This window comes from Sphingobium sp. CR2-8, assembly GCF_035818615.1.
Classification (GTDB): Bacteria; Pseudomonadota; Alphaproteobacteria; order Sphingomonadales; family Sphingomonadaceae; genus Sphingobium.
The window spans coordinates 102501-156978 of sequence record NZ_JAYKZY010000001.1 but is presented as its reverse complement, the minus strand read 5'-3'; the positions used below and the strand labels follow the sequence as shown (position 1 = coordinate 156978).

At 60.6% G+C, this 54478-nt stretch carries 59 protein-coding genes, 1 tRNA gene, 2 rRNA genes, 3 pseudogenes, 1 riboswitch and 1 other annotated feature (2 of these 67 only partly in view); of the genes and pseudogenes, 34 read left to right on the top strand and 31 right to left on the bottom strand.

What is annotated here, in order from left to right; genetic code table 11:
* A protein-coding gene (locus U5A82_RS00785; RefSeq protein ID WP_326287900.1) for a glutathione S-transferase family protein crosses the window boundary here: on the bottom strand, positions 1–379 show its 5' portion. 314 nt of this gene lie to the left of the window's left edge; the window shows 379 of its 693 coding nt (coding positions 1–379); its start codon is at positions 377–379; its stop codon lies beyond the left edge, outside the window.
* 106 nt (positions 380–485) lie between these two features.
* On the opposite strand from U5A82_RS00785, the gene U5A82_RS00780 reads away from it, so the two are divergent.
* The 3 genes from U5A82_RS00780 (at position 486) to U5A82_RS00770 (ending at position 3096) form a co-directional block, all read left to right on the top strand.
* A complete protein-coding gene (locus U5A82_RS00780) occupies positions 486–1049 on the top strand; it encodes a TetR/AcrR family transcriptional regulator (RefSeq protein ID WP_326287899.1) in 564 nt (187 codons plus the stop codon).
* 106 nt (positions 1050–1155) lie between these two features.
* A riboswitch (SAM-I-IV-variant riboswitch) is annotated at positions 1156–1261 on the top strand.
* A 38-nt stretch (positions 1262–1299) separates the two neighbouring features.
* Positions 1300–2148 carry a ChbG/HpnK family deacetylase gene (locus tag U5A82_RS00775; RefSeq protein WP_326287897.1) on the top strand — a complete coding sequence of 283 codons (849 nt, stop codon included), beginning with the start codon at positions 1300–1302 and terminating at the stop codon, positions 2146–2148.
* Positions 2149–2283: 135 nt separating this feature from the next.
* Positions 2284–3096, top strand: coding sequence for an APH(3')-I family aminoglycoside O-phosphotransferase (locus U5A82_RS00770; protein WP_326287896.1), 813 nt, complete (start codon positions 2284–2286; stop codon positions 3094–3096).
* An 84-nt stretch (positions 3097–3180) separates the two neighbouring features.
* On the opposite strand, the gene U5A82_RS00765 is transcribed toward U5A82_RS00770, so the two are convergent.
* The 3 genes from U5A82_RS00765 to U5A82_RS00755 all read right to left on the bottom strand — a co-directional run bounded on the left by U5A82_RS00765 (position 3181) and on the right by U5A82_RS00755 (position 7485).
* Positions 3181–4413, bottom strand: a complete 1233-nt coding sequence (locus U5A82_RS00765; protein WP_326287894.1) for a PstS family phosphate ABC transporter substrate-binding protein — start codon at positions 4411–4413, stop codon at positions 3181–3183.
* Between the two features lie 208 nt (positions 4414–4621).
* Complete coding sequence (locus U5A82_RS00760; protein ID WP_326287892.1) at positions 4622–5347, bottom strand: hypothetical protein; 726 nt, start codon at positions 5345–5347, stop codon at positions 4622–4624.
* Between the two features lie 2 nt (positions 5348–5349).
* Entirely contained in the window at positions 5350–7485 is a 2136-nt protein-coding gene (locus U5A82_RS00755) for a TonB-dependent siderophore receptor (RefSeq protein ID WP_326287890.1), read from the bottom strand.
* A 327-nt stretch (positions 7486–7812) separates the two neighbouring features.
* On the opposite strand from U5A82_RS00755, the gene U5A82_RS00750 reads away from it, so the two are divergent.
* Positions 7813–8181: a hypothetical protein gene (locus U5A82_RS00750; RefSeq protein WP_326287889.1), complete on the top strand. Its 369-nt coding sequence runs from the start codon at positions 7813–7815 to the stop codon at positions 8179–8181.
* A gap of 219 nt (positions 8182–8400) precedes the next feature.
* On the opposite strand, the gene U5A82_RS00745 is transcribed toward U5A82_RS00750, so the two are convergent.
* Positions 8401–8613, bottom strand: coding sequence for a uracil-DNA glycosylase family protein (locus U5A82_RS00745; RefSeq protein ID WP_326287887.1), 213 nt, complete (start codon positions 8611–8613; stop codon positions 8401–8403).
* Between the two features lie 122 nt (positions 8614–8735).
* Between U5A82_RS00745 and U5A82_RS00740 the strand changes: the two genes are divergently transcribed.
* The 6 genes from U5A82_RS00740 to U5A82_RS00715 all read left to right on the top strand — a co-directional run bounded on the left by U5A82_RS00740 (position 8736) and on the right by U5A82_RS00715 (position 14068).
* Positions 8736–9215 carry a hypothetical protein gene (locus U5A82_RS00740; protein WP_326287885.1) on the top strand — a complete coding sequence of 160 codons (480 nt, stop codon included), beginning with the start codon at positions 8736–8738 and terminating at the stop codon, positions 9213–9215.
* 8 nt (positions 9216–9223) lie between these two features.
* Positions 9224–9592, top strand: coding sequence for a DUF305 domain-containing protein (locus U5A82_RS00735; protein WP_326287884.1), 369 nt, complete (start codon positions 9224–9226; stop codon positions 9590–9592).
* 2 nt (positions 9593–9594) lie between these two features.
* Positions 9595–11022, top strand: a complete 1428-nt coding sequence (locus tag U5A82_RS00730; RefSeq protein WP_442802125.1) for a YncE family protein — start codon at positions 9595–9597, stop codon at positions 11020–11022.
* Positions 11023–11567: 545 nt separating this feature from the next.
* Positions 11568–12443: an alpha/beta fold hydrolase gene (locus U5A82_RS00725; RefSeq protein WP_326287881.1), complete on the top strand. Its 876-nt coding sequence runs from the start codon at positions 11568–11570 to the stop codon at positions 12441–12443.
* A gap of 6 nt (positions 12444–12449) precedes the next feature.
* Complete coding sequence (locus tag U5A82_RS00720; protein WP_326287880.1) at positions 12450–13583, top strand: PAS domain-containing sensor histidine kinase; 1134 nt, start codon at positions 12450–12452, stop codon at positions 13581–13583.
* A gap of 107 nt (positions 13584–13690) precedes the next feature.
* Positions 13691–14068, top strand: a complete 378-nt coding sequence (locus tag U5A82_RS00715) for a response regulator (protein ID WP_326287879.1) — start codon at positions 13691–13693, stop codon at positions 14066–14068.
* A gap of 320 nt (positions 14069–14388) precedes the next feature.
* Here the strand turns inward: U5A82_RS00715 and U5A82_RS00710 are convergent.
* The 3 genes and pseudogenes from U5A82_RS00710 to U5A82_RS00700 form a co-directional block, all read right to left on the bottom strand.
* Positions 14389–15021: pseudogene (locus U5A82_RS00710) on the bottom strand (tyrosine-type recombinase/integrase).
* A 306-nt stretch (positions 15022–15327) separates the two neighbouring features.
* Positions 15328–15969, bottom strand: coding sequence for a DUF1109 domain-containing protein (locus tag U5A82_RS00705; protein WP_326287877.1), 642 nt, complete (start codon positions 15967–15969; stop codon positions 15328–15330).
* The gene (locus tag U5A82_RS00700) at positions 15966–16502 is read right to left on the bottom strand and encodes a sigma-70 family RNA polymerase sigma factor (protein ID WP_326287875.1); all 537 of its coding nucleotides are present in this window, start codon (positions 16500–16502) and stop codon (positions 15966–15968) included. Before U5A82_RS00700 ends, U5A82_RS00705 begins: the two co-directional genes overlap by 4 nt.
* Before the next feature lie 239 nt (positions 16503–16741).
* Between U5A82_RS00700 and U5A82_RS00695 the strand changes: the two genes are divergently transcribed.
* The 4 genes from U5A82_RS00695 to U5A82_RS00680 all read left to right on the top strand — a co-directional run bounded on the left by U5A82_RS00695 (position 16742) and on the right by U5A82_RS00680 (position 19435).
* Entirely contained in the window at positions 16742–17449 is a 708-nt protein-coding gene (locus tag U5A82_RS00695; protein ID WP_326288761.1) for a DUF1223 domain-containing protein, read from the top strand.
* 61 nt (positions 17450–17510) lie between these two features.
* Complete coding sequence (locus U5A82_RS00690) at positions 17511–17783, top strand: hypothetical protein (protein ID WP_326287874.1); 273 nt, start codon at positions 17511–17513, stop codon at positions 17781–17783.
* A gap of 75 nt (positions 17784–17858) precedes the next feature.
* A complete protein-coding gene (locus U5A82_RS00685) occupies positions 17859–18677 on the top strand; it encodes a cytochrome b/b6 domain-containing protein (protein ID WP_326287872.1) in 819 nt (272 codons plus the stop codon).
* Positions 18674–19435, top strand: coding sequence for a molybdopterin-binding protein (locus tag U5A82_RS00680; protein WP_326287871.1), 762 nt, complete (start codon positions 18674–18676; stop codon positions 19433–19435). The genes U5A82_RS00685 and U5A82_RS00680 overlap by 4 nt, the downstream gene beginning before the upstream one ends.
* Before the next feature lie 10 nt (positions 19436–19445).
* Here the strand turns inward: U5A82_RS00680 and U5A82_RS00675 are convergent, their stop codons facing one another.
* Both U5A82_RS00675 and msrA read right to left on the bottom strand, forming a co-directional pair.
* Positions 19446–19967, bottom strand: coding sequence for a DUF1993 domain-containing protein (locus U5A82_RS00675; protein WP_326287869.1), 522 nt, complete (start codon positions 19965–19967; stop codon positions 19446–19448).
* Positions 19968–20029: 62 nt separating this feature from the next.
* Positions 20030–20698, bottom strand: coding sequence for a peptide-methionine (S)-S-oxide reductase MsrA (msrA, locus tag U5A82_RS00670; RefSeq protein WP_326287867.1), 669 nt, complete (start codon positions 20696–20698; stop codon positions 20030–20032).
* A 92-nt stretch (positions 20699–20790) separates the two neighbouring features.
* Between msrA and msrB the strand changes: the two genes are divergently transcribed.
* Positions 20791–21321: a peptide-methionine (R)-S-oxide reductase MsrB gene (gene msrB / locus U5A82_RS00665; protein ID WP_326287866.1), complete on the top strand. Its 531-nt coding sequence runs from the start codon at positions 20791–20793 to the stop codon at positions 21319–21321.
* A gap of 43 nt (positions 21322–21364) precedes the next feature.
* Here the strand turns inward: msrB and U5A82_RS00660 are convergent, their stop codons facing one another.
* The 5 genes from U5A82_RS00660 to U5A82_RS00640 form a co-directional block, all read right to left on the bottom strand.
* Positions 21365–21667: a putative quinol monooxygenase gene (locus U5A82_RS00660; protein WP_326287864.1), complete on the bottom strand. Its 303-nt coding sequence runs from the start codon at positions 21665–21667 to the stop codon at positions 21365–21367.
* A complete protein-coding gene (locus tag U5A82_RS00655; RefSeq protein ID WP_326287862.1) occupies positions 21664–22593 on the bottom strand; it encodes an alpha/beta hydrolase in 930 nt (309 codons plus the stop codon). The genes U5A82_RS00660 and U5A82_RS00655 overlap by 4 nt, the downstream gene beginning before the upstream one ends.
* The gene (locus U5A82_RS00650) at positions 22590–24227 is read right to left on the bottom strand and encodes an FMN-binding glutamate synthase family protein (RefSeq protein WP_326287860.1); all 1638 of its coding nucleotides are present in this window, start codon (positions 24225–24227) and stop codon (positions 22590–22592) included. Before U5A82_RS00650 ends, U5A82_RS00655 begins: the two co-directional genes overlap by 4 nt.
* On the bottom strand, positions 24224–25933 hold the full coding sequence (locus U5A82_RS00645; protein WP_326287858.1) for a thiamine pyrophosphate-dependent enzyme: 1710 nt from the start codon (positions 25931–25933) through the stop codon (positions 24224–24226). Before U5A82_RS00645 ends, U5A82_RS00650 begins: the two co-directional genes overlap by 4 nt.
* Positions 25934–26320: 387 nt before the next feature.
* The gene (locus tag U5A82_RS00640; protein ID WP_326288811.1) at positions 26321–26581 is read right to left on the bottom strand and encodes a hypothetical protein; all 261 of its coding nucleotides are present in this window, start codon (positions 26579–26581) and stop codon (positions 26321–26323) included.
* On the opposite strand from U5A82_RS00640, the gene U5A82_RS00635 reads away from it, so the two are divergent.
* The 9 genes from U5A82_RS00635 to U5A82_RS00595 all read left to right on the top strand — a co-directional run bounded on the left by U5A82_RS00635 (position 26522) and on the right by U5A82_RS00595 (position 33681).
* A complete protein-coding gene (locus U5A82_RS00635) occupies positions 26522–27469 on the top strand; it encodes a catalase family peroxidase (protein WP_326288759.1) in 948 nt (315 codons plus the stop codon). The genes U5A82_RS00640 and U5A82_RS00635 overlap by 60 nt on opposite strands.
* On the top strand, positions 27466–27993 hold the full coding sequence (locus U5A82_RS00630) for a cytochrome b (RefSeq protein WP_326287857.1): 528 nt from the start codon (positions 27466–27468) through the stop codon (positions 27991–27993). Before U5A82_RS00635 ends, U5A82_RS00630 begins: the two co-directional genes overlap by 4 nt.
* Positions 27994–28091: 98 nt before the next feature.
* Positions 28092–28147, top strand: a sequence feature (sul1 is cis-regulatory element that is thought to sense ions involved in sulfur or methionine metabolism; They are found in Alphaproteobacteria).
* A gap of 66 nt (positions 28148–28213) precedes the next feature.
* Complete coding sequence (locus tag U5A82_RS00625) at positions 28214–29695, top strand: SulP family inorganic anion transporter (RefSeq protein ID WP_326287856.1); 1482 nt, start codon at positions 28214–28216, stop codon at positions 29693–29695.
* Positions 29696–30078: 383 nt separating this feature from the next.
* Positions 30079–30588, top strand: coding sequence for a YciE/YciF ferroxidase family protein (locus U5A82_RS00620; protein ID WP_326287855.1), 510 nt, complete (start codon positions 30079–30081; stop codon positions 30586–30588).
* A 126-nt stretch (positions 30589–30714) separates the two neighbouring features.
* A complete protein-coding gene (locus U5A82_RS00615; protein ID WP_326287854.1) occupies positions 30715–31020 on the top strand; it encodes a hypothetical protein in 306 nt (101 codons plus the stop codon).
* A 25-nt stretch (positions 31021–31045) separates the two neighbouring features.
* Positions 31046–31669 (top strand): hypothetical protein, encoded by a 624-nt coding sequence (locus U5A82_RS00610; RefSeq protein WP_326287853.1) that lies wholly within the window; start codon positions 31046–31048, stop codon positions 31667–31669.
* A 97-nt stretch (positions 31670–31766) separates the two neighbouring features.
* Positions 31767–32171 carry a host attachment family protein gene (locus U5A82_RS00605; RefSeq protein WP_326287851.1) on the top strand — a complete coding sequence of 135 codons (405 nt, stop codon included), beginning with the start codon at positions 31767–31769 and terminating at the stop codon, positions 32169–32171.
* Positions 32172–32198: 27 nt separating this feature from the next.
* Positions 32199–33479: a cation:proton antiporter gene (locus U5A82_RS00600; RefSeq protein WP_326287849.1), complete on the top strand. Its 1281-nt coding sequence runs from the start codon at positions 32199–32201 to the stop codon at positions 33477–33479.
* Complete coding sequence (locus tag U5A82_RS00595; RefSeq protein ID WP_326287848.1) at positions 33445–33681, top strand: hypothetical protein; 237 nt, start codon at positions 33445–33447, stop codon at positions 33679–33681. The genes U5A82_RS00600 and U5A82_RS00595 overlap by 35 nt, the downstream gene beginning before the upstream one ends.
* 401 nt (positions 33682–34082) lie before the next feature.
* On the opposite strand, the gene U5A82_RS00590 is transcribed toward U5A82_RS00595, so the two are convergent.
* The 4 genes from U5A82_RS00590 to U5A82_RS00575 all read right to left on the bottom strand — a co-directional run bounded on the left by U5A82_RS00590 (position 34083) and on the right by U5A82_RS00575 (position 37127).
* A complete protein-coding gene (locus tag U5A82_RS00590; RefSeq protein WP_326287847.1) occupies positions 34083–34871 on the bottom strand; it encodes an SDR family NAD(P)-dependent oxidoreductase in 789 nt (262 codons plus the stop codon).
* Positions 34872–34882: 11 nt separating this feature from the next.
* Positions 34883–36073, bottom strand: a complete 1191-nt coding sequence (locus tag U5A82_RS00585) for a zinc-dependent alcohol dehydrogenase (protein WP_326287845.1) — start codon at positions 36071–36073, stop codon at positions 34883–34885.
* Positions 36073–36648, bottom strand: a complete 576-nt coding sequence (locus U5A82_RS00580; RefSeq protein ID WP_326287843.1) for an SRPBCC family protein — start codon at positions 36646–36648, stop codon at positions 36073–36075. The genes U5A82_RS00585 and U5A82_RS00580 overlap by 1 nt, the downstream gene beginning before the upstream one ends.
* A 251-nt stretch (positions 36649–36899) precedes the next feature.
* A complete protein-coding gene (locus U5A82_RS00575; RefSeq protein WP_326287842.1) occupies positions 36900–37127 on the bottom strand; it encodes a DUF3072 domain-containing protein in 228 nt (75 codons plus the stop codon).
* A 162-nt stretch (positions 37128–37289) separates the two neighbouring features.
* Between U5A82_RS00575 and U5A82_RS00570 the strand changes: the two genes are divergently transcribed.
* The 5 genes and pseudogenes from U5A82_RS00570 to U5A82_RS21635 form a co-directional block, all read left to right on the top strand.
* Positions 37290–37505 (top strand): hypothetical protein, encoded by a 216-nt coding sequence (locus U5A82_RS00570; RefSeq protein WP_326287841.1) that lies wholly within the window; start codon positions 37290–37292, stop codon positions 37503–37505.
* A gap of 13 nt (positions 37506–37518) precedes the next feature.
* Positions 37519–37809 (top strand): hypothetical protein, encoded by a 291-nt coding sequence (locus tag U5A82_RS00565; RefSeq protein WP_326287839.1) that lies wholly within the window; start codon positions 37519–37521, stop codon positions 37807–37809.
* 46 nt (positions 37810–37855) lie between these two features.
* On the top strand, positions 37856–38035 hold the full coding sequence (locus tag U5A82_RS00560; RefSeq protein WP_326287837.1) for a hypothetical protein: 180 nt from the start codon (positions 37856–37858) through the stop codon (positions 38033–38035).
* Positions 38036–38073: 38 nt separating this feature from the next.
* Positions 38074–38382 carry a hypothetical protein gene (locus tag U5A82_RS21640; protein ID WP_442802124.1) on the top strand — a complete coding sequence of 103 codons (309 nt, stop codon included), beginning with the start codon at positions 38074–38076 and terminating at the stop codon, positions 38380–38382.
* Positions 38292–38576, top strand: a pseudogene (locus U5A82_RS21635) (hypothetical protein); the annotation flags it as partial. The gene U5A82_RS21640 and the pseudogene U5A82_RS21635, both read left to right, overlap by 91 nt.
* A gap of 7 nt (positions 38577–38583) precedes the next feature.
* Here U5A82_RS21635 and U5A82_RS00555 read toward each other — a convergent pair.
* The 4 genes and pseudogenes from U5A82_RS00555 to U5A82_RS00540 form a co-directional block, all read right to left on the bottom strand.
* Positions 38584–39354: an SDR family oxidoreductase gene (locus tag U5A82_RS00555; protein WP_326287835.1), complete on the bottom strand. Its 771-nt coding sequence runs from the start codon at positions 39352–39354 to the stop codon at positions 38584–38586.
* A gap of 82 nt (positions 39355–39436) precedes the next feature.
* Positions 39437–42562, bottom strand: coding sequence for a DEAD/DEAH box helicase (locus tag U5A82_RS00550; RefSeq protein ID WP_326287833.1), 3126 nt, complete (start codon positions 42560–42562; stop codon positions 39437–39439).
* 52 nt (positions 42563–42614) lie between these two features.
* Positions 42615–42827, bottom strand: coding sequence for a hypothetical protein (locus U5A82_RS00545; protein WP_326287831.1), 213 nt, complete (start codon positions 42825–42827; stop codon positions 42615–42617).
* A 131-nt stretch (positions 42828–42958) separates the two neighbouring features.
* Positions 42959–45643, bottom strand: a pseudogene (locus U5A82_RS00540) (PAS domain S-box protein).
* Between the two features lie 351 nt (positions 45644–45994).
* On the opposite strand from U5A82_RS00540, the gene U5A82_RS00535 reads away from it, so the two are divergent.
* Positions 45995–46174 carry a hypothetical protein gene (locus U5A82_RS00535; RefSeq protein WP_326287830.1) on the top strand — a complete coding sequence of 60 codons (180 nt, stop codon included), beginning with the start codon at positions 45995–45997 and terminating at the stop codon, positions 46172–46174.
* A gap of 59 nt (positions 46175–46233) precedes the next feature.
* Here the strand turns inward: U5A82_RS00535 and U5A82_RS00530 are convergent, their stop codons facing one another.
* From U5A82_RS00530 to U5A82_RS00520, 3 genes are read right to left on the bottom strand one after another with little or no spacing between them, the layout of a single operon-like run.
* Positions 46234–46497, bottom strand: a complete 264-nt coding sequence (locus tag U5A82_RS00530; protein WP_326287829.1) for a hypothetical protein — start codon at positions 46495–46497, stop codon at positions 46234–46236.
* A complete protein-coding gene (locus U5A82_RS00525; RefSeq protein WP_326287828.1) occupies positions 46494–46733 on the bottom strand; it encodes a DUF1543 domain-containing protein in 240 nt (79 codons plus the stop codon). Before U5A82_RS00525 ends, U5A82_RS00530 begins: the two co-directional genes overlap by 4 nt.
* Positions 46730–47137, bottom strand: a complete 408-nt coding sequence (locus U5A82_RS00520; RefSeq protein ID WP_326287827.1) for a Rossmann-fold NAD(P)-binding domain-containing protein — start codon at positions 47135–47137, stop codon at positions 46730–46732. Before U5A82_RS00520 ends, U5A82_RS00525 begins: the two co-directional genes overlap by 4 nt.
* Before the next feature lie 103 nt (positions 47138–47240).
* Here U5A82_RS00520 and tnpA point away from each other — a divergent pair, with 103 nt between their 5' ends.
* Complete coding sequence (gene tnpA, locus U5A82_RS00515) at positions 47241–47570, top strand: IS66-like element accessory protein TnpA (RefSeq protein WP_066563377.1); 330 nt, start codon at positions 47241–47243, stop codon at positions 47568–47570.
* Positions 47567–47800 carry an IS66 family insertion sequence element accessory protein TnpB gene (tnpB, locus tag U5A82_RS21630; RefSeq protein ID WP_442802123.1) on the top strand — a complete coding sequence of 78 codons (234 nt, stop codon included), beginning with the start codon at positions 47567–47569 and terminating at the stop codon, positions 47798–47800. The genes tnpA and tnpB (U5A82_RS21630) overlap by 4 nt, the downstream gene beginning before the upstream one ends.
* A 41-nt stretch (positions 47801–47841) precedes the next feature.
* On the opposite strand, the gene istB is transcribed toward tnpB (U5A82_RS21630), so the two are convergent.
* Positions 47842–48591: an IS21-like element helper ATPase IstB gene (gene istB / locus U5A82_RS00510; protein WP_442802142.1), complete on the bottom strand. Its 750-nt coding sequence runs from the start codon at positions 48589–48591 to the stop codon at positions 47842–47844.
* 42 nt (positions 48592–48633) lie between these two features.
* On the bottom strand, positions 48634–50187 hold the full coding sequence (gene istA, locus U5A82_RS00505) for an IS21 family transposase (protein ID WP_326287824.1): 1554 nt from the start codon (positions 50185–50187) through the stop codon (positions 48634–48636).
* Between the two features lie 32 nt (positions 50188–50219).
* On the opposite strand from istA, the gene tnpB (U5A82_RS00500) reads away from it, so the two are divergent.
* Together tnpB (U5A82_RS00500) and tnpC are read left to right on the top strand one after the other, a co-directional pair.
* Positions 50220–50546: an IS66 family insertion sequence element accessory protein TnpB gene (gene tnpB / locus U5A82_RS00500; protein ID WP_326287823.1), complete on the top strand. Its 327-nt coding sequence runs from the start codon at positions 50220–50222 to the stop codon at positions 50544–50546.
* Positions 50547–50606: 60 nt separating this feature from the next.
* The gene (tnpC, locus tag U5A82_RS00495) at positions 50607–52223 is read left to right on the top strand and encodes an IS66 family transposase (protein ID WP_326287822.1); all 1617 of its coding nucleotides are present in this window, start codon (positions 50607–50609) and stop codon (positions 52221–52223) included.
* Between the two features lie 106 nt (positions 52224–52329).
* Here tnpC and U5A82_RS00490 read toward each other — a convergent pair.
* The 3 genes from U5A82_RS00490 to U5A82_RS00480 form a co-directional block, all read right to left on the bottom strand.
* Positions 52330–52406 (bottom strand) — tRNA-Met (locus tag U5A82_RS00490).
* Positions 52407–52496: 90 nt separating this feature from the next.
* A 5S ribosomal RNA gene (rrf, locus tag U5A82_RS00485) occupies positions 52497–52611 on the bottom strand.
* A 145-nt stretch (positions 52612–52756) separates the two neighbouring features.
* Positions 52757–54478, bottom strand: a 23S ribosomal RNA gene (locus U5A82_RS00480); it runs 1073 nt beyond the window's last position.

Sequence of the window (54478 nt, the reverse complement as noted above, 5' to 3'; positions counted from 1 at the left end):
GCCGCAGCGCTGCGCCAAGGCCAGGCGTTCCATAATGGAAATAATCGTCGACGGCATCGATCAGCATCATCTCTGCACGGCGCTGCATCATGTGGATCAGGCCCTTTTCACGCGGGGTCTTGCCAGTCAGGATCGGATTGCCATCCAGATTGTCGAGATATTCCGTGATAGCCGTCGATTCAGAAATGATCGTGCCGTCTTCAAGCTCCAGAACCGGGATTTTTCCGATCGGATTCATGGCCAGGAACTCAGGCTGCTTCTGCTCTGCGGCGATAAGATCGATACTGACAAACTCTACCTGCTCGTCCAGCCCCTTTTCGGCAAGCACGATACGAATGCGCGCTGGGTGTGGCGCAGCTTCACGATCATAGATTTTCATAATTCATCCTATCTGTCTGCCAATTGATAGATGTGCTATCAGGGGCTCCGATGAACTTCAACGCCCTATCTGTCATTTGATAGGCGAGCCAACGCATGGATATCAGATGACCGTAAATACAAGAGAACTGATCCTGGATGCTGCACGGCGAACTGCTCAGGCACATGGGTATGGCGGGCTAAACTTTCGCGATTTGGCAGCGGAGGTCGGCATTAAGGCGGCCAGCATCCACTATTATTTTCCGGCCAAAGCGGAACTTGGTGCTGCAGTGGCAAGGCGTTATTGGGAGGACGCAGCCGCTGCTTTGGACGTGCTGTCCGACCAGACGCAGGACCCGCTCGAAAGTCTGCGCCGCTACCCCAATATGTTTCGCAAGGCACTGGAGAATGATAACAGGATGTGCCTTGGAAGCTTTATGGCCGCTGAGTATGATGATCTGCCAGCACCGATAAAGAAGGAGGTTCAGGCTTTTGCCGACGTCAACATCGCGTGGCTGAGCAGACAACTGGCCGCTGCGGCGCTTGCTGCTTCCAAAGTAAACGAGCAGAAAGCACGTGCAATATTCGCGGCGATCGTCGGCGCACAACTTCTATCAAGAAGCCGGGCAGACATTTCGGTCTACGATTCGGTAATCAATATTTACCGCACCGCTGGCCTCCTGCCGGAATAACGTGCCCGCCACAGCCCATGATCGAAAATCAGGCGGTTGCCGCCATGTCGCCCGCCGTGTGTTTGGCGTCAGGCATTGCGGAAGGAAGTCACAGACCGTAAGCTGCGGACAACATCAAGAGTTGGGCCGACGCCCAACGCCAACCTGCCGATCCGGGCAAGGTGGCTCCCTGAAAGGGGGATGTGGCCAAACCGGCAACAAAACGGAGCAAGCCACCAAGCGTCGAGCCAGTGAAAGGGAACGACGCATTGTGTCTAAACAAACTACAGCCCTTAATCAGAGACTTGGATTTCGTGCTGAGGATCGACTGCTCATTGTCAACTGCGACGATGTGGGATCGAGCCATAGCGCAAACGTGGCGGCCCTCCGTGCCATGACCTCCGGTGTCGCCACCAGCGCATCGCTTATGGTTCCCTGCCCTTGGGCGGCCGAGGCAGCACGTATGTTCGATGGATTGCCGGTTGGCGTGCATTTGACCCTGACCAGCGAACATGCAGGCTATCGCTGGCGGAGTCTGACCGGAGGTGCATCGCTCCGCGACGCCAGCGGTTTTCTGCCTGCCACGACCGCGACCGCTCTTAGTCAGCAAGATTTGGACGAAGTCCGCGCCGAGTGTCGCGCCCAGGTCGACACCGCCATCGCATGGGGTGTCGATGTCACCCACATCGACACGCATATGGATGTTCTGCACGCGAACCAGGCGCTATTCGCAATTTACCTCGATCTGGCGTCCGAGATCGACGTACCGGTTCGCCTTCCTCTCCAATCGGACTTTCCGGCTCGCGAGTTATCGGTGTCGCGGGGTGTCCTGTCGGTGGATCATCTTATCTACACCTGGCCGCTTCTTACCCGCGACGTGATATTCGAGGTGTGTCCGACATTGCCTTGCGGAGTCACGGAGCTGTTCGCTCATCCCGTTTTAGATGGTAAGGAACTTCGCGGCTACGACCTTCACCATGCGGATATTCGCGTTCATGATGCCGCAGCGCTGATCGATCCTAGCGTTGCTGCGCTACTCGACGAGAATATGGTGCACCGGATCAGTTATCGAGAGTTGCGGGCCTTGCAACGGACAACGAACGCCGTTCCGCCGATCTAGGGCGGTCCCATCCCATGCCGAAAATCAGGCGATTGCCACCGTGCGATTGCCGTCAGGTAAAAAGCGCCCACCGTCAGCGTCTTGTCTCCAAAGGTATCCTGAGCCAAGCTCGAATGCTGAGGAGGCCGCTAATTAGTGAATGGAGACCGAGAATACCCTTGTGAAGCTGTGTCCGTACCAGCGGGCCTGTCCGCGTCATTGGAAGGGTATGAATGGGCGCGCGATAACGTCGGGGAATCAGGCGGTGCTGTTTACCGACTGCATGGCAAGACCGGCGCGCCTGACCTGTTTCTCAAGCACGGCCAAAGCTCCGTCGCTGACGACATAACCGACGAAATGGTCCGACTGCGTTGGTTGGAGAGGCACATCCCCGTTCCGGCCGTCGAAGGCTTCGTCGCCACGCAGGACGAGGCATGGCTGCTGATGACGGCGATGCCCGGACGCACCGCATATCAGCTTCTAGAGGCGCAGTCGGATGCCCGCGCTGGGATAGTCGATGCGCTCGCAACATTCCTGCGACGTCTGCATGCGATTCCGGTCAGTGCATGTCCCTTCACTAGCGATCACACCTACCGCCTTGCCAAGGCGCGCGAACAAATCGACGCGGGTATGGTTGAGGAAGATGATTTCGACGATGAGCGCGAAGGCTGGACGGCGGAACAGGTGTGGGAAGCTATGCAGCGCCTGCTACCGATGCCATCCGACGCCGTCGTCACGCATGGCGATTTCTCGCTCGACAATATTCTGATGCTCGAAGGTGAGGTGGTCGGGTGCATTGATGCCGGACGGGTCGGAATCGCGGACCGCTACCAAGACCTTGCCATCCTGTGGAGTTGTCTCGGAGAATTCGACCCTTCGCTTCAGGAGAGACTTCTGACGCAATATGGTGTCACCGAGTTAGACCGGCGCAAGTTGCAATTCCACCTGATGCTGGACGAGCTATTCTAGCCGTTGTACGCCAATCAGGCTTTTGCCGACATGCCGCCCGCCGTGTGTTTTGCGTCGGCTCAGTTTCAAGTTATTTGCTGTATTTTATAAACCTACGACTATGGCTCGTTCCGCGGCAAGGTCGTTCCAATCAAGCGGCACGTAGCCGTCGTCCTCTTCGCCATGGCGGGCGATGATCGCCTGTCCTTCGTCCGAGAGCAGGAAGCGCAGCAGGCCCTTAGCCACCGGGTCGAGTGGTTTGCCCGGCGCCTTGTCAACGTAGATGTTGAGGAAGTACGATATCGGCCACGCCCCCCGATCCGCTCCCGCCCGGGGCAGGACGTAGGGGCCGCCTTCGCGTGCGGACAGCGGCAGGACGCGTACGCCGGCCGGAGCCTCACCCGCATCGATCCACGTCGCATAGCCGACCCCCTGCGGGTCGGACGCGATGGCGGCGAGGATCGCTTTGCCGTTTGGCATCGCCTGGTAGCGGGCGCTGAACGGCAGCCCGTCCAGCTTCGACGCGCGCATTGCCGAGCCGAACCCGCCATCGTCGCGCGCGCCATAGACGTGGATCGGGCCCGCCGTGCCGCCCAGCTTCGACCAGTCGGCAATGTCGCCGCCCGGTGCTCCGGCTGCGAAGACGCGCTTCACTTGTGTCATCGACATTCCGGCAAGCGGGTTGCGCGCGTTGACGTAGATCGCGGGCGGTGTCTTGCCGCCCGCGCGGGGGCCGTGGCTGGCATAGGCGATGCGGATGCGCACCGGATTGTAGCCCTTTACCTGCCGGAAGCCGTCTAGGTCGTTCTCCCACAGCTCGCGGCCCATCGGCGCGAAGATCGTGGTTCCAGCGGTCAGCGCAGGGATGGCGGTGGAGGAGCCGCGCAAGTCGGCAGTGAACCGGACCTGGGGCGCTTGGCGCGAATAGGCGGCGAGCATGTCGGGCATGATCGTCGTCAGTGTATCGCTGCCGATGATCGACAGGCTGCCGTCCGGTGCGACGTAGCCCGGTCCGCGCTGCGGGATCGAGATCCCGCGCAGGCTTGCGATCCGTTCCCGCGCATCCGCCAGCGCGGCGGCATCGAGCGGCTTGTACATCGCCAACGCCGCTTTCACTCGCGCCTGTCCGTCGTCCGAGAACAGCGCCTGCAGTAACGGCTTCACCCGTTCATCGACGGCGCCATCCTTGTCGCAGCGGGCGTAAAGGTAAAGCCCCTGCATGGCGGGCACCGCCAGCGGCAGTCCGCCAGAAAAGCGGCGGACTGCGGCGCGCTCGATCACGGTCATCTCGCGGGGGATTATGGCGAGCGCGATGGTCCCTTGCGTCAGTAGCGGCATCGCGCCGGAAGAGCCGACGATGCGGGGGACACGCCGCTGGCTGCAGCCGCAATCGCATCCGCCTCAGGCCCACCGCCGACCGCGAGGCGCCCATCCGCTAAGACGTAGCGCGCCAGCAGCGGCTGCGCCTCGGGGATGGGGCCGCTGTCCTGCGCCGATGCGGAGCCCGTGAGCAGGGCGCATGCCAGCGCGAAACCGGCCGCGCGCTTCACTTCTTCACCTTGCACAATTTCGCCCCCGTGCGCGCCCATTGGATCGCGGCGTCGAACAGCCTGCGGCCGGTCTGGGTCATGCGGGTGAAGCTGTTGTTCTCCATGCCGATGAACACACGGCGCGCGGGCGCGAGGTGGTCGTGGTCCATTGTCGCGCCTGCTTCGTAGCCGAACAGGGTCGCCTTGTCCGGCTCGCCGGGCCAGGTCATGATGACGTCCGCGCCGAGCCCAGGCTGGCCCCAGCCCGCGGGTGTGCGCGCCTCGGTCCAAGTGCCCAGGCCCGCCGGAATGCCCGCCGCCATCGGATGCGGCGCGCGTACCAGCCAGAAATAGTGGCCCGTCTCCAGTTCGCCGAAGTCGGTGTCGCGGCGCAGGCCGGTCATCCACAAGTCGTCGAGCAGGTCGTTCTCCCAGGTCACCAGCGGCACGCCCATCTCGCGCCAACGGGTGATAGCCGTGCGGTTAGCGGTGAACTGGTTGGAGCGCACCGTCGAGGACATGACGACCAGATCGAACCCGCAAGGATCCTGCGCACCATCCAGCCCTTCACTGGTTGTGACGGAATAGCCCATCGCCTCAAGCCGCGCCTTGACATCAGGGTCGGCCGAGCCACCGGGGGGATCGGCGCGCATCAGGAACAGCACCCTGCCTGCATCTGCCGCCGATGCGGGCGCCGCACCGATGGCCAGCGCCAACAGCGCGGCAGCGAACGCCTTCTTCATCGTCAGAACCCTCCGCTCAGGCCGAGGAGGAAGCTGCGACCCTCGCCCGGCGTGATCTGCGCCCGCGAAACGGTACTGGAGATGTAGTACTCATTAGTGATATTTTTGACGTTCACCGTCAGGCGCACCTTGTCGGCCAGCTTGTACCACAGGCTGGAATCGAAGCGGGTGTAGCCACCGACCGAGAAGCTGTTCTCCAGATTGCCCATGCGATTGCTTGCTGCAATTACGCCGCCGCCAAAACCGAAGCGGCTGAGCGGACCGTCCACGGGCTCCAGCGTCACCCACAGGCTGCCGCTCCATTTGGGCACGCCGATAAGCTTGTTGCCCCTGGCATAGTCGGTGGAGGAGCGCACGGTGGCGTCTGTGTAAGCCGCGTTGGCGATGATCTTGATGCTCGGCGTGATCGCGCCGGACATGTCGAACTCGACGCCCTGCGAGCGCTGCACCCCAGCGTTGATGTTGTAGCCGACGTTGTTGGGGTCCTGCTGCGTCACGTTCTCACGCGTCAGCTGGTAGACCGACAGCGTGAAGGCGAGGCGGCCGCCGAACAGTTCGGCCTTGATGCCCGCTTCGTACTGCTTGCCCTTTTCCGGATCAATCGGCTTGCCGTCGATGGTCGGCTCGGGCTTGGACTGGAACGAACGAGTGAAGTCGGCGAACAGCGAGACGTTCGGCACTGGCTTGAACACCACGCCCACGCGCGGCGACCATGCCTTATCGTCCGAGGCATAATCGGTGGTGCCGTGGTCCGACTGCTGGGCGTGGTCGTAGCGCACGCCGGCCAGCAGGTTGATCTTGTCCCCGATGTCGATCTGGTCCTGCAAGTAGCCCGACAGCGACTTGGACTGCACCTCGCGGTCGGCAGCGGGAACGAACGTTCCCGGCGTCGCGCCGTAGACCGGATCGTCGATGTTGATCGCGGCCAGCGTGGCGCGCGCGAATGTTCGGAAGCGGTAGGACTTCACATACTCGCCGCCGAACACCACGGTGTGCCCGATGCCGCCGGTGGAGAAGCGTGCGACCATGTCCGCCTGCGCATCGTAGTTGTGGTTGTTCTCGTGCTGCTCAACAGCGGTGCGGGAGACGGTACGCGCGCCCGTGATGCCATTCACCGCGACGGTGGTGCCGTAGTTGATGCCGAACAGGTTGAGCTTGCCCTCATCGTAGTGACCGATCTGCCGGACGGTCAACCAGTCGGTCAGTTCATGCTCGATGCGGTAGTTGAATTCGTAGCGGCTGGATTCGGTGGTCGCCCAGGCTTCGCCTAGGAACCGCTCGCGGGGGAGGTTGACGACGAGGCCGCCGTCGGCGTCGGCAGTGGCCACGATGCCGCGATCGGTCTGGTTCTTCTGATGCGCATAGGTAAGGCTGGCGATGACGCGGGTGCGATCGGTGGGCTCCCACAGCACTGAGCCGGACAGGAACTGGCGACGGTAGGGCTGGAACACGTCCCGGAAAGTATCGCCGGTCTGCGCGGCGGCGATGAAGCGCACTGCCAGCGTCTTGGCCGCGTCCACTGGGCCGGTAACGTCCACCTGCCCGCGCATGAAGTCGTTGCTGCCGCCCTGCACGGAGAAGTTCATCCCCCGCTCGAAGCGCGGCTGCTTGGTGACGATGTTGATGAGGCCGCCCGGATCGCCGCGCCCGTAAAGTACCGAGGCCGGGCCCTTGAGCACCTCGATGCGCTCCACGTTAGCGAGGTCGCGGTAGCTGTCGTTGGTTTCGATCGCCGGACTGAGCATGATCGAGTCGATGGCGTAATACGATGAGCGGAAGCCGCGGATGGTGAAACTCTCCGAGCGATTGCCCGCGTCGGTGCCCGCCTGGATGCCGCTGACATTGCGCAGCGCGCTGGTGAGGTCGAGGATCTGCTGATCGTCGATAACGTCGCGGGGCACGAACTGGATCGACTGCGGCACATCCATGATGCTGGTGCCGGTGCGCGTGGCGGTGGTCAGCTGATCGACCTTGTAATCCTCACTGCGGGTGCCGAGCACAGTGATTTCGGAAGAACTGACATCCTGCGGTCCAGCGTCGGCGGCGGCGTCAGCGAAAGCGGGCATGGCGACAGTCGCGGCCAGAATGAGGGCAAGCGAACTCGCCCCGGCCCTGAGGCGGGAATTCTCAGCGTACATTTCTTTGGTGCTCCCCGAGGGTGATCTATATTGTGGGGCGCATTTATTGCTATTGCGAGCTCATTGCAAGTTTGTACATAAATCTCGGCGGGGCCACGCCTAATCCCACTGTCTCTCTGAGACTGCGTCGATCGATCTTGCCCTTTTACACGGAAATCAGGCGGTTTGCGTCGTCCCGCGCCGAACCGTGGACAACGAGCACGCTGGCTGTGCAACGGCAAGATATGATGTTTGGAGCTCAGCTCATGAGGATGCGTCCTTGTGCTGGCCATTTAAGCGCACGCCGGGTTTGCCGTTATCATCGATATGGTATCTGCAATCTCCTCAGTGAACGTGTTGACCTCGATCAGGCCAATGCCAATCCCCGCTCGCCTTTTGGAAGTGGACAAAGACAGCGCGAACGATCCCAAGGTTTCAGCCCGAGCGCCTGATGAAGCCGCCTCCAATTCGAAGAGAGCGGATGACGCCGAAAAACCCAGTGCCGACGCATCAGTCAAACAGCAGCAAAAGACCGTAGTGGATCAAAGGACGATCGATGCGGGATCTGTACAGGTCACCGTCATCTCCTACAGCGACGGATCGTCGGAAACACTCGAGAAGATCAAAAATGCGGAGCAGTTCGGCCTCAGCAATTCCGGATCGGAAAAACTAACCTCACCTCCACCGAAAGGCGTGATAGTCGACAAATTTGCCTAATAAACACCTTTGTCGCGCTGCAGCTTGAGTGATTGACGGAGTGCGAAAGGCGGCAGCCTCCTTGGCTGGTCGATGCGTCTGCCCCACAGATAAGCATTAGCCGCCGCATCCATGTGATTTCCGACAGCGCAAAACTGCCGATTGTAGCCGACCGGGTTGGCGGGACGCCTTCGCCGGAACACCTCGACCAGATCGTCAGGGCCTAGCGGGTACAGTCGCTCAATCGTGGCGGGTACGCTTTGGTCCAGGGCCGGGCGTTTCCAAGAGCAGCAAGAGACGGGCATCGATCCCGCCATCAGTCGGATCGAAATGCGGGACAGCTTTTCCGTCGATCAGCAGTGTTTGTCGCCAGGCCTCGAGCGGCAGGACGCGCGTCTCCGACAGTGCCCGACGTCTTTCTTCGATCACTTCGGGATCATCAAGGCAGGCCATTCATCTCCATTCGTGATCGGAACGACAAATATCATCGGTTGGATCGATGACTGGCAACGCGCCACCTAGGTCACAGGTACAGCGACGCAGCGATTGCAGCGCTGTCGATCAGGAGATCCGACATGGCAACGCGCATCCTGGAGAGCGAGTTTCAGCCCAAGGCAGTGGTGGAAGGAACGACGCGACCGGCATCACGCTTGGTCCGATCCGATGATCCCTACGCCGAACTGGAGCGACCGGCGCCCGGCGCCGCCAGTCGCGAGGTTCATCCTAATGTGCTCGTTGCGCTGGTGGGCTTCTATGCAATGATGGTCGGGTCATTCTGGGCCTTCTTCGCACGCGATGCGGCAGCGGCAGGTGTCCTCGTCGTCGTGACGCTGTTCATGGTCATGTATTTTTCGCTGATCGTCGGCGGTATTCTGCTCGCTGACAGTGCTGCGCCGGGCGAGCGGCAGCGCAGCTTTGGAGAGTTCCTGCGCGGCCCGGTCGAAATCCTCGCCGGCACGATCAGCGGCCGGGAAGCGACTGTACAAATATTGCTGCTGCCGGCGGCGATGATGACACCGGCTGCCATCATAGGCGTTATTGCCAGACTATCATGAGAAGGGGCATGCGCTTGAAACTGATACTGGGCCTTGCCGGCCTCGGCCTCGCGGCATCCGCAGGCGCGCTCGCAGCGGCGCCGCAGGACTTCGCCACCGACATGGCCGCCGCGATGGTGAAGATGCATCATGAGATGATGGTCGCGCCGTCCGGCGATCCGGACCGCGACGTCGCGGCGATGATGATCCCGCATCATCAGGGCGCAATCGAGATGGCACAGGCGCTGCTGCGCTACGGCAAGGACGAACGCCTGCGCCGTCTCGCGCAGGGCATCGTCGTCGAACAGCGTCAGGAGATCGCGGTCATGCAGGCGATCCTTGCCGAGAAGGGCGCACCGCCGAGTGTGCCTCACCAGCATCAGGGAGACGGAAAATGAATATGAGGTATCTCAAGATGGCGCTCGCCATGCCCGCCCTTGGCCTGCTGGCGAACCCCGCATCCGCGCAGCAGGTGCCCAATGCGACGCCCGACCGGCCGATCAGTTCGCAGGACCGCTTCTATACTTCGGACCAGTTTTCCAACACGGTATCGGTCATCGACCCGTCAACCAACCGGCTGCTCGGCGTCATCAAGCTAGGCGATCTGACGCCCGCCAATCTGAGCCCACTCTACAAGGGTCAGCTTCTGGTCCACGGCATGGGCTTCTCACCCGATGGCAGGACGCTGGCGGTGATCTCGATAGGGTCGAACTCGGTCACCTTCATCGATACGGCCACCAACGCGGTCAAGCACACCGCTTATGTCGGCCGCTCGCCGCACGAGGCGTTCTTCCGTCCTGACGGGCGCGAGGTCTGGGTCAGCGTTCGCGGCGAGGACTATATCCAGGTGCTCGATGGAAAGACGTTCGAACCCACCACGCGCATCACCGTCCCGAACGGCCCGGGCATGACGATCTTCTCGCCCGACGGCAAATACGGGTACATTTGCTCGAGCTTCTCGCCCGAGACGGTCGCGATCGACACCAAAGCCAAGAAGATTGTCGGACGTGTCGCCCAAGCTAGCCCCTTCTGCCCTGACATCGCCGCGACCCCCGATGGCAGACAGGTCTGGCTGACGCTCAAGGATGTCGGCAAGGTGATGGTGTTCGATGCCAAGCCGCCGTTCGCTGTCCTTAAGACGATCGACACCGGCGCCATCACCAATCACGTCAACATCGCCCGCACGTCGCGCGGACAGTTCGCCTATGTGACGGTTGGCACGCAGAATATCGTCAAGGTGTTCAGGACCGATACTTTCGAGCAGGTCGCCGCCATCCCGGTCGGCGCGCTGCCGCACGGGTTATGGCCTTCGGGCGACGGCACCCGCATCTATGTTGGGCTGGAGAATGGCGACGGCGCGGCGGTCATCGATACTGCGACCAACCGCCTGCTCACGACCATCCCTATCGGTCAGGGGCCGCAGGGCGTCGCCTATGTGCCGGGCGCGGTGCCTTCGGGCGACGGCATGACCAATCTGGTCCCGCTCGATATGGCCAGCGGCAAGGTCCAGCTGACCCTGTCAGGCCAGGGCCAGAGCCAGGTCACTTTGTTCGATCAGGGGCAGGTCCAGATCCTGCAGGCCGCCGTCGCCGGCCTGCCGCCCAAGCAACCGTTCACGCTTGGACTGGCGACCAAACCCGACGGGACAGGTGCAATTCAACCTCTTGCCAAGTTCATGACCAATCCGGCCGGCGCCGCCATCGTCAACGCCGTCGGGCCGATTCGCCAGATTGTCGCGGATGCTGCCCCGGCCGAGCGCCGTTATTTGGTCATTCGTGCCGGTGATCTGGATTCGCAGGGCGCGGTAGTGCAGAAACAAGGCCATTGAAGCCCGTGCGCCGCTGGCTACTAATTGTGCTCAGCGGCGTTTCATTGCTCTGGCTCGCAGGTCTTTGAAGTTAAGCTCATCGAACGTCCGTGTTTACCGAAAGCGGTCGGGCACCGTCTGACCTGCTAACGACGGCTTTGTCCCACAAGGCGGCATTCACTACCGGCAGCAGCCGACCAGACCCGGTCGTACAGATCCGCCACCGCGAACGTCGACTCCTAACAAAAGCTGCCGATGATCACTGCGAAGTGGATGGGTGGAGTTGGACCACGCGAGTAATGATGATGCATCGAACCGACTTAATCATAGGAGAGGCGGCGACAGCCTACCTCGGAGAGAACGACGATCCCGCCAAGCGGCGCGAAAATCGCTTGGATATACTAACACCTCTCGCGTGCCTCGCGACAAGCTACGCCGGTTAGCAATAGGAACAAGCGCGAGCGGCGGGAGTATGGTATGGATAGAAACTGATCCACCGATGCTGCCTTTCGCACCGGTGCCGCCGAACCTCATTCGAGGCACCGGCGTCCAATTTGGAGCGGCGAATGAAGGTGGTGGAAGCGACCATGAGAAATACCTGCGCAATTGCGCCTCCTTTAGCGGTCGCGACCGGCTCTCTACCTGCGAAGAACTCACCGATCGCGGAGCGTCTCAATGCGACCGTCGGACCCGGTATCGGCACGTCGATGGTTTTCGCGCACGGCTTTGGTTGTGACCAGAATATTTGGCGTAATGTTGCTCCCGCATTTGATACCGATCACCGCACAATCCTGTTCGATCTCGTCGGAGCGGGCGGGTCGGATCCCGATGCCTATGATCCGGTCAAATATGCGATGCTCGACGGCTATGCCGAGGATGTCGTCGCGCTGGCGCGTGAACTCGGGATAGAGAGCGGCATTTTCGTCGGCCATTCGGTCAGCGCGATGATCGGTGTCCTGGCCGCTCGCAAAGCCCCCGAGCTGTTCGATCGCCTCGTGCTGGTCAGCCCGTCGCCGCGCTATATCGACGATGGCGACTATGTCGGCGGTTTCACCGAGGCGCAGATTCTCGAATTGCTCGAGTTTTTGGACTCCAACCACCTCGGCTGGTCGCAAGCGATGGCACCTGTCATCATGGGCAATGCGGATCGTCCCGAGTTGGGCGAGGAACTGGTAGCGAGCTTCTGTCGCACCGATCCCGAAATCGCCAAGCGCTTTGCCCGCACGACCTTCCTCGCTGACAATCGGGCCGACCTGACGGGTATTGAGGCACGGGTGCTCATCCTCCAATGCGCTGAGGACGTGATCGCGCCAGTCTGCGTCGGCGAATATATGCGCGATGCCATTGTCGGTAGCGAACTCGTCATGATCGACGCGACTGGCCATTGCCCCCATCTGAGCGCGCCCGCCGAAACCATCGCGGCGATTAAAGCCTTTGTCTGAACCGACGTGCCGGATCGTGACACCTGTAATGCCCCGTCTGGTACTCCGATCGAAGATTTCGAGGATCTCTTCGAGAACGCGCCGTGCGGCTATCTCTCGACCGACGGCCGGGGCTGCGTCGTGCGTGCCAATCGGACGTTCGCCGACTGGATGGGTAGCAGCACCGAGTCGTTTGAGGGCCGGCGCTTTGCCGATCTGCTCCCAATCGTCGGCAAGGTTTTCTACGAGACCCACTTGGCGCCCTCGCTCCACATGCACGGAAAGATCAGCGAGGTCGCACTCGATCTCGTCCGCGCCGACGGGACCAAGATGCCCGTCCTGCTCAACGCGGTCGAACGGCCGGGTACCGACGAACGACCGACCTTCATTCGCTTTACCATCTTCAGGGCGACCGAGCGCCGGCTCTACGAAAAGGGCTTGCTCGCCGATCGCAACTTTGCGCGGGCCGAAGTCGCGGCTGAACGCGACATCTCGGAACTGCGCGACCAGTTCATCGCCGTGCTGGGGCATGATCTGCGCAATCCGCTCGCCTCGATCGCGAGCGGCCTGCGGTTGCTCGACAAAGAGACGCTCAGCGCGCGCGGTCAGAAGGTGACCAACCTTATGGAAGGCAGCGTCATGCGCGCGGTCGGCCTGATTGACAATGTTCTCGACTTCGCGCGGGGCCGGTTCGGCGGCGGACTGACGCTGGCTCGCAACATGAACGAACCGCTTGAGCCGACTCTGCGGCAGGTCGTCGGCGAGCTTCGATCGGTGACGCACGAGCGCACGATCGAAACAGACTACGACTTGGTGGAGCCAATCGACTGCGATCCCGCCCGAATCGCTCAGATGCTGTCCAACCTCGTCGGCAATGCCGTGACCCACGGAGCGGCCGACCAACCGATTCGGGTCGTGGCGAAGACGGAGGAAGGATTCTTGGAGATCAGCGTCGCCAACGGAGGCGAGCCCATTTCGGACGCGGCGCAGGCGCGCCTGTTTCAGCCCTTCTTTCGGGGCGAGCTTGGTCCCAGCCGCGAAGGCCTTGGGTTGGGGCTCCACATCGCCTCGGAAATCGCCGAGGCGCATGGCGGCACGCTGACGGTCGCATCCGATGCGGCGGAGACCCGCTTCACATTCCGGATGCCGCTCGCGGGCTGAATCCGGCGCTATCGACAAAAGCGCGGCGCTTCGTGGGTCCGAAACACCCTCTGAAGCATTCAGGTAGTCCGCGGCTTGTCCCGAGCATGACGGACAGGAGAGCCGTTATGCCAGCAGATGATAAGCAAACCGTCCTCGTTGTCGAAGACGATGTACTCGTTCGGATGCACGGCGTCGACATTTTGGAGGATGCCGGCTTCACCGTTCTGGAAGCCGAGACCGCCGACGACGCGATCATGCTGCTCCAGGGGCAGCAGGACGTGCATCTCCTATTTTCCGATATCGACATGCCCGGAAGTATGAATGGTCTCGAACTGGCCCAACTGGTCCGCGACCGCTGGCCGAAGGTTCGCCTTCTGCTCACATCCGGCCATCATCACATCGCAGAGGAGGCGCTCCCGGAGCATGGTCGGTTCGTCCGCAAGCCGTGGACCCGTGAACGGCTCATCGCGACGATCCAGGCGACGTTGGCGGCCGGTGCCTGACGACGCAGTGGGCCTTGACCGCGGCGTGATGCCGGGCGGGGACCATGGGCGGTGAAGCTGCACATCCGACATAAGGCTTGCTATAGCTACTCGCAGCCCGTCGAGATCTGTCGCATCGAGCGACGGCATTCTCAGCCTCATCCCCCCGAAACCTAACAGTCAACTCTTGGCCAAATTATGCTCGTATCTCGCCGCCGGTGCCGTGACCTGAGAAAGTACGCACATGGGGAAAGTCGTCGTTGGCAGGGATTTCCAGGGGAGACAGGACTGTTACAAGCGTCGTGAGGTAGGCCCCTCGCCGGAGGCGAGGAGCCGATTGGTCAAATCTCGGTATTTTCGGCGAGGGCAAGCGCATCCTCCACGTCTATACCGAGGTAGCGCACCGTATTCTCGATCTTGCTATGACCGAGCAGAATCTGGACGGCGCGAAGGTTGCCGGTCGCCCTGTAGATTATCGATGCCTTCGTGCGGCGAAGAGAGTGTGTGCCATACTAGCTTCGCATCAGGCCTACCCCAGTCACCCATTCATCGACAAGCCGGGCATACTGGCGGGTACTGAGATGTCCACTATGATCAACCCGGCTGGGAAAGACATAGTCGTCGACCGTCCCGCCCCGCCGCTCAAGCCAAGTCAGCAGACTGGACCGAGCGTCTGGAAGCAGTTCGAACTGAACTGGCCGACCTGTTTTCTGCTGCATCACGATCGCGCGGGTTCGGATCTGCCCGCCGCTAACAAGGTCGCCGATCTTCATCTGCACCAAGTCGCAGCCTCGAAGCTTGCTGTCGATCGCCAAATCGAACAGCGCCCGGTCTCGCAAGCGGCGACGCTGATTGAGGTAAAATCGGATCTCCCATATTTGTTTCGGTTTCAGTGCGCGCTTCGCGCCGACGGTCCTTCCAGCGTTCCAGACTTGGCGCTTAGAGGCCATGTGTTCGTTTTCAGGCATCTCCATAATCATTCTCCTATGGCCAGACTGGCCGCTCGGAGAACGCTTTGGCACTCTAGAAATGGCAAGATAACGAGGCATTTGCCTAACAATTGACGCCTTCCACGTTTGCAGCGGTAAGGTCAGCTCATGCAGAAACCATTCATCCGCGAGTTGGAGCCTTCCTAATCGACCGAAAGTGGCTCTTTCCGCGTCTGCCAACCTTTGTCGGTCCAGCTGCAAGTTTTTCGGTCCCAAGTCCGGTCCGTCTGCTGTTCCTGTTCACCTGCTACGCGGGCTTCAAAAGCGACACTATCTGATAGCTGCGCCATCTCACCAGCGAAGCAGCCGCGGCCCAAGCAGCGCGCCGATGCTTGCGGCAAGCAGCATCCCCAGGGTGTACCAGGTCAGCACGAACAGCGCGGAGACCTCCGGGCAATGCAGGCAATAGAGGGTCGCAGCCCACGCTCCTGCCGAAAGACCCGCTGCGGCACCTGCCGCTCGCAGCCGGGTCGGGGCAAGACGCCTGAACGACCAGAGCAGCCCGGCGAAGATCGGCGCCGACAGCATCAGCACCAGCCATGGACATTTCTTCCAGCTATTCCCCAGCCACATCGCGAACCAGTCGCCGGACGGGACATGCGCCATTTCGGTGACACTTACTGCCGCCAGCAGGGCGAACGGGATGGCGACCGGCCAGAAGCCGATCAGTCTGACAGGCTCGGGCCGTGCAAGGCGTGCAATCAGGATCGCAGCGCCGATGCCCAGCGAGACCGTATAGGCCCACTTCATCCAGAAGGCGAAACCGCACATGGCGATGCCAAGGTCGCTGCGGAAGCCGAGGACGATGGAGATCAGCAGAAGCGTGACCGCACCGCCGCCGATCATGCCATACAGTAGTCGCCGCCCGAACGCACGACGAGGCACGGGCCTAAGGTCCTTGGTCACGGCGTCTATGAGCGTATCGATGGTCATCGGCGCTCCCCCAGGATCCGCGCGGCGAGTGCTTTGAGGCCGCGGTGGACCGAGACCTTCACATCCGATTCGCCCAATTCCGTGTCGCTGGCGACCTCTGCGATGCTATGCCCTTCGATGCGGGTCTTGCGGATCAAAGAGGATTGCTTTTCGGGAAGCTCGGAAAGAAGCCGATCGACGTCCAGTTGGGCATTGGTCGCGTCGTCGAAGCAATCGGTGGCGAGAATATCTTCGAGACCTTCCATCGACATGGTCTGGCGCATACGGCGGAACCGGTCGATCAGCTTGTAGCGCGCAACCGCGAACAGCCATGCGGTGAACGGCCGTTCCCGGTCATAGCTCATACGGCGCGTATGGATGGCAATCAGGGTATCCTGCACGAGATCCTCTAAGTCCTGCGCGTCGCCGAGCCGGCGACGGTAAAAGCCGCGCAATACAGGCACAAGCGCGCGCAGCAACGCGGTATAGGCTGCCGCGTCTCCATCCAGGCCTTCGACCATCCACATTTTGAGCTGATCTTCGCTCTGCTGCATTAGCGCTCCTGACGATCCATTCGCGTGGAACGCTGGAAAAGTTACAAAGGCGGCACAGGCTCACGGAATTCGTGCAGGGCAACGACTGTTTCAGGCATCTAGTGGATGCCGCAACGCCTTATTTTCTACCCCGTGTAACCGGATCGGTCGCGCTTGCGAATAGTGGGTAACAGCCAGAACGGCTGCCAGGACAATCGACCGAGAGGCCAGCCGTGCTGCGCACTCCTTCCACACTTGCTATGCTATTATGGGCTTCAGCCGCTCAGGCCTTCATTGGAGCTGCCGGACCTGGGCAAACGGCAGCGCCGCGCACCGAACGGGCGAGCCCGGCGCGGCCCGTAGTCATCGAACTGTTCCAGAGCCAGGGCTGTTCGTCCTGTCCGCCGGCCAACGCGATGCTGAACGCGGTCGCGGACCGCCCCGATGTGCTCGCCCTCTCCTTTGCCGTCACCTATTGGGACCGGCTGGGCTGGAAGGACAGTTTCGGTTCTCCCGTCTTCACGGCCCGGCAGCAGGACTATGCGCGCGCCGGTCAGGGCGAGGTCGCCACCCCGGAGATGATCATCAACGGCAGCACCGCCATCGTCGGGAGCGATCGGCGCGCCTTCGATGCGGCGCTGGCCAGCGCCCGCGCGCCAAGCGGCGGTCCCGACATTGCAGCGAATGGCGGACAGGTCCGCATCGCCCCGGCGAAGGCGCAAGGGACAGCGGCCGTCTGGCTCGTGCGATACGACCCGCATGTCCGGCAGGTTCCGATCCGGGCCGGCGAGAATGGCGGCCGCACGCTCCCCCATCGCGGGATCGTGCGCGAGCTGGTGAAGCTCGGTTCCTGGACCGGTCCTGCCACATCCTTCGCGCTGCCCGCTTCCACCGAGCAAGGCCTGTCGTCCGCCATTCTGGTCCAGCGCGGGACCGGCGGGCCGATCATCGCCGCGCGCAAGCTCTGACATTCCCGGCCGACGGTATCGCGGCCCGTTCCCCCTAACGATGCCGATCAAGGAGAAAACCATGCGTATCCTCACCCTTATCGCGATTTCGGCCATGTCGATCGCCACCGTAACCCCCGCTTTGGCGCAGGATGCCATGATGAAGGGCGGCATGAAGTCCGACAAGATGATGACGATGTCGGCCGCCGACACGAAGAAGATGAAGATGTGCCAGGCAATGCCGCACGACAAGATGATGAAGAATGCCGGCTGCATGAAGATGTCCAAGATGCACCCCGACATGATGAAGGCTGACCCGATGGCGAAGGGCAAGATGATGACGCCGGGTCACTGAGGCTTAGCCTCTTAGGAGGGTGCGGCCAAACGCCGCGCCCTCTGCTTCCCCAGATTCTCCGACAGGAGCCGTACCATGTCCGATCCTGATCGATCCGCACCGGAAGGCGGCGATCTCATCTACCGGCAACGCCGGCCAGTCCGGCTATGGCATTGGCTGAACGCCTTGAGCGTCATCGTCATGCTGATGAGCGGTCTGATGATCTTCAACGCCCACCCGATGCTCTATTGGGGCCAATATGGCGCCAATGACGACACGCCATGGCTCGCGATAGGCAGTGAGGACCAAAAGGGCTTCCTCAAGCTCGGGTCACTGTCGATCCCCACCACCGGCGTGCTCGGGATATCGGACGGCAATGAGCTTGCCTTCCCGGCCCTGGTCACGATCCCATCGACTTATGATCTGGCAGCGGCGCGCCAATGGCATTTCGCCTTTGCCTGGATTCTGGTCGTGCCGGGCCTGCTGTTCTGGCTCTGGGGCCTCGCGACCCGCCATGTCCAGCGCGACCTGACGCCCACGCGGGACGAATTGCGTCCGCGCCACATCTGGCAGGATATCAAGAACCATGCCCGCCTGCGCTTCCCCAAGGGCGAGGCCGCGCGGCGCTACAATATCCTGCAAAAGCTGAGCTATGTCGGTGTGATCTTCGGCCTGCTGCCGGCGATGGTTCTGACCGGGCTTACCATGTCGCCGGGCATGGACGCAGCCTGGCCCTGGTTGCTCGACGTGTTCGGTGGCCGCCAATCGGCGCGTTCGATCCATTTCATCTGCGCGGGCCTGCTCGTCGCGTTCATCTTCGTCCATCTGGCGATGGTCCTGCTCGCCGGCCGGGTGAACGAACTACGCTCGATGATCACCGGCTGGTACCGCCTGTCCAGGGAGAAAGCGCAATGACGATCCTGACACGCCGCAAGCTCATCGGATCGATCGGCGCGGGTGCGGGCAGCCTGCTGCTTGGCGGTTGCGACCGCATCGTCGCATCGCCGACGGTCCGCAATGTACTCGGCTTCGGCGAAGGGCTGACGCGGCGTGCCCAGCGCGTAGTGACCGATCGCCATGCGCTCGCCCGCGAATATGCCGCGTCCGACATGTCACCCAGCTTCCGCATGAACGGCAACACCATGCCGGGCGGCGACGCCTATCAGGCGCATATGGAGCGGGGCTTTGCCGACTGGAAACTTGCGGTCGATGGCCTTGTCCGGCGGCCTCTGGCCTTTTCGCTCGCGCAGATCCGGGCGCTGCCAGCGCGAACCCAGACTACGCGCCACGACTGTGTCGAGGGCTGGAGCGCCATCGGCAAATGGACCGGCCTGCCCTTGAAGCTGCTGATGGACGCTGCCGGTCCGCTGGCTGCGGCCCGCTATGTCGTTTTCCATTGTGCCGACGATTTCGGTGGCGATCCCTATTATGAGAGCATCGACCTGATCGACGCCTATCATCCGCAGACGATCCTGGCCTGGGGCATGAACGACGAGTTGCTGAGCGTTGGCCATGGCGCCCCGCTCCGCCTGCGGGTCGAGCGGCAGCTCGGCTACAAGCAGGCCAAATATGTGATGCGGATCGAACTGGTCGACAATCTGGCGAAGGTCGGCGCCGGCAAGGGCGGCTACTGGGAAGATTCGGCGGACTATCAATGGTACGCCGGTATTTGACCGGCATCTGTCATCGCTTCTTGCGCACCCGGCCGTTGAAGTCGCGCTTGCCGATTTCCAGCCCCTTCATCCGCAGGATGTCGTAGGCCGTCGTCGCATGGAAATAGAAATTGGGCTGCGAGAAGGACAGAAGGAAATCCTCCGCCAGAAAATCGATATGCTGGTCGCCGAAGGTGAAACGCATGTCGCGCCCGATGAAGCTTTCGACCTCCTCGGGGTCGATCGCTTCCAGGCTGGCGATCGTCTCGGCCACCCGCGCGCGAAGCCCCTCGAAGGTGGCGGGCGGCTGCGTCGTGTCGGGCGAGAAGCTGCCGCGCCGCACCCCTTCGATTGCGCCGATCGAGTGCACCGCTGTCGACTTCACCTGATAGGCGAAAGGCAGCATGTCGTCGGCCAGGCGCGCCTCGATCAGTGCTTCAGCCGGCCAGCCTTTCTCGCTGCAATATGCCTCTACCTTGGTGACGAGACGCGAAACGGACCCGAGGATTTGCAGCCAGGACGGGATGATTGCCGCATAGAGGGTAAAGGCCATGTTTCTCTCCCATGTTCGTCGTCCATGGGTAGCGGCCTCATGGGGTTTCAGCCAGCCTTCCCTCAGGCCTTCCAGTTGTTCGGGAATAGCCGTTTGAGCGCTTCGACCTTGGGCCGGTCGTTATAGACGATGTAGGGATAGGTCGGATTGCGGGCCATGAAATCCTGGTGATAGGCCTCGGCCGGATAGAAGACGCGGCCAGCTTCGATGCGCGTCACGATCGGGCGGCTGTAGACATGGGCCTCCGTCAGTTGCGCGATATTGGCGCGCGCGACCTTGTCTTGAGCAGGCGTCATGGGGAACAGTGCCGACCGATATTGCGTGCCGGAATCCGGTCCCTGCCGATTGACCTGCGTAGGATCGGCCACCACCGAGAAATAGATCCGCAGAAGATCGGCGTAGTTCACCTGAGCAGGATCGAACACGATCTTCACCGATTCCGCATGGCCCGTCGTCCCGGACGACACCGTCTCATAGTCCGCCGTCGACGCCTTGCCGCCGGCATAGCCCGACGTCGCGCTGATGACGCCCTTCACATGGGAGAAGACGCCCTCCACGCCCCAGAAGCAGCCGCCAGCAAAGATCGCGGTTTCCTTCTGGCCGGTCGCGGGTTCGGTGATCGCCGCGACGGGCGCCATCACCACCTTCTCGGCGGCGATGCCGGGGCTCATCATGGTGAGCAGGCCGCCACCTGCAAGAAGCACGGCGATCACGGGAACGAAGCGAGGCATGGGGCATACTCCTGCGGTTATGCAGGGATATACGTTAGGCGAAGCCAGCCGGTTACATCGCGTGCGCGAATTCTGTGTAACCAGACGCCCGGATGACACGTATAAGAGGTACGACAACTTCTCCCGCTGCCCACGACCGTCGTCGCTTCCTCGCCCTGTGCGGCACCGCTGCACTTGGAGCGCTGGCTTGGCGGCTGGCCGGTGCAGGCTCTGAGCCTGCGGCCGCTGCAACCCCTCCGACCTTCACGCTTACCGACGCCGAATGGCGAAAGCGGCTTTCACCGGGCGCCTATGCCGTCCTGCGCCAGGCCAGCACCGAGCGGCCCTATTCGAGCCCGCTCAACGACGAACATCGCAAGGGCGGGTTCGTTTGCGCCGGCTGCGCGCTGCCGCTGTTTTCGTCGACCACCAAATTCGACAGCGGCACTGGCTGGCCCAGCTTCTATGCGCCTCTGCCACGCGCGGTGGCGACGCGAACCGACCGTGAACTGCTCATGGCCCGCACCGAGGTGCATTGCGCCCGCTGCGCTGGCCATCTGGGCCATGTCTTCGAAGACGGCCCGAAGCCGACAGGGTTACGCTATTGCATGAACGGGGTGGCGATGCGGTTCCTTGGGAGCTGATATAGTCAGAACTGCGCGGCGCAAAGGCACAAGTGGATTGCCCCTAAAGCTGTAGCAGCGTGCCAAGGAGATGCTGTTCCATCTCGCTTTCCAGAATCGGCCCCAGCTTGGGCGTCGCCGCCTTCATGGTCGGCGATTCCATATGCGCCGCCAAAGCTGCCTTGTCGCGCCAGACCTCATAGGTCACGAAACGGCCCGGACGCTTGATGTCCTCGTGCAGGCTATAGGCCTTGCATCCATCCTCCTGCCGGAAGGCTTCGGTCGCGGGTATCAGCAGGTCGCGCAGGGCATCCGCCTGATCCGGCTTGCTGGTGAGGATAGCCACCACATAAAGATCGTCCGTCATTCCTTGACTCCTTGAGTTCTGGCGAGGGCAGTCCGCAGGAAATGGACGCTGTCCGCGAGCACGGGCGCCTTGCCCCTGAAGGGCGCCGACAGGGCCATCGCAACATTTTCATGGCTCAGCCCGGGATAGTCGATTTGCGTGACCCGTCCATGCAGCGCCTGAAGGCGCGTGGTCAGATTGTTCGCATTATGCGCCCTGACCTCGACATCGTCGCCGGCGGAGACGAGCAGCATGGGCGCCGCGTCCGCCCGCGCGAAACGGATCGGCTGCGTCAGTTGCGGATCGGGCGCGCCCAGCATCGCGTCGATCGCGCGCCTGTCGGTGAAGGGATAGAAATCATAGGGGCCGCACAGAGCCACGGCCGCCTTGATGATGCCGGGATCGACTTTTTGCGCGCGCAGCCACTGCGGGTCGAGCGTCAGCATCGCGACCGTATAGGCGCCGGCCGAATGACCGGCCACGGCAATATGGCCGGCATCACCGCCAAAGTCGCCGACATGGTCGCGCGTCCAGCGAACCGCCTGTGCGCCGTCTTCGAGGAAGGCGGGGAAGCGAACAGCCGGCACCTTGCGATAATCCGGCACCACGACGACGAAGCCCTGTTTCGCATAGGCTCTGGCCGCGAAGGCATAGGCTTCCCGCGTGCCTTTCACCCAACCGCCGCCATACCAGAAGATCACGACCGGCAAGGACTGCTGGCTCCGCTGCGTTGGTCGCCACACATCCAATCGCTGGTCGTGCGTGCCGAAGGCGATGGCATCGCCCGCCTTTTCCACGCCCAGACCGCCGCCCATCGCGCCATCCAGGATGCTCAGCAGCATCGGCGGCGATGTCACGCTCGCGGCCACGCCCAGTCCGAGCAGAATTGCGAGCGATCCGGCAACAAAGGGATGATGAAGAAGAAGCCCGCGCTTCGTTTCCTTCACATCCGCCTCGCGAAGCTGGCCGGATCGGCCGCATTCCACCAGGCGGCAAGACGCGGATCGCGCGCGCCGTCCAGCAGTTCGCCCGGCTGTACGAACGGGTAGATCTCGTCGATCGACCGCATCTCCGCCGCATTGATCCGCTGGCGCAGGCCGTCGGGGGTAAATTCGTCCGGCGAGTTCAGTCCTGCGGCTACAACGATGTCATGCAGCGCATCGAGGGTCGCCTGCTGGAAGCGCGCGACGCGCTGCGCCTTTTCCGGCACGACCAGAGCGCGCTGGCGCGCCGGCGACTGGGTCGCGACCCCCGTGGGGCAGGTGTCGGTGTGACAGCGCATCGACTGCACGCAGCCGAGCGAGAACATGAACGACCGCGCCGCATTGCACCAGTCGGCACCCAGCGCCGCATTCATGGCGATCGCTGCGCCCGAATAGACCTTTCCGGACGCGGCAAGTTTGACCTTGCCCTTGAGGTTGGTGCCGACAAGCGCGTTACGGGCCATTATCAACCCTTCGCGCAGCGGCATGCCGACCCGGTCGGACAGTTCGGTGGGCGCGGCGCCCGTGCCGCCTTCCGCGCCGTCGATAACGATGAAATCGACCAGTATCTCCGTCTCGATCATCGCCTTCACCACGGCGAACAGTTCGTGCGGATAGCCGACACACAGCTTGATCCCGACCGGCTTGCCGCCGGACAGGTCACGCATCTGCGCGGCGAAGACCAGCAGTTCGCGCGGCGTCGAAAAGGCGGTGTGATAGGGCGGCGAGAGGCAATCCTCGCCCTCGGGAATATCGCGGATCTTGGCGATCTCCGCCGTCACCTTGGGACCGGGCAGCAATCCGCCATGCCCTGGCTTGGCGCCCTGGCTCAGCTTGATTTCCGTCATCACCACCGCGTCATTGGCGGCGCGTTCCTTGAAATGGGAAGGCTCGAAATTGCCCTGCGCGTCGCGGTAGCCGAAATAGCCCGATCCCAGTTCCCACACCACGTCGCCGCCATGTTTGAGATGATAGGGTGACAGGCCGCCTTCGCCGGTATCATGGTAGAAGCCGCCGATCTTCGCGCCCAGGTTCAGCGCCTCGATCGCGTTTGCGCCCAGCGCGCCGAAACTCATCGCCGAAATGTTGAGCCGCGCGGCCTTGTAAGGTCGGCTGCATTGGTCCGTTCCCACGGTGACGCGGGTATATTTCTCGGCATAGCGGGACGGCGCGATCGAATGAGCGAGCCACTCATATTCCTCGGAATAGACGTCGAGTTCCGTCCCGAACGGATGGGTCGAGACATCCCCCTTGGCGCGGGCATAGACCAGCGCCCGCTCGTCATGGCTGAAGGGGCGTCCGTCCAGATCGCTTTCGACGATGTAAGCGCGAAGGAAGGGGCGCAGCCATTCGAAGAACCAGCGGACGCGCGCCGATGCGGGATAATTGCGGCGGAGCGAATGGCGGGTCTGCGACAGGTCGATCAGCGCCAGAACCAGCAGCGGCACGAACAGCAGGAGCAGCCACCAGATGCGGGGATGACGCAAGCCGATGACCGCAACCGCCGTCGTTCCCGCCAGGCCGATCAAGAGCAGAATGTTACGTGACAACGCATGGTCGCGGAACAGAGCGTCCGCGAGACCAGGCCGGGCGTTCATGACAACAAATTCCGCACCATGCCCACGACGTCACGACCGCGACCGCCCAGCACCGCCTTGGCGGAATAGAGCGCCATGCCCGCCACCTGTCCTGGTTTCACACTGGGCGGCATAACTAGTTCGAACCGATCCGTGACCACATCAAGCAAGGCCGGCCCCGGCTCGGCGAGCCATGCCTGAACGGCGGCGTCGAGATCTTCGGATTTCTCGACCCGCCACCCGCGAAAGCCGATTGCTTCGGCCACGCGCGCGAAGTCGGGATTGACGAGGCCGGTATAGGCGTCGAGCAGCCCCTCGACCTTCTGCTCGATCTCCACGAAGTCGAGTGCGCCATTATTGTAGACGACCACCTTGATGGGCAGCTTCTCCTGCACGGCTGTCAGCAGGTCGCCGAGCAGCATGGCAATCCCGCCATCGCCCGACAGCGCGATGACCTGCCGGTCGGGAAATGCCGCCTTGGCGCCCAGCGCCTGCGGCATCGCGTTCGCCATCGTGCCATGGCTGAGGCTGACCACGGTGCGGTTCTGGCCGGTCGATGCGATATGCCGCAGGCTCCAGACCATCGGCGATCCGCCATCGGCCGTGAACACGGCATCGACATCGGCGTGGCGCGAGATCGTCTCGGTCAGATATTGCGGATGGATCGCGCCGCCCTTGCCCACGGTCGCATGTTTCGCCTGCGCCGCCACGGCCTTGCGATGATGGTCGAGGCATTCGTCGAGAAACTTGTCGTCATCACGCTGCACGACGCGCGGCAGCAGCGCATCGAGCGTCGGGCCGATATCGCCGACCACGCCGATATCGACCGGGTGCCGACGGCCCAGATGCGTGCCATCGAGATCGACCTGAAGGATCGTCGCCTTCTCCGGATAGAATTGCCGCCACGCAAAGTCGCAGCCGAGCAGCAAGAGCACATCGCACGACATGAGCGCATGATAGCCGGACTCGCTACCGAAAATGCCGGTCATGCCCACATCGAACGGGTTGTCATGCTCCAGAAAATCCTTGGCGCGCGATGTGCGCGCTACTGGCGCGCGCAGCCGATTGGCAAGCGCCACGACGGCGTCATGCGCGCGTTCGCAGCCCGAACCGCCATAGATCGCCACACGCCTGCCACCATTGATCGCGGCAGCCAGCCGATCGAGTTCCGCATCGGATGGACGCACCACAGGCTCTGCGCAATGCACGGCGAAGTGTGGTTCATCGGGCGCCTTGGCGCTCGACACATCCGCAGGCACGATCAGCACCGCGACGCCGCGCCGGGCGAGCGCCGCTTGCGCCGCCATCGCCGTCATCCGTCGCGCCTGCGCAGGCGTGCGTATCTCCTCGCAAAAGACGCTGCACGAGGCATAGACCGACTTGAAATCGACCTCCTGCGGGAAATCGAAACCCAGTTCGTCCCTGACGATCTGGCTGGCGATCAGCACCACCGGCGCGCGATTGCGATGGGATTCGAACAGGCCGTTGATGAAATGCAGGCTGCCCGGACCGCAAGAGCCGGCGCAGGCGGCCAGTTCGCCCGTCAGCATCGCGTCGGCGCCGGCCGCGAAGCCCGCCGCCTCTTCGTGCCGTACATGCACCCATCTTATGTCGCTGGTCCGAATGGCATCGGTGATGTGATTGAGCGTGTCGCCAGGAATGCCGTAACAGCGACGAACACCTGCGGCCTGAAGCGTTTCCACGATCACTTGTGCCACTGTCGTCATATGCGCGTCCTCGCGGATGTTGGGGAATTTGTACGCAAACGCATGAGGGTTGGCGCAGGGTCATGACGCTCACGAAAATATTGGGGTTTCGCGCGCCGTCGTCACCGGCGCGCTGCAGGTGAGCAAGGCCTATGAGGCGTTCAATGGCCCGTCCTCAGCAAGCTTGCTGCGGTAATGCCAGCCAGCCAAAGACTGCGAACGACTTGCGCGTCGGCCATCCTTGCGAACGGCCTTGCTCACGGTGCTGGTCGTTCCGATCAGGCCGCTGCTCCTTCTCTGGGACTGATCCTTTCGTAAAAAACGAAGGAGAGACGACACTGATGCAACCAGTATGTCTCACCAGTGCGGAACAGATAGACGCCTGAAGCTTTGTTGCGACAGTGAAACCTACATTTCGGGAGACCGCATTTGGCGGACGACGCGCAGCCACCCGAAAATGACCCCGATCACCAACCGCCGGACACATTGTCGCTGCTCAAGCGACGACCTGCTCAAGTTATCGCTATCGCCACTGTGCTGGCTACGACTGCCGGCCTTTTCCTGTACGCTGGCGGCTTCTTCAGTACCGGCCGATTGAGCGGCGCCCGAATGACCAATGAAATCGAAGCAGGCGGTGGCGGGACCCATGCCGGATTTCGTCGGGCTCATGCAAAGGGCATTTGCATAGCTGGAACCTTCGTGGGCAGTGCTGCGGGGCGCGCCCTGTCAACAGCCGCCGTATTCAACGGTGATGTGGTCCCCGTCACTGGCCGGTTTGCCGTCGGAAGTCCGGATCCTTACGGCAAGGATCCGGAAGCTGGTGTGCGCAGCATGGCGTTGCGGTTGCAGCCCGCCGACGCGCAGGAATGGCGCATGGCAATCAATGATACGCCGGGCCTTGCCGTCTCGACGCCCCAGGATTTTTACGACAATGCGGTCGCCTCCGCGCCCGACCCTGCGACCGGCAAGCCGGATCCTACAAAGATGAATGCGTTTCTGGCCCGGCATCCTGAAACGGTCGCCTTCAAGGCGCGGATGCTGGCAAAGCCCACGGCGTCGGGTTTTGCCAATGACAGCTACAACAGCATCAACGGCTTCCTCTTTGTGGACCCCGATGGCAGGCGCCATCTGGTTCGCTGGTCGATGCAGGCAACCGATCCCTTTGAAACGCTATCGCCCGATCAGCGCAAAGGTCGATCGGCAAACTACATGTTCGAAGACCTGATTGCCCGCGTCGCCAAGGCACCGGTCAAATGGCGCCTCGTTGCAACGATCGCCGAACCGGGCGATCCCAACAAAGCCGCCGAAATCTGGCCGGAAAACAGGAAGAAGGTCGACATGGGCGAATTGGTGATCGATCATGTCGAACCCGAAGCGACGGGCAATTGTCAGGACGTCAATTTCGACCCGCTGGTGCTGCCGGCAGGCATCGAGCCGTCCGATGACCCCATACCATATGCCCGATCGGCGGTTTATGCCGAAAGCTTCAGGCGCCGCGCGGGAGAGCGTAAGCCACCTAGCGCAGTTACGGGCCATTTAGCGGGATCGGCGCGATGACACAGGCAGCAGCGCGTTTCCCGCTCCTTTCCCGGCTGTTGCACTGGACGATGGCAACGCTGATCCTTGTCATGCTGTTTATCGGCATCGGCATGGTAAGTACGACATCGCCGCGCTATCATATGTTGCTCTCGGTCCATCGCAGTATCGGGATCCTGATCCTGATTCTGGTGGCAGCGCGCCTGATCAACCGGCTGATAAACCCTCCTCCCGGCTTGCCTGCCGATCTTCCTGACTGGCAGAAAGCGATGGCCAAAGCCTCCCACTGGCTGCTTTACGGTCTGATGTTTGCCTTGCCGATCATAGGTTGGGCGATGTTATCCGCTGGCGGCTATCCGATCGAAATCTTTGGCTCCATCGATCTGCCGCCGATCCTGCATCGCGATCTTGCCCTGTTTGCTGGCTTGCGCTCTGCCCATACGGTGCTGGCGCTGTTGCTGTTCGCGACCTTTCTGGCACATCTGGGGGCTGCTTTGTTTCATGGGTTTATCCGGCGAGATGGCGTGTTGAAAAGCATGATGTAGCAGATAGCGAGAGGCGGTCGCAGCGGCCTCGTCCATAAGGTCTGCCAAAACGCCATGATTGCGCGTCAGCCATTGACACGCTAGGGCACATTCATTCGCAGGGACCCGGTGCAATTCCGGGTGGCTATTCCGGCCGCCGATCCGCCGGACAACGTTCGTCGCAGGCCGTCATCCGCCCGCTCCAGCCGCGCCCCCCTGCGATCATTTTCGGTTATCAAGCATGAACAGCACAGCTCTTTCGCGCTATCGCGCCGAATGGTTCAACGGCATGGGCAATGCCCGGCGAGACGTCCTGGCCGGCATGGTCGGCACCTTCGCGTTGATCCCTGAAGTCATTGCCTTCTCCTTCGTCGCGGGCATCGATCCCGAGGTCGGCCTATTTGCCTCCTTCACCATTGGTATCGTCATCGCCTTTGCCGGCGGTCGACCCGCGATGATTTCGGGCGCGGCGGGATCGGTAGCCCTTGTCGCGGCCGCTCTGGTCCATGCCCATGGCCTGCAATATCTGCTTGCCGCCACGCTGCTGGCTGGCGTATTTCAGATCATCTTCGGCCTGCTCAAGCTCGACATTCTGATGCGCTTCGTGTCCCGCTCGGTGCGGATCGGCTTCGTCAATGCGCTGGCCATCCTCATCTTCTCGGCACAGGTACCCCAGATGCTGGGCGTAACGTGGCACAGTTATGCGATGATCGCGGGCGGGCTTGCCATCATATACCTAGTCCCGCGCCTAACGACGGCGATCCCATCGCCTCTCATCTGCATCCTGGTCCTGACAGCGATCAGCATCACCTATCCCATGCCCATCCACACGGTTTCGGACCTCGGCCGCCTGCCCGCGTCGCTCCCATCCCTGACGCTGCCGGCCGTCCCCCTCGAATGGGATACGCTTAAGGTCGTGGCGCCCTTTGCGCTCGCCATGGCGGCGGTAGGCCTCCTTGAATCGATGATGACCGCGACGGTCGTCGACGACCTAACCGAAACCGACAGTTCAAAGGCGCGGGAATGCACCGGCCTTGGCCTCGCCAATGTCGCGGCCGGACTGTTTGGCGGCATCGCAGGCTGCGGCATGATTGGTCAAACGGTAGGCAATGTCCGTTACGGCGGTCGCGGGCGCCTCTCCACACTGGTGGCGGGCGTGTTCCTGCTGCTTGTCATGGTTCCGCTGCGCCCGTGGGTCGCGCAAGTGCCGGTAGCAGCGCTCGTTGCGATCATGATCATGGTGTCGGTCAGCACCTTCTCCTGGGGATCGATCCGCGATCTGGCAAAGCACCCCAAGGTTTCAGGCATGGTCATGGTCGCGACGGTCATCGTGACGGTGGCCACCCATGACCTGTCCGCTGGCGTTGCGATCGGCGTTCTGCTGAGTGGCGTGTTCTTCGCCTTCAAGGTCACCCGGTTGATGAAAGTCGAGGCGAGTTATGATCCGGCGACAGATACTCGGATCTACACGGTAAGCGGGCAGATCTTCTTCGCCAGCGCCGAAATCTTCAGCGACCAGTTCGACCTTCGGGACACCGCAGCCCGCGTCCGCATCGATCTTACCGCAAGTCACTTATGGGACATCACCGCGGTGGAGGCGCTGGAGGAGGTTGTAACCAAGATGCGTCACCATTGCATGCTGGTCGAGGTGACCGGTCTCAATCAGGCCAGTGCCATTCTGGTCGACCGTCTGGCTCCGGCCGTGGGTAAGGCCGCGGCATGATTGCAGCGTGCTTGCCCAGGCTTTTGCAGCTGGAATAACCTTGACGTTTGCTACCGAGCTTCAAGGTCTCATGATCGTCCGGTTCGCCCGTTAGCCGACTTTCACGGTCGCGCTCACGAACGGCGGCTTTGTCCCACTTCCCGTCTAACGATGTCGACCCAAGCCGGACTCTCAGCTGCAAATTTCTGGCGGCCAACTGCGGACGGTCAGGTGCTCCATCGCGCCTTCCACGTTTTGCGGGTGCTTGAGCAGTACGGCGAAAAAACATTATCGCTCAGCCGGGCCCGGATGCTCTCGTCCCACGTTCTTTCGGTGCCATCACCGTTGGCTGATCCATTTGTCAGGACGCGGGCGGCCCAGCCATCACCGATGAAGGAACGCACATGTCGACGCCCGAAGATTTCAAGGATATCTACACCGACGAGCTGAAGGATCTTTGGTCAGCTAATGACCAGATGGTGCGCGTGCTCAAGAAGATCACGACCAAGGCCAGCGACGAAGGCCTGAAGGACATGCTGTCCAAATCACAGGAAGGGATTGCCGACCATACCGATCTTCTGAAGGAACTGATCGCCGGTCAGGGCGAGAAGGTGGCCAAGGAACATTGCAAGGGCATGGAAGGCCTGGTCGAGGAAGCGACCAAGCATATTATCGAGGAAGGACCGAAAAAGGGTCCGCTGCTCGACGTCATCATCGTCGCGCAATATCAGCGCATGACCCATTATGGCATTGCCGGCTTCGGCACGGCAGCCGCCTATGCCAAGGCGCTGGGCCTGAAGGACGACAGCAAGAAGCTGCGCGACGCGACCAAGGACATTTACGGTGGCGACGAATATATGACGAAACTTGCCGAAACCGTCGTCAATCTGAAGGCGGAAGCTGAGGAAGTCTGAATGGCGGGCCTGCTGTCCGTCGGGATGGCAGGTGCCGGTTCTTGCGATCCCCACAAATAATTTGACGACGGATCGTGGAGCGCGTCGTGCGTCCACATTCGTTATGACCATCAGGAGAGATCAGACATGCTACGCCAGATCGTCGCCCTTTGCGCGACCGGATTCATCATAACCGCCGCTGGAGCGCAAACGCACCAGGACGGGTCCCACAACCCCGCCGTAAAGGACAGCGCCCCCCACAAAATGGCTGCACCGGCAAAGGGCGCCAACTCCTTCACCGAGGACCAAGCCCGGGGTCGCTTCATGAAGGCAGGTTACACACAGGTCGGCAAACTGACCAAGAAGGACGGCCTGTGGCACGGCATGGCTCGCAAGGGCGGAAAACAACAGACGGTCATGCTCGACTTTAAGGGCAACGTCACCGTTCGCTAACAGCTACATAATTTAGGAGAGACCCATGTCTCAGACCATTACACGCCTTTTCGACGATTATGCCGACGCGACCAACGCCGTGCGCGACTTGGAAGCCATCGGCATTGCCCATGACGATCTCAGCATCGTCGCCAACAACAGCGATGGCGCGCACGGCGACCATGACGGTGACAGCGTCAACGAGGATGGCGATGTCACCCGCGGTGTTACGACCGGAGCGGCACTTGGCGGCGCAGGCGGATTGCTGGCAGGCCTTGGCCTGCTCGCGATTCCGGGCCTTGGTCCGATCGTTGCAGCAGGATGGCTTGCTGCGACAGCAGCAGGCGCAGCGATCGGGGCTGCGGGCGGCGCGGCGACCGGCGGCATTGTCGGCGCGCTCAAAAATGCTGGTCATTCCGAAGAGGACGCCGAGATCTATTCCGAAGGCGTCCGTCGCGGCGGCACATTGGTCAGCGCCAAGGTGCCCGACGACAAGGTGATCGAAGCGGAAGCCGTGCTTGAGCGTCATCGCTCAGTCGATGCCGCTACGCGCGGTCAGGTCTATCGCGATACGGGCTGGAGCCGGTTCGACGAGAGTGCGCAACCCTATACCCGCGCGGAAGTCGAGCGGGACCGGGCGCTCTATGGTTCATCGTCCAACGTCATTTGATCGTTGGTTCGCCAGCAAAACGCCCCGGCCTTTACAGGTCAGGGCGTTTTGATTCGTCGCGCAAGGCATAGATCGGGTCGATGCAAAGGACATTTTCATGAAAATACCCAAGAACGCGAGCATCGCCATAGTCGATGGCGCAAAGCTGAACCTATTTCATAATGGTGGGGACGAAAACGCGCCTAACCTCACGGCATTGCCCAATGCGGCGATATCGTCCGACAATCACGGGTCGGGCGGACGCCATGGAAGCAGCTCTGCCAATCCGTCTGACAGCCAGCTTCAAGAAGACGGTTTCGCGGCTGGAACGGCCGAATTTCTTAACAAGCAGGTGCTGGACGGCAAGATCGCCGATCTCGTTATTGTCGCCGCACCGCGTACATTGGGCGAACTGCGCAAACATTATCACAAGGCACTATCGGCTGTGCTGATCGGCGAGATTTCCAAGGATCTGACCGGCCATGCAATGTCCGATATCGAAAAGACGATTGCGGCCGCCTGACGCCATGAGGGAAGCGGCGCTATCACAATGAATCTCCACTGGCCGCTTCCCGACCCTTATATCTTACTGCTCACAGGCTTTGGCCTCCTGACCGCATTGGTGGTCTGGTTGCCACTCGTCCTGAAGAAATTACCCTTGTCCCTGCCGATTGTTTGCATGGCGCTGGGGGCGGCGCTTTTCTCTTTGCCACAGGTCACTTTGCGACCGCTCCCTGTCCTCTACCCTGAGATCACAGAACGTTTTACCGAATTCGTGGTGATCATCGCGCTCATGGGCGCAGGCCTGAAAATCGATCGGATGTTCTACTGGCGTGATTGGTTGGTGACGTGGCGACTGCTGGCTATCACCATGCCGCTCTGCATCTTAGCTATCACCTTTTTTACAGTCTGTTCATTAGGTTTGCCTTGGGCCGTCGCCTTGCTACTTGGTGCCAGCCTTGCACCTACAGACCCGGTCCTGGCCGCCGACATTCAGGTGGGACCACCAAAAGCGGGCGATGAAGATGAGGTGCGCTTTGGTTTAACATCGGAGGCCGGATTAAATGATGGGTTGGCTTTTCCTTTCGTCCATCTCGCTATTGCGCTTGCGGCCGTGGCTGGCACAGGCCAGTCGTGGTTTGGCGAATGGCTGAGCTACAGGGTCTTGTGGGAGGTCTTGGCAGGCATAGGCGGCGGATGGGCGATCGGTCGGCTCTTTGGCTGGTTGACCTTCCACGTCTCGGCTGAATCCAAGCTTGCGCAGACCGGGGATGGCCTGATTGCGCTGGCAGCGACATGCGTGTCCTATGGCCTGACCGAAATTATCCATTCCTATGGTTTCCTGGCTGTGTTCGTCACCGCCCTGACATTCCGCAGCACGCACCGGGACCATGATTTTCACCATGACATGCATGATGTGACCGAACAGATCGAACGGCTCGCCATGATGGTGTTGCTACTCCTGTTTGGCGGTGCCCTGGTCAGCGGCCTGCTGTCCTCCGTGACGTGGATGGATATCGGTGTAGCGCTGGTCATCCTGTTGATGGTTCGGCCACTGGCAGGGTGGATAGGCCTTAGCGGACTGAAGGCTGATCGGACTGAGAAACTGACCCTGGCCTTTTTCGGCATTCGCGGCGTGGGGTCGATCTATTATCTTGCCTATGGCCTCAACCATATGAATGTCGCAAATGCCGACCGACTATGGGGACTGGTAGGTTTGGTCGTCCTCTTTTCCATCATACTTCATGGCCTGACGGTCACGCCGATCATGCGATCGCTGGACCGCCAGCAAGGCCGTGACCCAGATCGTGCTGACCTCGCTGGCGAATAAGCCGGCGTGTGAAGATTTTTTATCAGCACAGACGAAACCACTCAGTTGGCTGTCGATTTCGCTCGATCTCGGTGCCGTCGATCTTGATGAAACAAGAAACGAACTCCCCGAATTTGCCAAGGCTCCTAGCGCTTGTTGGCGCAAACGTTCCACATTCCACAAAACTCGCGAGCGGCGGGATCAAATTCGGATAATCCTATGACACTTCTCTTCTGTCCAAAATGGCCTAGGGAAGAACGCACCAGAGCAAAACGACCCTAATACGATATTCGGCAGCGGATTTATGTATCCTGGCTGCGGACCGTCTGGTTTCTGACGGCAATCCACCGAAATACCTTGTTTCAATGCGGCGGTGCGAAGGCTGTGTCAGGCCCGGCGCCGCCATTCGACGTTTACAGGTGGCGTCGATTTAAGCTGTACCAACAGCCATCTTATAAAGTAGTATCGGAGCAGGCGTGTAGTGACCAACCTCTCCTCAATTTCGCTCACTCATCTTGGCGAATTCGATGATCTAATAGATCGTTTTTCTTGGGAAGAATAAGAAGCGCAGCATCTCATTTCAGTCGCTTACCGAGCGAAACTGATAGATTTGCGTGGGGCATTTCAGCCTTCGTCTGCCGATCCCGGTTCCGCCATCTTACGATGCTGTTCTGCCAGCACCGAGGCCGGGGTGACATGCGCGACGGCCGCCTGCACCTTGTTCTTCCACCCGGACACTATATGCGCCTCTCCCTTCATCAGCGCATCCCAGCCGTCACGCGCGACGTCGGCTGGATCGCTCTTGCTGTCGGATGATCCTACACTGGTGTCGAGCATGTCGGCGCGATCGAAAAATTCCGTCTCGACCGGCCCCGGCATCAGGGTCGTGACGGTGACGCCCTTGCTGTCCTTAATCTCGTTACGGATTGCGTCGGCAAAGCTGTCCACGAACGCCTTGCTACCATTATAGACGGCCTGGAAGCTGCCCGGAATGAAGCCTGCGATCGATCCGGTGATCAGCACCTTGCCGTCGTCACACGCCACCATCGCCTTTAGGACCTTTTGCAGCAAATACAGCGTGCCGGTGATGTTTGTGTCCACCACGCGCCGCCAGTCGCTCACATCCTGATCGAGAAAAGCGTGGCCCAGGCCGCGCCCAGCGTTGGCGCATAACAAATCGATCTGCCGCCCATCGGCCGCAGCGAGGAGCGTGTCCACGCCTTGCAGTGTCGAAAGATCGGCCTCGACCGCAATAACTTCTACGCCATGCTGCTTGAAATCCTGCGCCGCGGCGTCGATCAGCGGTTCGTCGGCCACGACTAGCAGGTCATACCCATTTTTCGCGGCAATGGAGGCAAGTTCAAAGCCGATGCCGGTGGAGGCCCCGGTGACGATCGCGAATTTATTGGCCATATCTGTCTGTCCTATTGCGCGGCGACGGCGAGACCGGGCTTCAGCACGATCTTGGTTACGTCATTTTGATTGTCATGAAACATCTTGTAGCCCTTGGGCGCATCTTCCAGCCCCATGCGATGGGAAATTAGGAAGGTCGTATCGATCTTCCCCTCAAGAATTGCATTGAGCAGGGCGGGCATATAATGCTGGACGCTCGTCTGACCGGTCTTGAGGGTCAGACCCTTTTCCATGAACGCGCCCAAGGGAAACTTATCTACGAAGCCGCCGTAGACGGCTGGCATCGACACGCGCCCGCCCTTGCGACAGGCATGGATTGCCTGCCGGATCGAATGGGTGCGATCGGTGCCCAAAAATAGCGACGCCTTGATCTGATCGATGACGTTGTCGACAAAGAACCCATGGGCTTCCAGGCCCACCGCATCGATCACTGCATCAGGCCCGATACCGCCGGTCATTTCCATCAATGCTTCGTAAGTTTTCGACTCCTCGAAATTGATCGTCTCGGCGCCGAATTTTTTCGCCAGTTCCAGCCGATGCGGGAAATGGTCGATCGCGATGACGCGGTGCGCGCCCATCAGGAAAGCGGACTGGACGGCGAACAGCCCCACCGGCCCGCAACCCCACACCGCGACCGTGTCGCCCGGTTCGATGTCCGCATTCTCCGCCGCCTGCCACCCGGTCGGCAGGATGTCCGACAGGAACAGCACCTCGTCATCGTCCAACCCGTCCGGCACGACGATCGGCCCCACGTCGCTGAAAGGCACGCGCACATATTCAGCCTGTCCACCAGCATAGCCGCCGGTCAAATGACTGTATCCGAACAGGCCCGACATCGGCTGGCCATACATTTCCTGACCAATATCCTGATTGTCGGCTGGGTTGCCATTGTCGCAGGCGGAATATTGATGCTTGCCGCAATGATAGCAGCTGCCGCAGGCGATGGTGAAAGGAACCACAACCCGCTGTCCCTTCTGCAGGGTGGATTTGGGACCGGTTTCGACCACCTCTCCCATGAATTCATGGCCAAGTATGTCGCCTGCCTGCATGGTTGGAATATAGCCGTCATAGAGATGCAGGTCGGACCCACAGATCGCCGTCGACGTGATCTTGATGATCGCATCGCGCGGGTTGAGGATTTCGGGGTCATCGACGGTATCGACGCGGACGTCATGCTTACCGTGCCATGTGAGCGCGCGCATCAGGCTTTCTCCTCGTCGCGTTGCTTTCGGGTAAAGGCTGCGGTTGCGACCTCCCCCGTCTCCATAAATTGTTTGAAACGGCGCAGATCGCGTCGCGCCTGTATCGCGGGTTCGCGCTGGAACAGCTTGGCGATCACCTTGCCCACCACACCTGCGGGCGGATCATAGACGATGGTTGCCGTGACAATGGTGCCACGCACGCCTGCATCGCGAAATTCGATGCGCCCGCTGTTGGGGACATCGGCGTCTTCTGCGGAAGTCCAGGCGATCAACTCGCCAGTCTTCTCCTCCGTGATGGTCGCGTCCCATTCTACGGTGCGTCCCGCCGGAGCCTTTACCACCCAATGCGAGGTCGTATTGGACAGGATGTCGATCCGTTCGACATTGTCCATAAAAGAAGGCAGATTGGAAAAATCGCGCCAATAGGCAAAGAGTTCGTCGCGAGGGCGGTTGATCGTGACCGAGCGCCCGATCAGGTCGTCGCCCCTGGATTGGGACACTGCCGCGATCCCGCTCGCGCGTTCTTCATTCAACTTCGATGTCGTCGGTGGGGCATCGTCTGTCGCCATCGTCATGGGCATTCTCCAGCCATTCTTATGATGTCCGCACGGAGTGTCCGATCGTTCGGAGGCCGTCTCTGGGCATGAGCGGACAACGCTTGAAGGAGGGATGGGCCCAATAGCCTATTGGAAAATCTGCCTGATCGATATCAACTTGGGTGGAATGCACATGATGCTGCGGCAGGCTTTGCGCCCTTTTGTGGAAGCTTCATCATGTGATGCGACTTCCGTCACGAACCATCACTGATGATTCATTTGTCAAGCTCTCACTCTCGCCCAAGTTTCGCTTTCAATTCATCAATCCGCCGCGATGCGTCAGCTTTAGTCAGGTCGCCGGTGGGCAGTTCCATACCTGCTTCTTCGCATAATGTCGCCAGATAGGATGCCTGCGCACCAGTGATGGGTTCATTGCCCGACACCCAATTGGCTGGATCCTTCTCAACGTTCGAAGCCGGGTGCTCATCAAGTTTGGGATTATGCAGATGTTCGATCATGACAGCCTCATCGTTCGCTATATGTTCTATTGATAACGGTCCATGCGGCATGTGGTTCCGGCAATAAAGGGGAGAGCCAGAATGCAACCGATCGCCTGATCAGCGCTTCATACCAAGGCCGGGCATCGCTTCCGGCCACTGCGTTGCGGAAGGATCAAGAACATGCCTGGAAACGAAAACGGGCTCGACCCCGAAAAGGGTCGATCGGACGGATTGCCCCGACGCGGGCCTGTCGGCGATGTCCGAGCCAATGGCGATGATCCCGATCCCCGCACACGCGGCGGCAAGTCGCAGGAGAATGTCGAGAACCGCCCCTCTGTCGGCACCGTGAAACCGGAAGATTATCCAGAGGCTGATCGGGCCGATTCCAAGCCTTGATGAAAGGATCACCATGAGCACCACATTGACAGGCACATTCGATAGGCGGGACCAGGCGGACATGGCCGTGGAACGACTGGTCCAAGAAATCGGCATTGAGCGAACCGATATTTTCGTGACTGCATCCGGACCGGACAACAGCGCAGGCAATCGGATTGGAGGCGCAGATAGCGAGACGGTCGATCAGGACGAAAGGGATGATGTTCCTCTTACTGGCGGCATCATGGTTTCGATCGATTTGCAGGATGATGCAAAGGTCGAAGTCGTTACGGCCGCTTTGGAAGAATTTGGGGCGAAACTATGATCGGTATGTTGGCGACGCGATCTAGGTTGAATAGCAGATATTTCGGATGAAGGCGCTCTTGGTCCATAGCCCCAATGCGGGAACAAAGCCCGAGCCGATCCGGTCGCTCATCGGTCAATTGGAACAGGCCGGCTTCGCCATTCGCTATTGTAGACATGGCCGGGACGATATTCGATCCGGAATGAGCGGCATGGAAATGGCGATCGCCGCCCGATCGATGGGATAAGCAACTTCATCAACGGCTTCCCGCTATTTGCGTCATCCGTGCGCGTCGTATACCGGGGCGTTCCTGTCGTTAGCGCATTATGGTGCAGCACAAGTCATTTACTTACGCCTGGCGTCTATCATGACGGCAGCGGCGCGGGTTTGCGGTTTGAGGGCGAACAGGTCTCACGCATGCCCAACCCCGCCGTTCGCAAACGGCGGGCTATCCGCATCGCCAGTCTAGCGCGGGTCCGTGGGATGGGGGCAAGACAGGAGCAGCCGCGATCGAATGTGCGTTCGTGGCGTCAGGCCTTCTGCAAGTCGCCAGGTTCGCGACACCTAACATCTGGGATGTCGCTGGGGGAATAGCCCTAGCGCACGCATCTGGCGCTTGGGTGTTTCAGGAGGAAGACGGCGATTGGTCGCCATTCACAAGCTTTGGCGACCAACTAGCGCAGATGGCGCAATGGCGGCGTCCATTGATCCTTGGAACGCCTGAGGATGCCGCTCGCATGACCGACATCCAGCGCGCTGAAGCGCAGGACCAAAACCGCCGGATATAGATAACCGTCAATGCGCGTAGATCATCTTTCGGGTCATGCCGCCATCGACGGCGATCTGCTGCCCCGTGATGAACCCCGCACCTTCGGACGCCAGAAACAGGACGGTCGCCGCGATGTCGGACGGTTCGCCGACGCGGCCGACCGGATGCTGATCCCGGTCGATCGCGCGATGCTCCACCGCTTCGCGCACCTCTGCTTTGGCCCAAGGGCGGCTTTCAATCCAGCCGGGTAGGATAGCATTGACGCGGATGTCGGGGCCAAGACTGATCGCCAGCGCATGGGTCAAGGCGCAGAGCGCGCCTTTGGCCGCAGCATAGGCCTCCGTATCGGGTTCCGATTGGACCGCGCGGGTCGACGCCATGACCACAATTACGCCTTTACGCTGGCGCAGGAGCGGGACGGCAGCGCGCACCATCAGAAAAGCACCCGTCACATGGCTGTCCTGCCACGCCTGCCATTTCTTTAGCTCCAGTTTTTCGATCGGACCGCTGACCGGATTGGCAAGGCCCGCATTGGAGACGAGCAGATCGATACCCTGCGCCTCTTCCGTAGCGTTGGTCCAGTCCGTAATTTTATCGAACGCCTTTTCGACGTCGCGCTCGCTGGCAACGTCTGCCCGGATCGCAATAAGCTTGTCGGTCGGCATCTCATTGGAAAGATCGCGCACTGCTTCGGCATCCTGGTCCAGCACCGCTACTCTCCAGCCCTGCGCCAATAATGTCTGGGTGATACCTTTGCCGATGCCCTGAGCACCGCCAGTGACCACCGCTATCTTCATATGGAATCCCCCCTCTTAATCGTCCGAAAATTCCCGCGCCTCAGTTCATGCCGATCGACGCAATCACCGGACATAAGTTCCGCTAAGCGCCTATGCTTTCGAGCAGGCTGGTCACTCTTGCAAGCCGATCAGTGTCGTCGGTCTGCTCCTTCAAAAGCCAGCGGCCGTCTTTTTTGGAAAGCTCAGCACATTTGCCAATATCTCGCGCGGCTCTACGCGGCGTCAGCGCTATCGCGGCCGGGCCTGCATCGACGCGTGCAATTCCGGCCACCCGCGCGAGAATAGCAATTCTGTTGGCATCGATCAGACGTTCGGCAGCGGAGGGCAGCGGACCAAATCTATCCGCCATTTCCTCCTCCAAAGCGCTGAGGGCAGCTTCATCGACAAGCCGCGAAAGCCTGACATAGAGACCCAGGCGGACGTCGGGATCGGGAATCCAGTCCGATGGCAAGCCGCCCGCGATGCCCAGGTTGAGTTCGGGTGTCCACAGTCCAGCATCTTCGCCCCGCGCCTCTTTCAACGCTGCTTCGAACAGATGCTGATAGAGGTCGACCCCGATCAGCTTCATATGCCCCGCCTGCGTGTCGGCCAGCGGATCGCCAGCGCCCCGTTGATCGAGATCGGCTGCGCTGATTGCAAAGCCCGCACCCAGCCGGTCATAGGTCGCCAGCGTGCGCAGCCGCTTCATCGTACGTTCGGCAATCTCTCCCGCTTCGGTCAGCAAAATGACCTGACCCCGGCGATTGCCGCGGCCCACCCGCCCGCGCAACTGATGAAGCTGGGCAAGGCCGAAGCGGTCGGCGCGCCAGACAATCATCGTGTTGGCGCGCGGCACGTCCAACCCCGCCTCGATGATGTTGGTCGCGAGCAGGACATCGCCTTCGCCACCGCCAAAGCGGACCATGGCGTCGTCGATGGCGGCCACCGGCATCTTGCCATGCGCTTCAATCAGCGCGAGGTCCGGCACGATCCGCGCCAGCCGTTCGGCCAGGGGCGCGAGATCTTCGATACGGGGCACGACGACAAAGCTCTGTCCCCCACGCGACCGTTCACGCAGAAGCGCCGTCCTGATCATCATATCGTCGGGGCTGGCAAGGCTCGTCCGGATCGGCTGGCGACGGGCGGGCGGCGTCGCGATCACCGACATCTGTTGCAGGCCGATCATCGCACGGTGCAACGTCCGGGGGATGGGCGTCGCGCTCATCGCCAGCAGATGAAGGTCGGCGCATCCCCGCAGCCGTGCCTTATCGGCCGCGCCGAAGCGCTGTTCTTCGTCGATGATGACAAGCCCCAATCGGGCATAGCGTATATCCTTCGCCATCACCGCAGCCGTGCCGATGAAGATACCGATGGACCCGTCCGCCAGCCCGGCCTTCGCCGCCTTCTTCTCCGCCGCACTCGACAGGCGCGACAGGCCAGCGACGACCACGCCCGTATCGGCAAAGCGTCGCTGGAACGTTTCGATATGTTGCCGAACGAGAACCGTCGTGGGCGCGGCCAAAATGACTTGATAGCCTGCAAGGGCGGCAAGCGCGGCGGCACGCAGGGCGACCTCCGTCTTGCCATAGCCGACATCGCCGATCACCAGGCGATCCATCGGCCGTCCGCTGGCCAGGTCGTCCCTTACCGCCTGGATCGCCCGCGCCTGATCCGCCGTTTCGTTGAAAGGGAAGCTGGCCACGAATCGTTCATAAGCAGCGCTGTCAGGTTCTATGACGGCGGCTTTGACATCGGCCCTCTCCCGCGCCAATCGAAGAAGATCGCGCGCGCTTTGGGCCACCGCCTCGTCAATCGCCCCGCGCCGCTTTTCCCAGGTCGATCCATCCAGCTTGTCGAGCCGCACCGCATCGCCATCAGCGCCATAACGCCATAAAAGGCCCGCCTCCTGGCACGGAACGAGCCGCCGGGCACCATTGGCATATTCAAGCGCGATCAGTTCCGCGTCGGTATTACCGGCAACCGGCTCGAGGCCCAGCACGCGCGCGACCCCATGATCCTCATGCACGATCAGATCGCCTGCACGAATGTCGCCGCCCGCCTGGGCAAGCCCGGCGGCCACGCTGTTTTGCGCTGAGCCTATGATCGCCCGGCTACCCAGCAGATCGGCGGCAGCAATCATCATCAGCTCACTGCCAACAGCGCCCCGGTCGATCGGCGCAACCAGCGCAGCTATCGCGCCCGGCGCAAGCGTATCGACAGCCGCGACCGAATCGACGGCCTCGAGCGCGGCTTTGAATGTCTTGGCGATCTTGGGCCGGAGAAAACGGACGTCCCGCTCGCTGCCAACAAGCAGCAGGCGTTTACCCTGCTGTAAATGCGGTGCCGCAAAGCGCTTCAGTGCTGATAGGGGTGAGCGCTGCTCCGCAAAGCGTAGAATCGGCGATACCGCGAAATCTGCCGGATCACCTGAACGCCAGGCTGCAAGATCCTTTGCCCATAGTGACTGGGATGCGGCATCAATCGCTGAACCGGCTTTGCTGGTGGCGTCGGTGGCCAGGCGAATGAAGCGTGCGCGACGCTGCTCGGCCTTTGCCGAGACGTAAAGTCGCCCTGGCCGCAGGTGGGCTAATATGGTGACTTTCCGCTCCGACTCTGGTTCGGCCGCGCGACCAATCTCCAGCATCTCGCACGGCTCCTGCGTACGCTGCGTGATTGGATCATAGCGGCGGATACCGACGACGCGCCCATCGGCGATATCGATCCGCGCCGGCAGCCCGGCATCGGCCGGAAAGATATCGATGACCTCGCCGCGCACCGCCACTTCGCCGGGTTCATCTACGCGATCGTCGGCGATATAACCCAGCCTTTCCATTTCAGCGGCGAAGTTGGTCGGATCGATCGGTTCGCCAACCCGCAGGCTGGGGGGCGCGGCGTCGAAGGCAGCAGGGTCCGCATAAAGCCGCGCGGCCCCTTCGCCGCTTATGATGGTTGCAAGAGGACGGCGCTTGGGGTCCTCTGCAAGCCGCCGCAGATGCCGCAAGGCAGCAACACGTTTCCCGATGTTGGAAGGGGACGCACGCGCGCTGTCGCCCGGCAAGGTGTCGCTCAATGGCAAGAAGACGACATGATTATCAGGTGCAAAGGACATAAGAGCACATGCCACCAATTCGGCGTCCTGCTCGTCATCGGCCAGATAAAGCAAATCGCCTTCCCGCAGCGCATCAAGCAGCATGAGTGCGGTCTCGCCAATTCCCCGAGACACGCTCATTGCCCCACCGCCGCGCGAAAATAGACCGGAGCAGGCCCGACAGCAAGCCGGCTCAAAATCCTTCTTCGCCCTGATGATCGCCATGCCCGGCCGCCCGCAACGCGGCTCGATCGCGATCTGCGCGCTCACGCGCAGCCTCGATCATGGCCCGTTCCTTATCAGATAATGGAGCGTCGGATTTTGGCGCAGCTTGCTCATAGAGCCCGCCCTTCGCGGCTGCGCGCTGCTCTACCTCCGGATTCTGACCTTTTCTTTTCTCTTCCATCCTAGCACACCTCTCCTACAGGTGGGCTGCTAACTGCGCGACGATGTTGCCGGTTCCGCCAGCGGCAAAATCAAAGGCCGGAAGGCACGCGCCAGGCGGTCGCTTCAAGGGCCAGATTGGCCGACGGCTGATCAGCTGCCATTCTTTCGACTTAATCTGTCACCTTCGTCTATCATCCCACGAACCTTGTTGGCGATGGCTTCGATACCGAAGGGCTTTGTGATCACGTGCATATCATGCTCCAGCAATCCATTGCCGATGACGGCATTTTCCGCATAGCCGGTGATGAACAAGATCTTGAGCTTGGGACGGCCCACCCGGCCGGCATCTGCAACCTGACGGCCATTCATTCCCCCAGGCAAACCCACATCCGTGATGAGAAGGTCTATGCGTAGATCAGACTGAAGCACCTTTAGACCGCTGGGACCATCTGCAGCTTCAATGACGTGATATCCACCGTCCGTAAGAACATCGACGATGAGCGAGCGAACGGAGGCCTCGTCATCGATGACCAGCACGGTTTCGCCATGCCCCCCAGCGTCAAGCTGCGTCGGCCGCAACTCCTGTTCGATCTCGGTTGCCGGGCCCAGATGCCTTGGAAGGTAGAGGCACATGGTCGTTCCTTCGCCGACCTCCGAATAAATCCTTACCTGCCCGCCCGACTGTCGCACGAAGCCATAGATCATCGAAAGACCAAGGCCTGTGCCTTCGCCGAGCGGCTTGGTCGTGAAGAACGGATCAAAAGCGCGGGCGATCACGTCGGGCGTCATACCTGTCCCAGTGTCACTCACGCATAGCGACACATATTAGCCAGGGGGTAGCTCGCGTTCGCGGGCCATACGGTCGTCCAGCCACTTATTGGCTGTTTCAATCGTCAGGCGTCCGCCATCCGGCATCGCATCTCGCGCATTGATGCATAGGTTCAAAAGGGCATTTTCAAGCTGGTAGCGATCGACCAACGTCATCCACAATCCGCCCGATCCAACCACTTCAATCTCTATGGAAGACCCTACGGTGCGGCGTATGAGGTCTTCCAGGCCAGAAATTAGACGGTTTGCATTGACGGCTGTTGGATCCAGCGTCTGTCGGCGCGAAAAGGCAAGCAGTCGCTGCGTTAACGCGGCGGCCCGCTTTGCAGCGCCCTGTGCGGTTTCGAGATGGCGACCGATCGCCTCCAGGCGACCCTAGGAAATACGCAGTTCCAGCAATTCCAGATTGCCGAGAACCCCTGCCAGAAGATTGTTGAAATCATGGGCAATGCCACCGGTCAACTGCCCTACCGCCTCCATCTTCTGGCTTTGGCGCAAAGCTTCTTCTGTCGCGATAAGGGCTTCGGCCGCTTCAGTCTCTACGGTGATATCGCGGCCGAATAGATAGACCATGCCGGCTTCTGGAACGGTGGTCCAGGCGAAGCGACGATGGCTGCCATCCTTTGCGCGAAAAACGCTTTGTGACTCGACTACAGCAGCGTTGGGTTCAGACAGTTTCGCTAACCGCTGCTGCGCGGCGCCTTGCTCCTGCGCTACAAACTCCAGAATGTTGCGGCCGACCGCATCAGCTTCACCCCACCCCAGCGTCTTCGTCCAGGATGGATTGACGGCCTTGATAATGCCCTGGGTCGTCGCCACCACCTTGACGATCGGAGAGAGCGCCCAAATCCGCTCGCGATCACGGGCGAGTTGGCGCTCCTGAGTTATATCGCGTGCCATAGCGTGAATACGGCCCGCGTCCGGCACCGCGTTCCAGTCGAGCAATCGATAGCTACCGTCCCGGCAGCGATAGCGGTTCTCAAACAAAAGGGTCGTCACGCCCTGCGCCAGCTTTTCGACTTCTCTGATGGTGGCAGATAAATCGTCGGGATGGACGAAATCGGCAAGGACCTGTCCAACCATCTCATCCTCTTGCCACCCCAGGAGCCGGGTCGCTGACGGGTTTACCGAGCGAATGACGCCATCAAAGTTGCAAACCAGCATCAGGTCCTGACTAAGCGACCACAGTCGATCGCGGTCGCGTCGTTGGGCCGAAATGGCATCAATGGTGGCCAGCGCACCTGCGATCTGCGCGGCGATCAGGTTGGCGAAATCGCGGGTTGCTGCATCGAGCAAGCGGTACGGGTTTAAGCCCAGGACGAGAGCGCCGATGGCTTGGGCTTCGCCAGTCTGTTCCACCGCGACCATCAACGCATCACGTGGCGGTATCTCCCACGGTCCGGTCGGGAAATCCTGCGAGGCATGTTCCAGTGCGACCACAGCCTGCTTTTCGCCTGGTTGAATGGCCGTTACTGGCCAAGGCGTCGCTTTTCCCATGGCGGGATAGGGGCTGTCTGGTAAATCGAACAATTGGAGGTTGGCGAACGGAAAGTCTCGGCTTTCCTTACCAAACTCGGCGCGAACGGAGTCGATAACATCCGATCGACTTTGCGATCGGAGCAACGCGGCGGCCAGATCATTCAATTGCTTGATGCGCCGTTCGCTAATGACCCTGTCGGTCTCCTCGCGAACGACGCACATCAGGCCTTCGACAGCGCCGCCACTACCAATCAGCGGACGGTATGAAAATGTGTGATACGTCTCTTCAGGATAGCCGTTGCGCTCAAGGAGGAGAAGCAACTGTTCGTCCCAGGTCGCAACCCCATCTTGCATGACTGAGACGATGCGATCCCGGACGTCCTCAAAGACTTCCTTCCATACCTGTGACATGGGCCGACCCAGCGCTGTTGGATGCTTGGACCCTAGGGTGGGAATATAGGCGTCATTGTAGAAGAAGGTCAGATCATCTCCCCAGCCAAGCCACATCTCAAACCGAGACAGGAGCATGAGCCGTAGCGACGCTTTGAGCTCCTCGGGCCATCGATCAGGGGGACCTAAGTTCGATACGTTCCAATCATGGGCTCGCATGATGGCGCTCATTTTGGAATCGCCAGGGAAAACGTCAGCCAAGTCGTTTGTGACATTTGAAGCCGTAATGATTATAATCGCCCTCAGTTCCCTACGGCAGTAGCGCTGTAATAGAGGGCGGTAAGGGCGGGCTTGCCCAACGCGGCGATCTTTCTCCAGATCGTGTACGAAAATTAAATCTGAAACTTCAAGCGCGGGAGGTTCCAAGCAATAGAGGGAACACTGACCAACTCGGCTCGTTATCAAAGCAGTGTCAAATAGGAGAGCCTGATGAGCATCGAAGGAAAAGCGAAAGAAGCGGCCGGCTACGTCAAGGAAGAGGCGTTCGAGCACGGCAAGTCCGCCGAAAGCCAGAAGAAGGCACAGGAAGGGCGCGATCTGCGCAATGAAGGACGCGTAGAAGATGGCAAGGCGCCAAAGACTTCTGAGCCAGGCACAGGGTCCAAGTAATTTTTGATTTCTGCCGAACGATACGCCGCTCCTTAAAAGGGCGGCGTTTTCGTATCCTCTTACTTTAGCGGGGTGTAACGGCAGGCAAACTTCGGTGGTCGCGCCGTTTCGGCGGCGACCAGGTGTATGTGAAGCTTTTCGCCAATGACCTCATTGAGAGCGAATGCTTTCTCAGCCTCGTAGAGATCGTCGCGATGGCCTTCCTTCCATTCAGGTATCGTTGCCATCGCGCGAGCCTTGGCTTGCGTCACATTCTCGGCAACAACGAACATATTGCGATGCTGTTCGGCGAAGTCAGCCGGATCGTAACCACCCAGATTCACGAAAAGAGTCGTTCACGCCCCTTATATGGCTCCGGCTTCAGCTGGACGTCATAACCGTCCGCATGGTCGATCTCGGCCCAGCAGTCGATATGGAGCGTGCCAGGCGTGCCCCACCACTGGCGACGAAGCGCATCATGCGTCGCTTTCAAAGATGGTGCCACTATGAACCGAACATCATGAATTTCTATGTGAGCGGCAGGATGTTCGCCGCCAATGTAAATTGCGAACAGCTTCATGCCGCGTCAGCCCGAACAGGCGCAGCGATCATGCGAGCGAGTGCCTCGCCCACGATACCGCCCATCTCATGCGAACTGGTGATTCCCTGTACAAAGGGATGACGTCCGAGAATGAAAGGAAGGCTGAGACAGAATAGCCGTTGTGCGCGCGGGTCGGGAGATGCCGGGTGGAATGTCTCATCCACCGAGATTCCTTTGGTGGCACCCGCGTCTGCATCTTGCGCGTCGAGAACGATGCCTTGTTCGACAAGCGCCGGGAATGGGAAATCGTCGGCTTCGAGCGGGCGTCGGCCCGTCGCATCGATGAACACATTATAGTGGCGCCGCTTTCCGTTAATGACGACGTTGACGCCGGGATCTGCCCCATGTGTCTCCACGCGATAGTCGTTTCCAAGCGCGAGCACTTCCGTATCGCTCCGGTGAGAGCCGCCTTGCGGTGATCGGCTGATATTTTGACATGGCACCGGTGCAAGCGCCAGTGTTTGCACCGATACTAAGGACGGTGCGATGAGTCAGATCACGGTAATTTCGGGGCCGGAGCGGCGGCGGGTATGGACCGACCAGCAGAAGCGCGAACTGGTCGCGGCGGTTTCGGCGCCCGGTGCGAACGTGGCGGAGATTGCCCGCCGTGCCGATCTGCGGCCGAACCAGATCTACAGATGGCGGCGGCAGATGGGGCAGGCAGCCCAAGGCTTTGCAGAAGTGCAGGTGCAGCCCGATCCGATGCCAGTGAGCGGATCGGCGATCATCGTGGAGTTCGAACGGGCGGTCGTGCGTATCCCCGCTGGTGCTTCGCCCGGACTGGTGTCGGCAGTGCTGCGGTCGGTCAAGCCGTGATCCCTGTTCCGTCCGGCGTTCGGATATGGATTGCAACGGGGCAGACGGACATGCGGCGCGGCATGCGCAGCCTGGCCTTGCAGGTGCAGCAGAGTTTCGGATGTGATCCCTTCGCTGGCGATCTGTACATTTTCAGGGGCCGGCGTGGCGACCTTTGCAAGATCATTTGGTGCGTATTTCGCAAAAGCCGGACAGCTGCTTCGTTAAATCCCGGACAAGCGCTTCAGTAAATCCGGGACAGCTGGTGTAGGCAGTGGATGCCTGGTTGCTGTCATGGTTGAGTGATTTCGATATTTGCGTCCTGGGTCAAGCCATGCGGAGCTTTTTGTCGCCGCATGCTGTCACCTTTTAGCGTGATGCGATGGGCATTGTGGACGATGCGGTCGAGGATAGCATCGGCGATCGTGGGCTCGCCGATCATTTCGTGCCAGGCCGCCACCGGGAGCTGGGCGGTGATGAGTGTGGATCTACGGCGATACCGTTCCTCGAAGATTTCGAGTAGATCAAGGCGTTGCTGATCGTTGAGGCTATGGGTACCCCAGTCGTCCAGAATGAGCAGCTGAACGCGGGCAAGCTTGTCAACGACGCGTGGGAAGCGACCGTCGAGGCGCGCAAGAGCAAGATCCTCGAAGAGTCGCGGCATGCGCAGATATAAGACGGAGTGATCCTGGCGCGCTGCCTGTCGCCCGACCGCACATCCCAGCCACGTTTTTCCCGTGCCGGTTTGGCCGGTGATAATGAGATTCTCATTTGCCTTGAGCCAGGCGCCCTGTGCGAGAGAGAGGATATTGCGGCGATCCAGTCCGCGGTGCGCCCCGAAGTCGATATTTTCGACACAGGCGTCGACAAAGCGCAGTTTCGCGCTGGCAAGACGATTGGTCAGCCGTCGATCGGCGCGAGTGGCGATCTCGCGGTCAAGCATGAGCCCGAGCCATTCGTCTCGGGTCAGATCGCCAGCGGTGTCCTGCTCGGCAATGTCGCGCCATGCGGCCGCCATGCCTGCTAGCCCCAGGCTATGCATTTGATCAAGGGTAGGATGCGTCAGCACAAGATCGTCCTTTCTTCATTGATAATAGGACCCACCACGGATGTTGCCGTGCGCCGGTGTCGGTTTGAGTGGCCCCGTTGCCGGCTGGATCTTGTCGAGCCCGGCCTTGAGGATGGCGTTGACGGATGAGTAGGTGACAGCGCCGATCACCAGCGCCCGATCGCAGGCGGCTTCAAGCCGATTGCGTTCGTAGCGCCGGGCCAACGAGAGGATGCCCATGGCGGAGCGATAGCCCTGCTCGGGATGCGGCTTGTCGACCATCAGCCTTTCCACGAACGTCGCTGTGTTAGGACCCGTTTTCCTGGCGCGCTCGATCAGGCTCGCTGGCGATATATTCGCGTAGCGCTGATGCGCTTTGGGCATGTGCTCATTCACGGTAACGTGCCCACGGCGCTGCGATGTCCGCATATGGCTGGCGACCCGCGCATGATCGTAGAAGATCTCGACTACTCGATGCGTCAGGCGGATATCGACCTGCCGACCGATCAGTCCGTGCGGCACGGAGTAAAAGGTCTTGTCGACCTCGACATGATAATCAGGATGGACCTTGGCGCGTTTCCACTCGGCATATTCGAACACCGACGTAGGTAACGCTGCCAATGCCGTCCGTTCGATCTCGTCAAAGATTGCGCGACGGGATTTGCCGACATGGCGCATGGGCCGATCATTGAGATCAACCAGCAAGTCTGCGATCGCGGCATTGAGATCCGCCAGACTGAAGAAGCGCCGATTGCGCAGCCGCGCCAGGATCCAGCGCTCCACGATCAACACTGCGCCCTCGACCTTTCCTTTGTCGCGCGGCCGCCGGCTCCGGGTAGGCAGGATCGTCGTATCGTAATGCTCGGCCATCGCCGCAAAGGTCGCGCTGAGCGTGGGCTCGAACCATAGCGCTTTGGCAACGCCCGCTTTCAGATTGTCGCACACGATCGCGCGCGGAACGCCGCCAACAAAGGCCAATGCCCGGCACTGCGCGTCGATCCAGTCCGGCAACTGCTGGCTCAAGCTAGCCATTGCGAAGGTGAAGGATGAAGCACCCAGCACCGCTACGAAGATCTGTGCCTGGGTGATGACGCCGGTCACAGGATCGATCAGCGGCACAGTCTGCCCAGCATAATCGGTTTGCAGGACAGCTCCAGCCTCATGCCGATTGCGAAAGCTGACATGGGTCCGCCGCTGGAAGGACAGGAACCGATCGCAAAACCAAGTATAGCCATAGCCGTTGGGATGGGCAGCCCGATATTCCTGCCACAGCAAAACCAGCGTCACGCCCTTGCGCTTGATCTCCCGCGCAACCACTGGCCAGTCCGGCTCGCCCAGATCCTGAGGAGGGCGGCCGACACGGCGGAACACCAACCGTTCGATCGCTGTGTCATCGTCGTAGCCGGCCGGCAACGGCCAGCCTGTCAGCCCAGCCTCGCGCGCCCGCAGTAAATAGGTCGACACCGTCGTCTTGCTAAGCTTCAGCCGCTCTGACACGGCCCGTACCGACAAACCCTGATCGTAGGTCAGCCGGAGGATCGATCGCATGTCCTTCACGTCGGTTCGTCTCGTCTGCTTCCGCCTTGGCATCACCCCTCCCATCGCAACGATGAGGAGCAACAATGCCAGAGCGGCGCATCACAAAACCTAACCTTGATCCTGTCCCAAACCCTGTCCGGGATTTAGCGGAATCACTGTCCCGTATTTACCGAAATGCCTGTCCGCGATTTAGTGAAATAACTGTCCGGGATTTTCCGAAACACGCAATCATTTGGCATGATGGCGTCGGCATGTCGCTTTATTCGAAGCGTCTTGAGCGCGGGAAGTATATCTGGCCTTCGGCCGTGGACGGCGTGATTGCCATCTCCCCCTCGCAGATGGCTTGCATGCTAGAGGCGATCGACTGGCGTAATCCGCAGGCCACATGGCGCCCGACATTGGCCGGATAAAATTCCCGGCATGACCTAAAAAGCTAGAGATTCCGGTGCTTTTTGGCTAGGCTATTGGCCATGGGGAACGAGGCACAAGCAGAGATCGACAGCCTTCGCGAGCGGCTTGCCGCCGCCGAGGCTGTCGCCGCTGAAGTCGCCCGCATCAAGGCCATCAACGCCGACCTGGAAGCCCGTAACGCCCTTCTCGAACTGCAGAACGAGAAGATGCGCCGCACCCTTTTTGGCCAGCGCTCCGAGCGCACGCGGCATCTGCTCGACCAGATGGAACTGACCTTCGAGGAGTACGAGACCGCTGCCAGCGAAGATGAGCTTCTGGCTGCCCTAGCAGCGGCGAAGACCAACGTCGCACCGTTTGAACGCAAGCGGCCCGCCCGCAAGCCCTTGCCCGAACATCTGCCACGCGAACGCGTCGTCATCGCCGCGCCCGATGCCTGCCCCTGCTGCGGCTCGGATCGGCTGTGCAAGCTGGGTGAGGATATCACCGAGACGCTCGAGGTTGTGCCGCGACAGTGGAAGGTGGTTCAGACCGTGCGGGAGAAATTCTCCTGCCGGGATTGTGAGAAGATCACCCAACCGCCGGCGCCTTTCCACGTCACGCCCCGCGGGCTCTTTGGCCCCAGCTTCCTGGCGATGCTGCTGTTCGAGAAGTTCGGCGCGCATCAGCCGCTCAACCGCCAGCGTGACCGCTACGCCCGCGAGGGCGTGGAGCTGAGCCTTTCGACCCTGGCCGATCAGGTCGGCACCTGCGCCGCCGCGCTGATGCCGCTCTATCTGTTGATCGAGGCGCATGTCCTGGCCGCAGAGCGGCTGCATGGCGATGATACGACGGTGCCAGTGCTGGCCAAGACCAAGACCGATACAGGCCGGATCTGGACCTATGTTCGGGATGATCGACCTTTTGGCGGACCGGCACCGCCCGCAGCGATCTTCCATTATTCCCGCGACCGGCGAGGCGAGCATCCTGTGAGCCATCTGCGTAGTTGGAGAGGCATTCTCCAGGCCGATGCCTATGCCGGATATAATGCCCTGTTCCATGGCGACCGCCTGCCGTCGCCGCTGACCCGCGCCCTTTGCTGGAGCCACGCGCGCCGCTATTTCTTCGAGCTGGCCGATATCGCCACCCAGCTCAAGAAGCGCCGCAAGAAAGCACCCGTCATCTCGCCGCTGGCGGTGGAGGCGGTCCGCCGTATCGACGCGATCTTCGACATCGAGCGCGCCATCAACGGCAGATCGGCTCAGGAGCGTCTCGCCCTTCGGCAGGAACTCAGCGCGCCGCTGGTTGCCAATCTGGAAGAATGGATGCGCGAGAACCGGTCAAAGCTATCGAAGAACAGCGATGTGGCCGAGGCCATGGATTACATGCTCAAGGCATGGCCTGCATTTACCGCCTTCCTCGGTGACGGCCGCATCTGCCTGACGAACAACGCGGCGGAACGGGCGCTCAGAGGTATAGCCCTGGGCAGAAAATCATGGCTATTCGCCGGTTCAGACCGCGGAGGCCAGCGCACTGCCTTCATGCTGAGCCTTATCGGCACGGCAAAGCTCAGCGACATCGATCCGCAGGCTTGGCTCGCCGACGTCCTCGCGCGCATCGCCGACATCCCCCAGAACCGTCTCCACGAACTGCTGCCATGGAATTGGCGCGCCGCCGAAGATAAACGCGAAGCCGCCTGATCCGCGGCCTTCACCGAATGCATACGCCGTAAACGAAGCAATTGCGCATCTGTCGGAACGAGGGTCGGCGTTGGACCAGGCGATTGCCGAAAAATGTAGTTTCAGTTGGTTGCGGGAGTAGGATTTGAACCTACGACCTTCAGGTTATGAGCCTGACGAGCTACCGGGCTGCTCCATCCCGCGTCACCAACGGTAAAAGGGCGACCTTTTGGGTCGCCCTTTTTTTGACTGTGAATGGGTTTTATGTTTTCCGATATATGCGCGCGCTGCAATGCCTGGCGACGCCCTACTCTTCCAGTGCTTGAGCAATAGTACCATCGGCGCAGACTGGTTTCACGGCCGAGTTCGGGATGGGATCGGGTGGGTCACAGACGCTATGGTCACCAAGCAATGAAGCGGGCGCATATAAGGGGGTTATAATCGATACCGTGCACGTTTTGTGTGTGTTTGTAAGCGTATATCTGGGCTGGCTTAACAACCGACCTGTCGCTGACATGCGCTGGAGACCAGTGCTGTCGTTGATGGTGGGACTCTTAAGCGCGAATAGGACAATTAGTATCGGTTAGCTTCATGCGTTACCGCACTTCCACATCCGATCTATCAACGTGGTGGTCTTCCACGGTCCTGTGAAATCTTATCTTGAGGGAGGCTTCCCGCTTAGATGCTTTCAGCGGTTATCCCGTCCATACATAGCTACCCTGCTGCGCCACTGGCGTGACGACAGGTACACCAGAGGTATGTTCAACCCGGTCCTCTCGTACTAGGGTCAACTCCTCTCAAATTTCGACGCCCACGGCAGATAGGGACCAAACTGTCTCGCGACGTTCTGAACCCAGCTCACGTACCACTTTAATTGGCGAACAGCCAAACCCTTGGGACCTGCTCCAGCCCCAGGATGTGATGAGCCGACATCGAGGTGCCAAACGATTCCGTCGATATGAGCTCTTGGGAATCATCAGCCTGTTATCCCCGGCGTACCTTTTATCCGTTGAGCGATGGCCCTTCCACGAGGGACCACCGGATCACTATGACCGACTTTCGTCTCTGCTCGACTTGTCAGTCTCGCAGTCAGGCGGGCTTATGCCATTGCACTCTAACAGACGGTTTCCAACCGTCCTGAGCCCACCATCGCGCGCCTCCGTTACTCTTTAGGAGGCGACCGCCCCAGTCAAACTACCCACCACAGAGGGTCCCTGCACCGGATAACGGTGCGAGGTTAGACATCAGAAAACAGCAGGGTGGTATTTCACCTATGGCTCCACATCAACTGGCGTCGATGCTTCAAAGCCTCCCACCTATGCTACACAGCTCTTTCCTAATGCCACTCTGAAGTTGCAGTAAAGGTGCACGGGGTCTTTCCGTCTAACCGCGGGTACTCCGCATCTTCACGGAGAATTCAATTTCGCTGAGCATATCCTGGAGACAGTGGGGAAGTCGTTACGCCATTCGTGCAGGTCGGAACTTACCCGACAAGGAATTTCGCTACCTTAGGACCGTTATAGTTACGGCCGCCGTTTACCTGGGCTTCAATTCAGAGCTTGCACTCCTCCTCTTAACCTTCAGGCACCGGGCAGGCGTCAGGCCCTATACGTCGTCTTGAAGCCGACTTAGCAGAGCCCTGTGTTTTTGCTAAACAGTCGCTACCCCCTGGCCTGTGCCCCCCATAAGTGCTTGCGCATATATGGGGCCTCCTTCTTCCGAAGGTACGGAGGCAATTTGCCGAGTTCCTTCAGGATACTTCTCTCAAACGCCTTGGTATACTCTACCATTCCACCTGTGTCGGTTTAGGGTACGGTCTATACGGAGGGGCTATTTCCTGGGACAACTTCACAGCCTGGAGCAATCCAATAAGCCCAGACCATTTACGCCATCCGTCACACACCTCCAGGCCCACGAATATTAACGTGGTTCCCATCGACTACCCCCTTCGGGCTCGTCTTAGGGGCCGGCTTACCCTGCTCAGATTAGCTTTAAGCAGGAACCCTTGGAATTTCGGCGACAGTGCATCTCACACTGTTAATCGCTACTCATGTCTGCATTCGCACTTCCGATACCTCCACGGTCGGTTACCCTCCCGCTTCAACGGCCTACGGAACGCTCCGCTACCGCTCAGTCAAAGACTGAACCCTAAGCTTCGGTGCATCACTTTAGCCCCGTTACATCTTCGCCGCAGGATCTCTTATTTAGACCAGTGAGCTGTTACGCTTTCTTTAAAGGATGGCTGCTTCTAAGCCAACCTCCTGGTTGTTTTGGAA

Excerpts from the sequence above, each read along its gene's own strand:
- U5A82_RS00780 (WP_326287899.1), top strand. The coding sequence starts at position 486 with ATGACCGTAAATACAAGAGAACTGATCCTGGATGCTGCACGGCGAACT.
- U5A82_RS00765 (WP_326287894.1), bottom strand. The coding sequence starts at position 4,413 with ATGCCGCTACTGACGCAAGGGACCATCGCGCTCGCCATAATCCCCCGC.
- U5A82_RS00760 (WP_326287892.1), bottom strand. The coding sequence starts at position 5,347 with ATGAAGAAGGCGTTCGCTGCCGCGCTGTTGGCGCTGGCCATCGGTGCG.
- U5A82_RS00755 (WP_326287890.1), bottom strand. The coding sequence starts at position 7,485 with ATGTACGCTGAGAATTCCCGCCTCAGGGCCGGGGCGAGTTCGCTTGCC.
- U5A82_RS00745 (WP_326287887.1), bottom strand. The coding sequence starts at position 8,613 with ATGGCCTGCCTTGATGATCCCGAAGTGATCGAAGAAAGACGTCGGGCA.
- U5A82_RS00740 (WP_326287885.1), top strand. The coding sequence starts at position 8,736 with ATGGCAACGCGCATCCTGGAGAGCGAGTTTCAGCCCAAGGCAGTGGTG.
- U5A82_RS00735 (WP_326287884.1), top strand. The coding sequence starts at position 9,224 with ATGCGCTTGAAACTGATACTGGGCCTTGCCGGCCTCGGCCTCGCGGCA.
- U5A82_RS00730 (WP_442802125.1), top strand. The coding sequence starts at position 9,595 with ATGAGGTATCTCAAGATGGCGCTCGCCATGCCCGCCCTTGGCCTGCTG.
- U5A82_RS00725 (WP_326287881.1), top strand. The coding sequence starts at position 11,568 with ATGAAGGTGGTGGAAGCGACCATGAGAAATACCTGCGCAATTGCGCCT.
- U5A82_RS00715 (WP_326287879.1), top strand. The coding sequence starts at position 13,691 with ATGCCAGCAGATGATAAGCAAACCGTCCTCGTTGTCGAAGACGATGTA.
- U5A82_RS00705 (WP_326287877.1), bottom strand. The coding sequence starts at position 15,969 with ATGACCATCGATACGCTCATAGACGCCGTGACCAAGGACCTTAGGCCC.
- U5A82_RS00700 (WP_326287875.1), bottom strand. The coding sequence starts at position 16,502 with ATGCAGCAGAGCGAAGATCAGCTCAAAATGTGGATGGTCGAAGGCCTG.
- U5A82_RS00695 (WP_326288761.1), top strand. The coding sequence starts at position 16,742 with ATGCTATTATGGGCTTCAGCCGCTCAGGCCTTCATTGGAGCTGCCGGA.
- U5A82_RS00690 (WP_326287874.1), top strand. The coding sequence starts at position 17,511 with ATGCGTATCCTCACCCTTATCGCGATTTCGGCCATGTCGATCGCCACC.
- U5A82_RS00685 (WP_326287872.1), top strand. The coding sequence starts at position 17,859 with ATGTCCGATCCTGATCGATCCGCACCGGAAGGCGGCGATCTCATCTAC.
- U5A82_RS00680 (WP_326287871.1), top strand. The coding sequence starts at position 18,674 with ATGACGATCCTGACACGCCGCAAGCTCATCGGATCGATCGGCGCGGGT.
- U5A82_RS00675 (WP_326287869.1), bottom strand. The coding sequence starts at position 19,967 with ATGGCCTTTACCCTCTATGCGGCAATCATCCCGTCCTGGCTGCAAATC.
- msrA (WP_326287867.1), bottom strand. The coding sequence starts at position 20,698 with ATGCCTCGCTTCGTTCCCGTGATCGCCGTGCTTCTTGCAGGTGGCGGC.
- msrB (WP_326287866.1), top strand. The coding sequence starts at position 20,791 with ATGACACGTATAAGAGGTACGACAACTTCTCCCGCTGCCCACGACCGT.
- U5A82_RS00660 (WP_326287864.1), bottom strand. The coding sequence starts at position 21,667 with ATGACGGACGATCTTTATGTGGTGGCTATCCTCACCAGCAAGCCGGAT.
- U5A82_RS00650 (WP_326287860.1), bottom strand. The coding sequence starts at position 24,227 with ATGAACGCCCGGCCTGGTCTCGCGGACGCTCTGTTCCGCGACCATGCG.
- U5A82_RS00645 (WP_326287858.1), bottom strand. The coding sequence starts at position 25,933 with ATGACGACAGTGGCACAAGTGATCGTGGAAACGCTTCAGGCCGCAGGT.
- U5A82_RS00635 (WP_326288759.1), top strand. The coding sequence starts at position 26,522 with ATGACCAATGAAATCGAAGCAGGCGGTGGCGGGACCCATGCCGGATTT.
- U5A82_RS00640 (WP_326288811.1), bottom strand. The coding sequence starts at position 26,581 with ATGAGCCCGACGAAATCCGGCATGGGTCCCGCCACCGCCTGCTTCGAT.
- U5A82_RS00630 (WP_326287857.1), top strand. The coding sequence starts at position 27,466 with ATGACACAGGCAGCAGCGCGTTTCCCGCTCCTTTCCCGGCTGTTGCAC.
- U5A82_RS00625 (WP_326287856.1), top strand. The coding sequence starts at position 28,214 with ATGAACAGCACAGCTCTTTCGCGCTATCGCGCCGAATGGTTCAACGGC.
- U5A82_RS00620 (WP_326287855.1), top strand. The coding sequence starts at position 30,079 with ATGTCGACGCCCGAAGATTTCAAGGATATCTACACCGACGAGCTGAAG.
- U5A82_RS00615 (WP_326287854.1), top strand. The coding sequence starts at position 30,715 with ATGCTACGCCAGATCGTCGCCCTTTGCGCGACCGGATTCATCATAACC.
- U5A82_RS00610 (WP_326287853.1), top strand. The coding sequence starts at position 31,046 with ATGTCTCAGACCATTACACGCCTTTTCGACGATTATGCCGACGCGACC.
- U5A82_RS00605 (WP_326287851.1), top strand. The coding sequence starts at position 31,767 with ATGAAAATACCCAAGAACGCGAGCATCGCCATAGTCGATGGCGCAAAG.
- U5A82_RS00600 (WP_326287849.1), top strand. The coding sequence starts at position 32,199 with ATGAATCTCCACTGGCCGCTTCCCGACCCTTATATCTTACTGCTCACA.
- U5A82_RS00590 (WP_326287847.1), bottom strand. The coding sequence starts at position 34,871 with ATGGCCAATAAATTCGCGATCGTCACCGGGGCCTCCACCGGCATCGGC.
- U5A82_RS00585 (WP_326287845.1), bottom strand. The coding sequence starts at position 36,073 with ATGCGCGCGCTCACATGGCACGGTAAGCATGACGTCCGCGTCGATACC.
- U5A82_RS00580 (WP_326287843.1), bottom strand. The coding sequence starts at position 36,648 with ATGACGATGGCGACAGACGATGCCCCACCGACGACATCGAAGTTGAAT.
- U5A82_RS00575 (WP_326287842.1), bottom strand. The coding sequence starts at position 37,127 with ATGATCGAACATCTGCATAATCCCAAACTTGATGAGCACCCGGCTTCG.
- U5A82_RS00570 (WP_326287841.1), top strand. The coding sequence starts at position 37,290 with ATGCCTGGAAACGAAAACGGGCTCGACCCCGAAAAGGGTCGATCGGAC.
- U5A82_RS00565 (WP_326287839.1), top strand. The coding sequence starts at position 37,519 with ATGAGCACCACATTGACAGGCACATTCGATAGGCGGGACCAGGCGGAC.
- U5A82_RS00560 (WP_326287837.1), top strand. The coding sequence starts at position 37,856 with ATGAAGGCGCTCTTGGTCCATAGCCCCAATGCGGGAACAAAGCCCGAG.
- U5A82_RS00555 (WP_326287835.1), bottom strand. The coding sequence starts at position 39,354 with ATGAAGATAGCGGTGGTCACTGGCGGTGCTCAGGGCATCGGCAAAGGT.
- U5A82_RS00550 (WP_326287833.1), bottom strand. The coding sequence starts at position 42,562 with ATGAGCGTGTCTCGGGGAATTGGCGAGACCGCACTCATGCTGCTTGAT.
- U5A82_RS00545 (WP_326287831.1), bottom strand. The coding sequence starts at position 42,827 with ATGGAAGAGAAAAGAAAAGGTCAGAATCCGGAGGTAGAGCAGCGCGCA.
- U5A82_RS00535 (WP_326287830.1), top strand. The coding sequence starts at position 45,995 with ATGAGCATCGAAGGAAAAGCGAAAGAAGCGGCCGGCTACGTCAAGGAA.
- U5A82_RS00525 (WP_326287828.1), bottom strand. The coding sequence starts at position 46,733 with ATGAAGCTGTTCGCAATTTACATTGGCGGCGAACATCCTGCCGCTCAC.
- tnpA (WP_066563377.1), top strand. The coding sequence starts at position 47,241 with ATGAGTCAGATCACGGTAATTTCGGGGCCGGAGCGGCGGCGGGTATGG.
- istB (WP_442802142.1), bottom strand. The coding sequence starts at position 48,591 with ATGCATAGCCTGGGGCTAGCAGGCATGGCGGCCGCATGGCGCGACATT.
- istA (WP_326287824.1), bottom strand. The coding sequence starts at position 50,187 with ATGCCAAGGCGGAAGCAGACGAGACGAACCGACGTGAAGGACATGCGA.
- tnpB (WP_326287823.1), top strand. The coding sequence starts at position 50,220 with ATGCCAGAGCGGCGCATCACAAAACCTAACCTTGATCCTGTCCCAAAC.
- tnpC (WP_326287822.1), top strand. The coding sequence starts at position 50,607 with ATGGGGAACGAGGCACAAGCAGAGATCGACAGCCTTCGCGAGCGGCTT.